We start from the raw sequence: 57,671 nt of genomic DNA on the forward strand, positions 1-57,671 counted from the left end.
AGTGATGATGAAACGTATGTAGTCGCTGTTACCGCTTGCCCTACCGGTATTGCCCACACTTACATGGCCGCTGACGCCTTAAAAGCCAAAGCCAATGAGCTTGGATTGAAACTGAAGGTGGAGACCAACGGCTCAAGTGGTGTAAAAAACCGGTTAACCTCGTCGGATATTGAAAAAGCGACTGCTGTCATTGTCGCTGCGGATAAGCAAGTTGAAATGGACCGCTTTCAGGGGAAAACACTCATTCAGGTTCCGGTGGCTCAGGCTATTCGAAATCCGCAAAAACTGCTGAATGATGCGGCAGAAAAAAAGGGAACCGTTTATACAGCAGGCAGCAGACCGCGTGCTGCTGAAGACGGAGAAAAACCAAAGCGTCAATCGGCATTTTACCGTCATTTGATGAATGGTGTTTCTAACATGCTTCCTTTTGTTGTCGGTGGCGGGATATTAATCGCCATTTCCTTTATGTTTGGGATTCATTCAGCCGATCCGAAAGATCCTTCTTATAATCAGTTTGCGGCCGCGCTTGATACGATTGGCGGTAAAACGGCTTTTGCATTAATGGTTGCCGTGCTTGCCGGCTTTATTGCTCGAAGTATCGCAGACAGCCCGGGCTTTGCCCCAGGGATGGTCGGAGGTTTCCTGGCATCCACTGGAAACAGCGGATTCCTCGGCGGCCTTATTGCCGGATTTCTTGCCGGTTACATTGTTCTTGGACTGAAAAAACTGTTTTCCAGGCTTCCACAATCCTTGGAAGGCATTAAACCCGTTTTGCTCTATCCGGTATTTGGCATACTGTTTACCGGTTTGATTATGCTCTTTGTGATTAATGATCCAGTACAGGCATTAAATGAAGCTCTATCTTCGTGGCTGCAGGGCTTGGGTAAAGGAAACGCCATCCTTGTCGGTCTTCTGCTTGGAGGAATGATGGCCATTGACATGGGTGGCCCGATCAACAAGGCAGCCTTTACATTTGGTATAGCAATGATCGATGCCGGCAACTTTGCACCGCATGCAGCGATTATGGCTGGCGGTATGGTGCCGCCGCTCGGCCTCGCCATTGCAACGTCCATTTTCAGAAATAAATTTACAAAGCAAGAGCGTGAAGCAGGAAAAACATGTTATGTAATGGGTCTTTCTTTTATTACAGAAGGGGCCATTCCGTTTGCGGCAGCAGATCCAGGGCGCGTTATTCCTTCCTTGGTGGCAGGCTCCGCAACGGCAGGAGCGCTTACAATGCTGTTCGGTATCGGTCTCCGGGCGCCTCACGGCGGAATCTTTGTTGTTCCGTTTGTTGAAGGGAATCCATTCTTATACGGGCTTGCAATCCTGATCGGTGCCCTCGTTACAGCGCTGCTTGTCGGCTTCTGGAAAAAACCTGTACAGCAATAGTTATATGAGACATCAGATCAGCCAGTGGAGTGTTTTTCACAAAAACCTTCACTGGCTTTTTTCTTTTTTTAAAAGGGATGCTAATATAGTGGAGAGGGATGAAGGAGTGAAACAAATGGATCCAAAAGATTTGGAACAGCAAATTATTCAAAATTATAAACAAGATGAAGGCATGATGATTCTTGTATTTGCCCAATGGTGTATCAATCACGATATCGATCCGAAAGCACTGTACTTCCGTGCCTATCCGTCTCAGCAGGAAAACGAAAGACTCAACCATATGCTCGAACAAACCGTTTCAAAACAAGAGTCCGAAGAAATAGCGGACGAATCCGTACTCGGAGTGCTTTCGTTATTTGGGAATGAAGATTTGGCCTTTGAAGTGATGAAAGAAATCGAAAGGAGATCAAAACCATGAATACAATTGAACCGGGAATGAAAGTTACCGCGTTATACAAAACAGGGAAATATATAGGTGAGGCAGAACAGGTGAAAAATGGAAAAGTGCTCGTGAGCATTCTGGCGGTTTTGAAACATCCAAAACAGGGGGACCTGCACAACCCAAACCAGGCAGATGTTCCGTTTTTCCATCAGCGAAAAGCACTGGCTTTTCAAGAAAAAACATGGTCTCCCGAGCATACGGTTAAACCTTACGAAGAGCAGGTTCCGGATTATTATGAATCATTGAAAATGTCTTTGGAAGAGATGCAAAAGGAATTGGAACAAAAAGGGGATGACTGGTCCACACGCTCTCTTTCCGAGCTTTCTGGACTGAAAAAGGAATACCACCTGTAACAAAAATCGATACAACAGGGTATCATGAATGCTATAATATCATGTGATAAAAACTAACATAGTTTTTCGCTTTCTATTAAAGGGTAATATAACTGTATTACTTCGATAAAGGTGGATGAAATCATGACTGAAATGCAGCAGAAGATTATTAATGACTTAGGAGTGAAACCTGAAATAAATCCACAGGAGGAAATCCGAAACAGAGTTGGATTTATGAAGGAATATGTCAAGAAGAATAAGTTGAAAGGCTTTGTCCTCGGAATCAGCGGTGGCCAGGATTCCTCACTTGCAGGCAAGCTGGCTCAGATGGCGGTCAATGAATTAAAGAAGGAAACAGGAGATGACAGCTACCAGTTTATCGCCGTCCGTCTTCCTTACGGCGTGCAGAAGGATGAAGAAGATGCACAGCGAGCATTGAACTTCATCCAACCGGATCGCACGGTTACCGTGAATATTAAAAATGCGGTGGATGCTTCGGCAGACGCCTTTCATGAAGCGACCGGCGGAAAGATTACGGATTTTCTAAAGGGCAATATTAAAGCCAGAGAAAGAATGAAAGTTCAATATGATATCGGAGCAGCCAATCAATGCCTTGTCATTGGGACAGACCATGCGGCTGAAGCGATCACAGGATTTTTCACCAAATATGGAGACGGAGCATGTGATCTTGTGCCTTTGACCGGCCTGAACAAAAGACAGGGGAAAGCATTGCTGAAAGAATTGGGAGCAGAAGAAAGAATCTACATGAAAGTTCCTACGGCTGACCTTGAAGATGACAAACCTGGGGTGCCCGATGAAACAGCCCTTGGCATCACGTATAACGAGCTCGATGATTACCTCGAAGGAAAAGAAGTATCGGCTGAAGCCATAGAAAAAATCGAACACCGGTATGCCATTACAGAACATAAACGGCGCCTGCCTGCCGCTCCGCAGGATGACTGGTGGAAATAAGGCGAAAAAAGCAGACCAAACGTCTGCTTTTTTTCATGGCAAAGATAAGATATACTTATCTTTGGAATCATTTGGAGGAAGGGAGCAGGCCGTGAGCAGAAGAGCAAAGATTATTTTTGTCATCAGTACCGTTGTTTTTGTAATCGTTTTATCGTCTTCCATTCAAAGAGAGAATAATCGCAAGGCAAACTTAAAAGCAATCAACGATCATTTTCAGAAGAAGTTTGAGTTGGATGAAGATTTGAAGAACCAGTACGATGATGAATTCAAAGTAAAAGTAGGGAAAGACAAATACATCGTAACACTGAAGAACCAAAAAGTAGTTTCCGCTGAAAAGGAATAGAATTCATCAAGAAAGATTGCCCAAATACAAGGGTAATCTTTTTTTAACTGTCGCAAAACGACATTGAAGGTAGCTAAACACGGTATTCCTGTCATATAATCGATTACGAGGTGATATGAAATGGAGAATCCATTTGTTTTATTTGGAAACCAGATTATTGAACGGGATCATGTCTCTATTGATATGGAAGACAGAGGCTATAATTTCGGGGATGGCATCTATGAAGTTGTCTATATTTATGGCGGTGAACCCTTTTCGCTGAATGAACATTTTCGTCGTTTTGAAGAAAGTGCCCAAAAGCTCGATATGAAACTGCCCTATTCTATAGAGCAAATAAAGGAGAAGACCGCCGAATTGATTAAGGCGAACAACATCCATAATGGTATTGTTTACATACAAATGACGAGAGGCGCTTCACCAAGAGCTCATTTGTTCGAAAGAGAATCAGCCTGCCTGATTACCGGGTTTGCCCGAAAAATGGATCCTCCGGCAGAGGCTCAAGAGAAGGGCATAAAAACGTACCTGACACCGGACATTCGCTGGCTCCGCTGTGATATTAAAAGCCTGAATCTTCTCGGAAATACCATGGCTAAACGAATCGCGGCCGATCATTCTTGCGGTGAAGCTCTTCAGCACCGGGAAGGTTTATGCACTGAGGGTTCTTCTTCCAACCTTTATATCGTTAAACATAATGAAGTGCGCACACATCCGGCAACAAACCTTATTTTAAATGGAATTACACGGCAGCATATTCTCGAAATTGCCGGGGAAGAGGGAATCGCGGTAAACGAGGAGCCGTTCACAACCGAAGAACTTCAAGCAGCAGATGAAGTATTTATCTCAAGTACAACCATGGAGATTGCACCTGTCATCTCCGTTGAGGGAGATGTGCAGGCAACCTATCCAATAGGCCCTGTAACACGCCGACTGCAGGAAAAGCTGAAAGACAGAATCAAGCAGCACCGTGTGCATCAATAGGAGAGAAGGATAGTGAAAACCGTTGCCAAATATTTTATGAACGGAATCCTTACGGCACTTCCGATCATTCTTGTGTTTTATGTTCTTGTCAAAGTGTTCGATTTTCTGGACGGGATCCTTGGAGATACACTTAGAAGCTATATGAAAGGCGGCTATATACCAGGCATCGGCATTCTGGCAACAATTATTCTTTTAACACTTCTCGGCTGGCTTTCGTCCCAGGTCATCAGCGGCCAGATTATTTTTCTTCTCGATTCCGCTCTGGAACGGATTCCGCTGGTTAAAACGCTTTATACCGTCATTAAAGATACCTTTCAGTCGTTGCTTGGTGAAAAGAAGTCGTTTTCAACGGTAGTCCTGGTGGAGATACCTGCTACCGGTTTAAAGAGCATTGGGTTTGTTACAGCTGAAGACCTGAAGGATCTGGGAGATGAGCTTTCGGAGCATGTTGCTGTGTATATTCCGCAAACCTTTCAAATCGCCGGATTTACCTTTCTGGTACCCAAAAAAGAGGTTACGGTTCTTGATATTAAGGCCGAAGACGCCATGAAATTCATTCTGTCAGGCGGCGTTGCATCCAAATCATGATTGATAAACCATCATCCAGCAATCTTGCATGGATGATGGTTTATTTTCGCTTCTCCTTTCATACCTTTTATCAGAACGGTGTTGAAGGAGATGCCTTATGAAAAACCACCGCCTGAACCGGACGCTTTCCAAAGCCTTTCTTATCCCTTCCGCTCTCACAGCCCGCTTTTTTAAACGTCTTAAACCGGCTGCAGAAGAATGTTTTTGGAAAATGTCCCCAGATGATAAAAACTGGCTGTCTTTCCGGCTTAAAGTGCTTGATTTCGATGGGAAAATTCCTGTATATATTGGCGATGAAAAGAGGATCATTGAGGACATTCTGCAACAAACGAGTGAAAAAAACCAAAATAATATTACCCGAACAGAGGCCTATTACCGATATTTCAAACGGCATCAGGAACTGCATTGGGCTTTTCTGGCACATATGGTCTCACGTAACGCAGGCTATCATATGACCGACCTTCAGGGAGAATTTTTGAAGAGGCTGCTTACTGATGAACAACGGGAAAAGATTTACTGGACGCTGGAAACAGCCAATAGTTTAATCTTTCAGGACGTTTATCCTCAATTGCTGCTGTATGAAGAAAGCAAAAGAATGGGAAGGAGTTTATTTCATCTGCTTAAAGGATTTGATATTTCTTCATTCATGAAGGGAGTATGGGAGCAATTTTTCTGGAAGAAAGACAGCCGGATTCTTACGATGGCTTTAATTATCAATGAACAAAACGTGATTGAAAAGGAAGTAATTCAAAATGATATCCATAAAGAAGTCTTTCAAAGTCTCCCTTTTCAGCTGCAAAATCTGTTTCAGCTGACCAAGATCTTTTTTCCGGTGGCAGGTGAGAAGCCTAAGTTGGCCGGAATCTCTGTAACAGCGTTTCGTGATCTTTCCAAACGGATAAAAGTTGGAAAGCGCCTGTACAGCCTGCTCTTTCATGAAAGAATATTCTCAGGGGCTTTGCAATTTGCGGACCGGCAAATGCATACAGGATCAAGAGCAGACTATTGGGGACATGTTTTCAGTTCGGATGCAGCCGTTTATTTGCCCCACTATAAAAAGGAACGAATCCGGTTTTTTTCGCTAAAAAGAAAAGCATCCCGATTTTACAGTCCCGAGCTCCTGTCATGCTGGAATATCTTTTACAGCAATGCTTCCAAAAAGGAAGACTGGTTTAGCGGGACAGCGCTGCCACCGTTGTTTGATGGCATTCCTCACGAAAAACCGCTGTTTATCGACCGTGCGTACTGGATTGATCTTCATCATCTGGAGGGAGCTGTTTTGGCAAAACAGCTGTTTACATAAAAAAAGACTCAAAAGCTTGAGTCTCTTTTTGTGTTATTTGAAGAGGGAAATAATCGAACCCAATTGCTGCATCATACCCATGGCCGAGTTAATGCCGTTAAATGTCTTTCCCCAGCTGAATTGGCCGCCGGGATTTTGGAAAGGCTGCTGCTGATTGAATGGAAACTGCTGGCCTCCGGGAAAACTTCCATTTCCAAAAGGAAATCCATTTGGCAGGGAAGGCAGGTTAGATTGCGAGGCTTTCGTGTTTGGCTGTTTGCCGTTTCCTCCCTGAGGCATAAAGTAGGGGTTGTATGGATAGGGTGGACGTGGCGGCAGCATTTGAGGGTTCATATAGGCACCCGGACCTGGAGGGGGCAGAAAGGCGCCCATTGCTGCTTCAGGGCCAAATCCCTGAGCAGGAGCTGGAAACGGGGGCCGCGGCGGGGAAGGTTCAATCAGTTCAGGATGGTGGGAAACAGATTCTTTGTGGAATGGGTCATATCCGCCATAAGGAAAAAAGCGCAGAGATTCGTTGTTTTTTCTGCATCTGGACAAATTTTTCACCTCAAATTGGTTTTCTTCCTATGTATATGCTTGTTTACAGGAAATCGTATAGACAAGGGTCTCGGGTATAATCAGAATGAACAAAGAAAAAGCCTCAAGGGATTCCCTGAGGCTTGGTTCATTTAAAGAAATAGATTCAATATTTGATAGACGATGGCAGCAATAACGGCGGAAATAGGGAGGGTAATAATCCATGTCATGACAATGCGTCTCGCAACGCCCCATTTTACACCTTTCACTCGTTTCGCTGAACCAACCCCCATAATTGCTGAGGAAATAACATGAGTTGTACTGACCGGCAGCTTTAAGGCTGTAAATGTAAAGATGATAATAGCAGATGATAAATCAGCTGCTGCACCGTTTACCGGCTGAAGCTTCATGATTTTTCCGCCAACGGTTTTAATGATCTTCCACCCGCCGACAGATGTACCGATACCCATGGAAAGCGCCGCAGCCACCCTTACCCACATAGGAATGCCTTCTGTTGTATGATATCCACCGGCAATCAAAGCAAGAGTAATGATCCCCATTGCTTTTTGCGCGTCATTCGTTCCATGTGAGAAGGATTGAAGCGCCGCTGTGAAGATCTGAAACGTACGGAACCCTTTGTTGGTTTTCGTCTTGTTGAAATTTTTGAAAATAGCTGCAAAGATGCTCATGATTATAAAGCCGACAGCCAAAGCCACAAACGGCGATATGACTAAAGCCTGAATGATTTTCACGAAGCCATCGTAGTTTAAAACACCGAATCCTGCAGCAGAAATTGCTGCACCGGCAATGGAACCGATAATGGCATGCGAGGAACTGGAAGGAATCCCGTAGTACCAGGTAATCAAGTTCCATGCAATTCCGGAAATCAGGGCAGACAGCACAATCATCAGCCCGATTTTTTCATCGCTGAACTGGAATGGATCAACGATGTCTTTACTTACACTTTTTGCAACTCCTGTAAAGGTAAGGGCACCGACAAAGTTCATTGTTGCCGCCATCACAATCGCTACCTTTGGAGGAAGAGCTTTTGTAGACACAGAGGTCGCAATTGCATTGGCGGTATCATGAAATCCGTTAATAAAATCAAACGCCAGAGCAAAAATCACGACTAAAATAATCAGAACAAATAATATATCCATAGCCAATCACTCCTTAGGCATTTCGCATGATGATAGTTTCGAGAGTATCGGCCACGTCTTCTGTGCTGTCAGAGATCGCTTCAAGAAGCTCATAAAGTTCTTTATACTGAATAATTTTGATAGGGTCCTTTTCCATGCTGAACAAGTTTTTGATACTTACACGAAGAAGGTCATCCACTACAGATTCAAGGTCATTCAATTTAATCGCATGAGGACGGATTTCCATTAGTTTTTTCTTGTGAAGCAACTTGGCAGATTCGGCAACTTCATAAGTTGCTTCAAGAATGTGTCCTGCGAACTTCACCATGTATTGGTCGGGTTTAACAATATTGTACATTTCGAAGCGGGAAGCACATTGTTCCATGCCGTCCAGGATATCATCCATTTTATTCGCAAGTTCCAAAATGTCTTCACGTTCTAAGGGAGTAATAAAGGTTTTATTTAAACCGATAATGAGCTCATGAATAAAGTCATCGCCCTTGTTTTCGTATTCTTTCATTTTTCTCGCAAATTCTTTCAAATCTGCTTCGGAACCGATTTTAAAATCCACAAAGTACTGAGCGGAGTCACGAACGTTATCTGCGATGCTTGATAGTAAGTCCAGAAACAAATCCTTTTTTGATCCAAAAATCATTGACTAAAACCTCCGTTTGTTAAGAAAAAGTAAATTTACCCTAAATAATTTGTTAACCCAAACCATTCGTAATTATAACTTTAATGATTGTAAAGATAAACAGCTTTTACAATTTGAAATAAAACATTTACAAATGCTTTACAATTTAAAAACATTCACCTATAAAGTATACCCCCTAAGACATAAAAACAGCAGCCCCCGCTGCTGTTTTTTGATTATGTACCCCGGTCGAAAAAAAGGATTCAAAATCTGCGCTCTTTTGCAGTCCATATATGAGATAGTGCAGATTCTATATGTGTTTAATACCATTTTCCCCTACCTGAATTCAGTTTAACCACAAGCAGAATATGTAGTCAAGAATTGAAGACAGGAGCTCTGAATGTAAGCGTTTCAATCAGGTGTTGGTTGAAAACCATAATAAAAAAGACCACCAAATGAATGTTTTCAGAAATGGTCTTTATGAGCAAAACGGGATCGGGAAGGAAGAAAATCATTGCTTCAAATCCCGTGATCTTATGTAAGTTTAGTGCACTGGTCGGGATGACAGGATTTGAACCTGCGGCCTCATGCACCCCATGCATGCGCGCTACCAAGCTGCGCCACATCCCGTAAAGTAATTAAAATATATCATCCCATCAAAATAATTGGCAAGAAATTTATTCGGAATTTTCGTACCTCTTTCCCTCTTTCTTCATATTTTATAAATAATTGAGTGCGAAAGGTGCGAGCATGATGGGCTTATCTTGGAAAGTGCATTCTCATTATACTGCCTTGGGGGACTCCATTTCCGTAGGAATCGGTTCTTCTGATGAATGGGGAAGCTTTGCTCAAAGGTATCATCTGTTGACCGAGCATGCGTTGCTTAAGACGTACGACCTTCATAACTACTCCAAAAACGGGTATACGACCCAGGATGTTTTGGCATCCATTGAGGAACCGAAGGTGAGAAAGGCTTTGCAACGGTCGGAAATTATTACGATAACCGCCGGAGGAAATGACTTGATCAAAGCCGGAAAAAAATACTTGTTAAACAAACAAGAGGCAGAACTCCACATGACGTTAAAAGAGTGCCAAAAAAATATGAGCCATATATTGAAACAGATTATTCAGCTTAAAGAAAAAGGAAGAAGCAGCTATATTATCCGGTTGACGAATATTTATAATCCTTACCACCGCTGGGACACCGCATACAAATGGGTCAGGCTTTTCAACCGCCATATCGAGAGCTTTCAAACCTTGCCGAATGTAAAAGTGGCGGATATTTATTCTTTATTCGTTGGACGTGAAAAAGAACTTTTGTCCTGGGACAGCATCCATCCGAACAACGTCGGGCACAGGGTGATCGCGCAGGCTGTATACGACACAGGGTACGGGCGGCTCAGCCCGCACCTTGACTGACGTATTTCGTATGCACATGGCTTAAAGCCAGAAGTGGATAGATATGGCTGTAGCTGTGGTAGATCACATAATTGTAGCCTGGGAGGCCGTTGCCTGTCGGATAAGGCTGAGTTCCAGGCAGATCGTGTGCATGAAGCAGATATCGGACCGCTTTTTCAATTTCGAGGGTAGGCGCGGAATGCAGACAGGTCAGACTGTCTAGTGCCCAGGAGGTTTGGACAAGGGTTCCATAGGGAAGTGGCGTATAGGTTTGATAAATATCACTTGCACACGATTCCCCCCAGCTTCCGTTATCATGCTGAACGTTACGGATCCACTTCTCAGCTTTTTTTAAATGATCATTATCCTGAAGGGAATGGCCTGCCGCAGCCAAACCGGTAACAGCGGCCCATGTTCCATACAGATAGCAAACTCCCCAGCGGCCGAGCCATGATCCATCAGCTTCCTGATTATGATGTAACCAGTTGACCGCTTTCTGGATGGATGTGTCATTTAGGGTGAGAGGACTGTATGTTCCAAGAAATTCGAGGATCCTGCCTGTCATGTCTGCAAACGAAGCATCAATTAAGGCGTCATATGCATGGTCTATGGGAAGCTCCCCAAGCCATGCTTTATTTGTATTTTTTTCGAAGGATGCCCAGCCCCCGTCATCATTTTGCATGGCTAAAAGCCAGTTGATTCCCTTTTGCCAGGAATGAAGAATCTGGCCAGAATAATGGGCAAGAACAGAAAGCGGCCGCAATGCTGCCTGGGTATCATCCGGATCAGGGTGAATTGTATTGCTTTCTGAAAATCCCCATCCTCCCGGAGCAGCTTCTGGACAGTGGTACTGCCAATCGCCTTTTTCGGTATGCTGATGTTTCAGTAAAAAATGGATCCCTTGTTGGATACACGGGTCTACAGGTGACATTCCTGATTCCAGCAAAGCGTATAAGCTTAGGGAAGTATCCCAAATAGCGGAGGGCGAGTTTTGGACGATGTAATGCTGCCCATTGTAGCATAGTAGAGAAATGATGCCGTAAATCCCATTCTGGATAACGGGAGAATCCATGGAGTATCCCAAAGAGAGAAGTCCATATACCATAAAAACAGTCGAAATAGCATAGCTGAGCAGGGTTCCGTCCTTCTCGATTCGGTTTAACATATACTTTTCCAGCTTTGCATCGATCGAGTCGGAAGGAATGGCATGATCGCTAAAAAAGCGGATAAAGGATTGATTTTCAAACTCCTCCCAGCAGCTTTTGTTGTCGCGGGAGGGAGCTAAATCGGCAAGGTATTCTTTAGAAGGGTGAGATATTGAAAATTGGTTTCTCATGCCAGCAATCATGGGTACAAAATGGATGCGGGCGAAACTGCTTAAGTCAAAAAACTGAAGCGGTGATATGGCCGGCAAATCGATTAACAGGCCGGGATCAAAAGGGAGACGGGGCCAGGGAAGTATTCCATTCATTGACAAAAAGGCTTTGGTCAGTAAAGTTGCTTTTTTTAAGCCTCCTTCTGACAAAATAAAGCTTCTCGCCCGCTGCATGTTTTCGTCATGAATGTCCTGCCCATAATAGCAAAGCGCACAATACGCCTCGATGGTGACAGAAAGATTGCCTTTCTTTTCATCAGGGTAAACTCTCCATGTGCCATCGGAAGATTGTTTGGAGAGAATCCGCCGGGCAAGTACGTCTTTCAGATGATGATCCTTCCAGTTAAAAAGAACAAGCAACACCAATAAATAAGCATCCGTGGTTACCGGGTTTTCAAAACAAAATCGAAAAGAACCATCCTCCTGCTGCATGGAAAGCAGCATATTTCTCCTGGCGTGGATGCCTTCTTTTAATCCAATGAACGTTTGCATCTATCTTCACCTTCTGCTCCATTCGTTTTAAATGCATGATCTTCAAACTATATGAAGCAGGTGGTGTTGTTTATGTTTCAAGACAAGTTGATTCAACGTATTTCTCCCTATTTAAAGCAAGCGCCAGGTGCAATTAGGGACGAAGCTTAAAACCATCCATGGCAGGAGGTATGAGAACCTCCTGAAACTGATGGATCATTTGACACAATGGATTCTTAGCAGCCGGAAGTCTCATTGCTTCATGGGGATTTGTGGGGAGGAAACTGGATGAGTGATTCAAAGGGAGAACCGGTGTTAATTGACCCGGCCATTCTTTACGGGCACAGTGAGATGGATCTGGCGTTTACCGAACGTTTTGGAGGATATTCTCCTTCCTTTTATGAGGCGTATACATACTATCGTCCGCTCGGACAAGATTATGAGGATCGGAAAGAATTGTATCAGCTCTTTTACCTTATCGTGCATTTAAATTTATTTGGACAAGGATACGGTTCATCAGTTGACCGCGTCCTGCTTCGGTTTCAATCCTGACTCAGACATTTTTCTGTCATGAAAACGGGTGAACAGGATTAAACACACAATGCCGCCCAGAAAGGCCAGGCTCATGTCCCATTGGGAGTCCCATAGATCCCCCTGTGTGCCCAAAAAATCCTTTGCCGGTGTACCGGCGATTTTTGCTGTCAGCCATTCAACAATTTCATACAGGGCAGCGATGGACATGACAAAACTCATGCTGATGGCGCTTGTCCAAAATTTGTTCTTTATACCCGTTGAACGGAAGAGCACTTCCCGAATGGGCAGAATCGCAAACCCTTTCAAAAAATGGCCAAATCGGTCGTAATCATTCCGCTGGAAGTGGCCGGCTTTTTGGATGCTTTCAAACAAAGGAACATCATCATAGGTATAATGCCCTCCAATAAACATCATGAGAATCAAAACAGTAAGGCCTGTATAAGAGAGAGTGGTCAGTGAAAAACGATGATACGTGAAGAGAAGAACAAGTAACAATGCCACAGCGGGTGTGACCTCTAGAGCCCATGTAAAGTAATCCCGGGGTTGAATCGCTGACCATATAAAAACAGTGGCTATGGTTGCCAAGAGAATCATATCAATGATCTTAAAACGAGGCATGTTGTGACAGCTCCTTCCGTTTCTCTCTAACAGTATGAAGAAGAGCAGGGAAGGCTATACCTTTAATTACTACAAACAAAAAACGATCACCCCAAAATGAATTGGGATAATCGTGTTGCAGTTTTAAACAGAAACTTTCTCAAATTCCTTCCGGATTTCAGCTGACCTTTTCTTGGCACTTAGAATGGCTTCTGAAAATGCCTGTCCTGCATGATTTTCACGAAGGGCATCAAGTCCGGCGGCGGTTGTTCCGTTAGGGGAAGTTACTCTTTTTCTTAAGGTTTCCGGATCAGCATTTGTATCAAGCACCATTTTGCTGGCGCCAAATATAGTTTGCGCAGCAATCTCTCTTGCCATGTCTTCATCCAGTCCCTCGGCCACCGCTGTTTTTTCAATATGCTCAAGAATGTAATAAATATAGGCTGGTCCGCTTCCCGCAATTCCTGTGAAAACGTCCATTTGCTCTTCATCAATTACTTTTACTCTTCCGATCGCAGAAAACAACGCTTTGGCCAGTTCAATATGCTCCATAGATACTGAATTTCCGCCTGTTATAGCTGTGATTGATTCTCCGATCGTACTTGACGTGTTCGGCATCACCCGGATCACCGGCTGTCCTTCTGGAAGCAATTCTTCCATATAAGAAGTCGATATACCTGCTAATACCGACATGATGATTTGGTTTGAATTCACATGAGGAGCAAGCTCCAACAATGCACTTTCTGCATCTTTTGGCTTCATGGCCAAAAGAATGACGTCGGCTTCATCAATTTTAGCTTCATGGTAGGGCAATGCCCCGACCTTGTATTTTTTCATGAGTTCAATTCTTCGTTCATCATTTTGTTTGTTTGTCATTGTAATGTTGCTGGCAGGCAGCTTATCCTGTGTGACCATTCCGGCAGCAATTGCTTCTGCCATTGAACCTGCTCCAATAAAAAGCACTTTCTTTGTTTCTAACATGCAACCTCTCCTTATAGCCGTGTAGTAAATTTCATCATATAAGTTCTTATCTTAACACGATGAGAGAGAGTTTCAACCCTTAAGGGTGGACGTGAGGAGGTAAGGGTAAAAAAGGAATAAAACGGTAGGGAAAAGTGGACTGCTTTGTGCAGAAGGTCTTAAATGACCTGAAATCATGATATATGAAATGATTTAAGGTTCATTTTCCCATGGCCCTTTTAGACGAACCGTTTTAAGCTGCTGCTTTTGTTCCTCTGGCCACCAGGCACCGCAATCCTCGGATACGATACAGACCGCGCATTTATTTAAATCATAGACCTTCATCCCGCTGATCGGTGGTGTATAAACGTGCAATGTAATCAAAGGCTCTTCTCCTCGGGATCCCATTTTATGAATCATTCCTTTGCCCACATTCAAATAGGAACCGCTTTTTTCTTTCCGATTTAATCTCTCCAATGGAAGGCTGGCAGGAGAAATCTCATAAATCCAATGATCTGAGCTGCCAGCAATAATCTGAACCCAACCATAGGACTGGCCATGATCATGAGGAGCACAGTCGAGATAAGTTGACCATTGCATAACAAGAATTTCAATGTGATCATTCTGATAAAACATCTGTCTTCCGTAAGGTTTATTGCCGGGTTCTTTTAAGAAAGGGGTCACATCCTCGAGGCGGGCATCCAATTGTTTAATGGCCGTTAAAAGCTGTCTGGAAGAGGGATTATGCATGGAACCAAAAAGCGTTTGAATACGTTCTAGAAGGGTCACGCTCTTCATCCTCTCTGATCGCTTTTTATTTTAGTTTATGAGGGGGACAATATGTTCATGTAAAAAGACAATCTGTGAGTCAATGGTCACAAAATAACATGATTACCCGAAACCTACCTCCTAGGGACTGCGTTAGGTAAAAACGTCCGCTTTTTGTCTAGAATCATCATTTTCACCGCAGACGAAATTTTATGACTCAAGGAGGTACGATTCATGTTTAAAAAGGTGAGTATCATCACAGGAATCACAGCCATTGTGCTATCTATAACTGGAGGTACAGGAGCCAGTGCACATACCGTTAAAGAAGGGGATACTCTTTGGAAGCTGGGGCAATCCTATAATGTGCCGTTTCAGGAGATCAAAAAAGAGAATGGACTTACCGGCAATTTGATTTATCCGGGACAAAATTTAAAGGTGCAGCCAGTAAAGGGAATAAGCGCTGAAAAAACAAACGCTGCGTCAGAACAAATAAAAGCAACGCCGGAAGATAAAAAATTGCTCGCTTCTCTTGTTGAAGCAGAAGCAATGGGAGAAAGCTTTGAAGGAAAGGTAGCGGTGGCCTCTGTTGTCTTGAACCGCGTTGAAGATGACGGCTTTCCTGATTCCATTCATGACGTCATCTACGACAAAGGACAATTTCAGCCGGTTATGGAGAACAATTTAAAGAAACCTTCTCCCGAGTCGGAAAAGGCTGTAGACAAGGCCTTATCTGGTTATGATAACACGAACGGTGCTCTGTTCTTTTACAATAAAAAGACAGCCGTTAGCAGATGGCTCGATACGAAACCTGCTTGTACGGTTATCGGAAACCATACATTCAGCAAATAATCCATGCCCCCGTCATTCGCGGACGGGGGTTTTTATCGTTGGCTCGTACTTTTGATGCTTAATCCTGAGGATGTAATTTTTTGGCTGTTTCTTGCGATCAGTACATCACAATTGGCATGGCGCGTAATATACTGTGAGACACTTCCGATAACAATGCGTTCCATCGCATTTAATCCTGTTGCACCACAAACAATCAAATCTGATTCATGCATGGAGGCAAATGAGAGAATTTCCATTTTGGGCGATCCTGAGTTTGATAAAGTGGTTACATGTGTTAGTCCATGGTTTCTGGCCAATTTTTCATAGTCGTCCAAAAGTGTTCTGGCTGCAATCCGTTCTCTGTCCATTTCAATATTAATGGCTCCGGCATCAAGTGGAGCAGCCGGAAGGCGGTCTTCAGTTATGTGTACGATATACAACTTGGCATGATATTCTTTTGCCACTTCAATCGCTCTGTAAAATGCCACTTCCGATGAACGGGAACCGTCAACACCAACCAGGATTCTATGGTAAGAAGGCATACCCTCACCTCTTCTGGAATATAGTATACATAAGTTTTACCCGCTGGAGGAGGAAGGCAAACACAAAGACAAACAATAAAAAACTTTCGGAATTTAATTGACAAATTCGTAAGACTGCTGTATTTTTGAACGTATTAAAGTTGTTCATAAAAACGAATAGTTAACTCTTATCAAGAGTGGTGGAGGGACTGGCCCGATGATACCCGGCAACCTGCAGAGATTATTCTGTACTGGTGCCAAATCCTGCAAAGGCAAAACACTTTGACAGATAAGAGACGGTACAACCCCAAAATGGATGATTGCACCTCTCTGAATCTAAAAAGAGAGGTGTTTTTTGTTTGATAAAATCGGAGGGATATCTGATGGCAAATGTACAGGCAGCAATTGAAAATGAAGTGGCAGAAATAGGGAATCTCGCTCTGGAATCCGGCAAAACATTAACTGATGTTCATATTGCCTATCAGCGCATAGGAGCGGCTGATGCTCCGGCTATTTTGGTGTGCCATGCACTTACAGGAAATCAATATACGATGACGACAGAAATTGGACCCGGGTGGTGGGAAGGACTCATTGGGCCAGGCCAATATATCGATTCAGAAAAATACCAGGTGATTACGACCAACGTTCTTGGCGGCTGTGAAGGGACGACAGGACCGCTTTCCATCAACCCTTTGACTGGGGAGAGATATGGCGGGGATTTTCCGCTCATTACCATCCGAGACATGGTTAATGCTCAAAAACGATTGCTTGAAGTTCTTCACATTCATTCCCTTGACACAGTCATCGGTGGATCGCTTGGCGGGATGCAGGTTATGGAATGGGGCTTGCTCTACCCTGATTTTATGGACCGTTTGATTCCCATTGCGGTCACACCTGCCTTAAGCGATTATGCCATTGGTTTCAATGCCATTGGGCGAACGGCGATTGTGAGTGATCCGGAATGGAATAATGGGAACTATTCATCAGAAGTGTCACCTGCCAAAGGGCTTGGCATTGCCAGAATGATTGGAATGCTGACCTACCGTTCGGGAACGTTATTTAATCAGCGGTTTCAACGGGAACAAACGGAAGAATGGTATTCCATATCAGATGAAGCTTCGTTTTCCGTTGAGACTTACCTGCATTATCAGGCCCAAAAGCTGTCCCAGCGGTTTGATGCCAACAGCTACCTGACCTTACTGAAAGCGATGGACAGCCATGACATCGGCAGAGGAAGAGGAGGCATCCATCAAGCAAGCAAAGGATACAGGGCAAAAATGCTCTGTCTCGGATTTACAGAGGATCTGTTATATCCGCCGGCGATGATGAAAACTTTTACAGAAAGCGTGAACGAAGAAAGCCAAAAGGCCCTCTTTCATGAAGTGAATACCATTTTTGGCCATGATGGATTTTTAACAGAATTCGAAAAATGGGGCCCGTTTCTGGAAGGATTTTTTTCCGAATAAAAAAGACATGAAGCGAAAATAGCTTCATGTCTTTTGGTTTTAGAGTTCTCCTGCAGCTTGATCCGCCAAAGGAACCGTTGTTTCCTGTTGGGTAGGTTCATTTTTAATACGGCCGCTGCCTACAGAAAGGGCTACAATAATACCTGCCCCGATGAATATAAGGCCGGTCATAAAGACGGTCGTAAACGAACTGCTCCAAGCCGTTTGAATGGAATGGATCACCGTACCTTTAATTGAACCGGGAAGTTTAAGCATATCTGGATGAATTAGAAGGCTGAACAAGGCATCTGTTTTATCTGCGAGTTTTTGGAAAATGCCTTGAAGCATCGGATTACTCTGTTGTTCTACTACATCTTTCATGTTGGTTTCCAGAGAGTGGTTCATAACGACATTCAAGACAGTAATGCCGATTGTACCGCCAATGGAACGGAAGAAGGTGGATGCCGATGTAACAGCACCGAGTTTCGTTTTCGGAAATTCATTCTGTATGGCAATCATAAGGGTAGGCATAACAAGACCCATGCCGAATCCCATGATAACCATATAAGCATAAGCTGTAATTTCTTTAGATTCCACGCTCATTGTGCTCATCAAGTAAAATCCGAATGCTGTAATCAGCATACCTGCTGTCAATACAGTCCGGTATGGGAGTTTCAACAAAAGTCTTCCCCCAACGATACTTGCAAGGATAAGGGAGATCATCATTGGCGTCATGGTGGATCCAGCCTGCGTAGGTGTCACACCCAAAATGCCCTGCATGAACATTGGAACGAACATAATCGCACCAAACATTCCAAGCCCCAGCAAAAAGCCTAATGCATTCGTTGCAGCAAACACACGGTTTTTGAACAAAGTCAGATCAAGTACAGGTTCTTTTGCTTTTCTCTCCGCGAACCCAAAAACGATCATCAGCAGGATCGATGAACCAAAGATTAAAGCACTTTCGAGCGATCCCCATTCAAATTTATCTCCACCAAAAGTGAGGCCGAGCAACAACAGAACGATAGCCGGGATCAGAGTGATAATGCCCCAGTAGTCGATATTGACTTCGTTTTTTGGCCGAACCATTTCGTGTTTCATTCCAATAAAGATTAAAATAGCGGATAACAAGCCAAATGGCACGTTAATCAGGAAAATCCAGTGCCAACTGATGGTATCCACCAAGAATCCACCAATAAATGGGCCAATGACAGAGCTTAAACCAAAAATGGCACCGAAGACACCCTGCCACTTTGCACGCTGCTCGGCAGTGAAAATATCACCAATGATAGTTTGGGAAAGCGGCATGATCATACCGCCGCCAAGACCTTGAAGACCACGGTAAATAATTAATTCTTCCATGGAGCTGGCGGTCGCACAAAGGGCGGATCCAATGACGAAAATGACCGTACCGATCAAATAAAGCAACCGGCGTCCATAAAGGTCGGAAAGCTTACCTACAATCGGAATAATAGTGGTGGACGTAATAAGGTAAGCGGTAGTGACCCAGGCGAATATGGAAAAACCGTTCAATTCACCAATGATGGTCGGCATAGCAGTACCGACCACAGTTTGTTCCATGGCACTAAAAAACATACCAATAACGAGGCCCAAGAGGACCATATTACGGTTGATAGAGGGGGTTAATTCATTGTTCATATAGCGTCTCCTATCTTTTATTAAATGAATGCATCACAAAAATGACCCACTGGTCAGTGGGCGAATGCATAACTTATATTATTAATACTTTCCTATTATATTCCTGAAATGACCGGTCAGTCAATCTTTTTTTAAAAAGAAAAACGCCCCTCGAAACAGGAGCGTTTTTGATACTTTTTTACGCTAAAAGGGACAGCCCGCCATCCACAATAATGGTCTGACCCCTGATCATGCTTGCAGCAGGGGTGCATAAAAAATACACGGTTTCCGCAAGATCTGCCGGCTCAACAATGCGTCCCGCTGGATTCTTTTGTTTCGCTTCGTCCAATAATTCCTCGCGGTTGGGGAAATGCTTCAATGCATCTGTATCAACCGCACCGCCGGAAACGGCATTAACCACAATGTTCATGGAAGCCAATTCTACCGCCAAATAACGGGTGATTGCTTCAACAGAGGCTTTGGACACCCCGACAGCAACGTAATTTCGAAGGGCTCTGATGGAACCAAGGCTGGAGAGGGCCACGATGGCTCCTGAACCCGTTTTCTCCATTAGTTTTGCTGCTTGCTGGGCAGCAAACAGGTATGCTTTTGCATTAATATCCTGTGTCCAGTCCCAATGGGATTCTTCGATTTCCATAAGAGGGCGCAAGACACCGGAAGCCGCATTGTTGATGAAGACGTCCAAACGGCCAAATGATTGGTCCACTTCCGCAAACAAAGCTTTAATTTGTTCCAGGTCACCTACATTTGCTTTTACAATATGAACGGTAATTCCGTATTTTTCTTCAAATTCTTGCTTTGTTTGTTCAGCATCTTTCTTTTTTCTCATAAAATTCAAGACAAGATTGTATCCTTCAGCCGCAAACTTTGATGCGATCGCCTTGCCGATGCCTCTTGTTCCGCCTGTGACTAGAGCTACTTTTTTACTCAAAAAAACACGTCCTTTACGTCATTTAGCACTTGGTACTAATTCTAAATTCTAAAGAGATTCAAGGGTAATGTCAATGCGAGGGAAAACCAAGTATTTGAAAGGACATGCGAAGAGAGATACTATATAATAGGTGTTTATGTTTATATAGATGAAAGGATTTTTCCCATGAGTATAGATGATTTGAATTTGCCAAATGGATTATTGGAAAAGCTGAAAAATTTCAGAAACAATCTTCTAAACCGAACAAGTGATTATCAGCATTTGATCGGGAACAAAGGGTATACCTCAGAAAATCAGGAGATCGTAAGTGACGCCGTCATCGCACTTCTGATGGGTAAAAATGTCTTGTTAAAAGGGCCAACCGGTTCAGGAAAAACGAAGCTCGCAGAGTATTTATCATTTCTCTTTCAGCAGCCACTCCACTCGATCAACTGTTCAGTGGATCTTGATGCGGAAGCATTGCTTGGCCACAAGACGATCACCTATGAAAATGGCCATTCTGAAATTGAATTTATACCAGGGCCGGTGACAAAGGCTGCGGTAAACGGCCACTTTTTATATATTGATGAAATTAACGTTTCCAAGCCGGAAACCCTGCCGATCCTGAATGGGATTCTGGATTACCGGAGAACGGTGACCAATCCGTTTACCGGCGAACTGCTCAAAGCGTCTGAAGGCTTCAACGTCATTGCTGCCATTAATGAAGGGTATATTGGCACCGTTCCATTAAATGAAGCGTTAAAAAACCGGTTTGTAGTGATTGAAGTGCCGTATATACAGGGAGATACACTGTATGAGATGCTTCTCAACCAGTCTGAGCAGAAGGATGAAGAATTATTAAAGTCATTTGTTCAGTTTTCTGCTGATTTGGTTCAGCAAACCAGCACCGGCCAGCTGTCGGAGGATGCAGCATCCATCCGGGCGTTGCTTGATGCGGCAGATCTTTCTGCATATATGCCTCCAAAACGTGCCATACAAAGAGCGGTTACCGATAAATTGGAGGATCAACGGGAAAGGACACTGATCCACAACATCGCCGACACTCTTTTTCTTTAGTTCATTGACCAGTTGGCTGGAGTGAAAGGTGCGAGACTCCAGAAAACTCCGACAGTGTAAAAAGGAGGTGTAACCACATGAAGTTTTTATCGTTTGCAGATACCAAGATTGACGCTTTTCTTCATATGCAGCTTATAGACTTGGCGAAAACCTTATCAAGAGATCCAAAGCTGGAGGTTGAGTTTTCGTATCATTCCTACTTAAATAAATCTGGCCACTTCATCCATGTCAGCCAGTTTTGGATGACATATCCTGGACCGGTCCAGCTTCAAGGGTTAAAAAGTGAAGTGTATTTGCGCAGCTTTGGAAACTTTTATTTCAGTGATCTCCGAGTGTTACAAGAAGTACTTCAGTCGTTTAAACAGGAAAAACATCATCAGTTTTTAAAGCATCTTCTGCTTTTTGCTGAAGATTACCGGCTCGAGAAGGAATGCATTGCAAGAAGGCCGGGAATGGCGGTTTCTTTTTCCGAACGAAAAAAGGTTCTTCTCACGTACTTTCAACGGCAGCTGCGCCAGCACCTCCAGCAAAGAAAGTGGCTTGACGCTTTTTTCTGCAGTATCTTTTTACTGGCCAATCATCGCCTTGTGCAGCTGAATTCTCCCCTGAGCGGGTTTTATGACAAAATTCGTGCGCCGCTCCTTCAGTTGAATAAAGCCCACAGCACCAAGGAAATCGCAGAGATCATGCAGGTGATACAAAAAATTCTTCGGGAATGGGATATTAAGGATATGATAACTTCCTATTTATCCTTTTATGAATCCACAACGGCTACGTTCAAGGACCTTACGAGAGAAAACGAAGTTAAAGCTCCACACACCATGGAAACGGAAGAAGAAACGGACGGGCAAGACACCGAGCATGAGGAAATGCCAAGCTGGCATGAGGAAACCTCGTCACCGACGGATTCATTTCTGCAATTTGACCTGGATCAGGGTACATCAACTGACTTACTCGGCGAAGGAGGAAGAAGGGCTGAAGAAGGAGACCAGGCATTTGGTGCGGTACAGGCCGGAGCAAAACAGTCGAAAGGCAACGATTTTTCCGCTGAAATGGACGCCGGATTGGATGAAAAGGGAAGCGCTCCCGGAAAGGAAGTATTTCCTTATGGAGAGATGAACCGGTGTGCAGTTGAGAAAAAGGTGGAGACCAGATTCCCGACTCCACTGGAATTGAAAAAATACCTGGAAATCAAATCAGCCGTTCAACCTTCGATCAGCTTATTGAAGCAAAGTTTCCTGAAAACGATTGAACACAAAAAGAATGTACCTAATCAGGATCTGCATTTTGGGCGCTTGAGCAAGAAGCTGACGCGGCTGTTGACGGATAAAAACCCGCGCTTGTTTTATAAAAAAATGGAATCGCCGCAAGAGCTCGATGCCGTGTTTACCTTGCTGGTCGATTGTTCCGCCTCCATGTTTGACAAAATGGATGAAACTCACCAAGCGATTGTTTTGTTCCATGAAACCTTGAAAGCTGTCAGGATCCCACATTCAATTGTTGGGTTTTGGGAGGATGCTGCAGATGCTAAAAAAGACAGTCAGCCCAATTATTTTCAAGAAGTTATTTCATTCAATCATTCGTTAAAAAATCAATATGGTCCGGAAATTCTGCAGCTGGAGCCTCAGGAAGACAACCGGGATGGCTACTCGATCCGGAAAAAAGCTGAGGATTTGCTAAGGCGCAAGGAAAAACAAAAATTTTTGCTTGTTTTTTCCGATGGAGAACCTGCAGCATTTGATTATGAAAACCTTGGCATACTTGACACCCATGAAGCGGTTACGCAAACTCGCAAGCTCGGAATCGAGATTCTTGGCATGTACATTTCCAATGGAAAAGTAACAGAGGAAGCTCAAAATCTGATGAAAAATATATATGGCAGCCACCAGGTTGTCGTACCGAGTGCAGCGGAATTGGTTAGCTATTTAGTGCCTGTGCTGAGGAAGTTGCTGTTTAAATTATCGTAATTCATACAAAAAGACAGATTCATTGTGCTGATGAAACTGTCTTTTTTGTTTGTTTTTTTTGAATATAGGCCATTCTCAAATAGAGCAGGATCGCGCCCATCGCCAGTCCGGAGATCAAACCGACCCAATAGCCAAACGCAGCTAGAGAGGTGGAGGTTGCAAGAATATAGCCCACAGGCAGCCCGATCACCCAATATGAAATCAAGGATAAAACGAGGGTGACATTCACATCTTTATATCCGCGCAGTGCGCCTTGGATGGGAGCGGCTATCGCGTCCGACAATTGAAAGAACACCGCGTACAGCAAGAAATGTTTCGTTAGGGAGATCACTGAAGGATCACTTGAATACAGTCCCGCAACCTGTTCACGGCAAAGCAAAAGGCCGCCCGCACAGAGAAGGGCCAATATCACTGCAGTGCCCATCCCGAGATAACTGTATTGCTTCGCATCGGAATAACGTTTTGCGCCAATCTCATAACCAACAGCGATCGTTAGGGCGAACGATATGCTGAGGGGCAGCATGTAAAGAAATGACGCAAAGTTAATGGCCGATTGATGAGCTGCAATTGTCGCTGTGCTGAAAGAACTCATAAGCAACGTCACCGCGGCGAAGATGCTGGTTTCAAAAAAGATGGCAAAACCGATGGGAATGCCAATTTTCAGCTGTTCCTTCCAGGCGTGGATTGATACGGCCGGAAAGCGGTGAAAAACATGGTAGAGGGAAAATGGTTCCACTCTATGAATGATTATAAATGTTATAACAGCGATGAACCAATAGGTAATGCTTGTGGCATAACCTGCTCCAATTCCCCCAAGCTCCGGAAATCCCCATTTCCCAAAGATAAGGAGATAATTGAAAAGCGCATTGACCGGGAGAGCGGCGACGGTCACAAACATGGACACCCGGGTTCTTCCGAGAGCATCAATGAATGATCTGAGAACATTGTATAAAAAGAGAGGAATGATGCCCGTTGACAACGCGATTAAATATCCTCTTGCCACATCACTGACTGTTGAATCAAGATGCATGGCGTGAAGAAGGGGATCGAGAACAAAGTATCCCGCCAGTATGACGGCAACCGCCAAAGCAAGCCCCAAATAAAGGCTTTGTATCACCGCTCCTGGAACGCTGTCCTTTTTTCCAGCACCATTAAACTGTGAAACAATGGGGGTCAGAGCCATTAAAATCCCGCTTAAACCTGTAAAAACAGGTACCCAAATACTCGATCCGATCGCGACCCCGGCGAGCTGTGCCGCTCCTGAATGGCCGGACATTACGGTATCCAAAAAATTCATGGCATAAATGCCAAGCTGGGTAATTAAAACTGGGAAAACCAATCGGCAAAAAAGTAACGCTTTTTGTTGAAGTGTTTGTGTTTTTTCCATAAGTTAGATCCTTTTCCTTTTCGTGCAATAAGGAAAGTATACCACAGGAAAAGGGGGGAAGGGGTGGTCTCTGGTCTCTGCACACAAAAAGACGGCCCTTGGAGGGACCGTCTTTTTAGGTTAAGATGTGTATACAGCTGCGTGTTTTTTAATTTCGTTCATGAAATCATGGAATTGAGGAATGTTCATCTGCTGCGCAGAGTCTGACAATGCGACGGCAGGATCAGGGTGAACCTCTGCCATTACTCCATCGGCTCCAATAGCAAGGGCCGCTTTTGCTGCAGGAAGCAGGAGATCCTTTCTTCCTGTAGAATGTGTTACATCAACCATTACCGGAAGATGAGTTTCTTGTTTTAGGATCGGTACAGCAGAAATATCAAGCGTATTTCGAGTCGCTTTTTCGTATGTTCGGATTCCACGCTCACAAAGGATGATCTGGTCATTACCTTGAGCCAGGATGTATTCAGCAGCGTACATGAATTCTTCAATAGTGGCTGAAAGTCCGCGCTTTAATAGTACAGGCTTGCGGATGGCGCCGGCAGCTTTCAATAGTTCGAAGTTCTGCATGTTGCGGGCACCGATTTGAACTACATCAACATAGTCGAGCGCTTCTTCCAAGTCGTTAGGGTTCAGAATTTCGCTGATGACAGCAAGATTTTCCTCATCTGCAACCCTGCGAAGAATCTTCAGGCCTTCCATTCCAAGACCCTGGAAATCATATGGAGAGGTACGCGGCTTAAAAGCTCCGCCACGCATGAGGGTTAAGCCCTGATCTTTAAGTGCTTTGGCCACTTGCTTCACTTGTTCGTAGCTTTCAACAGCACAAGGTCCCATCACGAAATGCTGTTCGCCTGTTCCGATTTGCTCTCCTTTAATATTGATAATCGTATCATCCGGTTTCTTTTTACGGGATACCAAGAGTGCTTTGCGGTTGTCATCTTCCTGGAGCTCAAGGCTCGCTTTAAAGATTTGCTTAAAGATATATTGAAGAGTAGAGGTCTCAAATGGTCCTTCATTTCTGGCTTCGATCAGATCCAGCAATTTGCGTTCCCGGACAGGATCAAAACGTTTTACACCTTGCATTTCTTTTAGTTTTCCAATGTCTTTTACAATGGCGGCACGATTGTTCAGCAGACTCAGGATCTGTTCATCGACCGCTTCAATTTCACTTCGTAATTCTTCTAGCTCTTTAGACATTTAAGCTCCTCCTCTTATTTGAAAATCAATCCATCGCTGTTAATAGGGATGGACCCAGCTAATGTTCCGATGCCGTTTAGGCCTTCCGAAAAAAAACAGCTCCGAATAAATTTTATTGAGTATTGTTTGCTACTTTAAAGCATGGCAGTATATCTTGTCAAGGTCTTATTTTCAGATTTTTTTAGAGAAACTGTAAAATTATAAAAATTCCTCTGATCCTCTTTACAATCCGCGTTAACCATGTTAAAACTTGATATAATACAATCTTAAAATGCAATGACAGGCAACAGTAGTATTCTTCTCCCTGTTATAAAGAGAGCTGATGGACGGTGAGAATCAGCACAAAGGAGAATGCGAATTACACCCTCGAGCTTCCTTTTTGAACGGTTGGTTGATCCGACCTATAAAAAAGGACGGTTAATTACCGTTATCCTGAATGAAGAGGTGGATGATGTTTGTCCGCAATGAGGGTGGTACCGCGAATAAATTCGTCCCTGCTATTTTTTTAGCAGGGGCTTTTTTTATATTCCATTAAGAGAAACTGGAGGAAATGTAACATGAGATATCTAACAGCCGGAGAATCACACGGACCACAGCTAACTACCATCCTGGAAGGTGTGCCATCGGGACTGCCTTTAACTGCGCAGGCCATCAATGAAGAACTGTCCCGCAGACAAAAAGGGCACGGCCGCGGCCGCAGGATGCAGATCGAAAAGGACCAGGCCATCATTAACAGCGGCGTGCGCCACGGCTATACGCTGGGATCGCCGATTACACTGGCAGTTGAAAACCGCGATTTCAAACACTGGACGAAAATCATGGGTGCTGAACCCCTTGAAGATGATAGTGAAGAAGTGAAACGCCAAATTACGCGTCCCCGTCCCGGGCATGCTGATTTAAATGGAGCGATTAAATATAATCACCGGGATATGAGAAACGTATTGGAGCGTTCATCCGCAAGGGAAACGACAGTACGAGTAGCAGCCGGAGCTGTCGCGAAACAATTACTAAAAGAGCTGGGTATCCAGGTTGGCGGCCATGTCATCGAGATTGGCGGGGTAGTTGCAGAAAAAATGGACTATGACACTCTTAATGATCTTCAGGAAAGAACGGAAGCATCACCTGTCCGCTGTTTGGATGAAGAAGCAGGCCTTAAGATGATGAAAGCCATTGACGAGGCAAAGGAAAACGGAGATTCGATTGGCGGTATTGTAGAAGTGATTGTTGAAGGGATGCCGATCGGTGTTGGCAGCTATGTTCACTATGACCGTAAATTGGATGCGAAACTTGCCGCTGCTGTGATGAGCATTAATGCTTTTAAAGGAGTGGAAATCGGAATTGGGTTTGAAGCGGCTCATAAGCCCGGAAGCCTTGTCCATGACGAAATCACATGGAACAAAGAAGAGGGCTACTCAAGAAAAACAAACAATGCCGGAGGGTTTGAAGGCGGCATGACAACAGGAATGCCTGTTGTTGTAAGAGGCGTTATGAAGCCCATTCCTACATTATATAAACCTTTGCAAAGTGTGGATATTGATTCCAAGGAGGCTTTTCAGGCAAGCATTGAACGTTCGGACAGCTGCGCTGTTCCTGCTGCCAGCGTTGTGGCAGAAGCCGTTGTCGCCTGGGAACTTGCCGCTGCCCTTGTGGAACAATTTGGCGCTGACAACATCGAGCGAATGAAGGAAAATATCGCACGCCATAACCAGCAGGCGAGTGAGTTTTAATGGAAACCTTGCACGTTGAAACCGAAACAAAGCAATATTCTGTTTTCATTGGGCATGAGTTTATTACGGATCTTTCTCCTTTTATAAATGAGTTAAGGCCGGCTGTAACAAGTGTTCTTATCCTTTCCGACAAAACGGTCAGCTCCCTTTATCTGGATAAAGTCGTTGAAGCTCTTCAAGGCCTGGAACTGCCCGTGCACAACTTTGTTGTACCGAGCGGAGATGGCGAAAAATCATTTTCCAACTATTATAATAGTCTCACGTTTGCGCTGGAAAAAGGGTTGGACAGAAATTCTCTTATATTAGCGCTTGGCGGAGGGATGATTGGCGATCTGGCAGGATTTGTGGCTGGGACGTACATGCGGGGTATCCGATTCATCCAGATCCCAACGACTCTACTTGCCCACGACAGTGCGGTAGGGGGGAAAACAGGGATTAATCATCCGCTCGGCAAAAACATGGTAGGTGTGTTCCACCAGCCGGAAGCGGTCTTTTATTCCATTGATTTTCTGGATTCTTTGCCTCTCACGGAATTGCGTTCCGGTTTTGCAGAAGTCATCAAACATGCATTGATTCAGGATGAAGAATTTTACCATTATTTAAAAGAAGAAATCTCTGACTTATCCGATATCCAGCCGGGAAACCTTTCTTATATTCTAAAAAAGGGAATCTCGATTAAAGCAGAAGTGGTTTCACAGGATGAAAAAGAAAAAGGACTCCGGGCCATTTTAAATTTCGGTCATACACTTGGCCATGCTATTGAGAGTGAATCCGGTTATGGCACAATCTCTCACGGTGATGCTGTGGCGATTGGCATGAGGTTTGCACTGAAACTGAGCGAGGAGCTTGGAAACACAAACCTTCATTATAAAGAGATCTCCAACTGGCTAAAACAGTTCAATTACCCTGGCGTTCCATCCCAACTCGATGCAGAACAGCTGCTCGGCGCCATGAAGAGAGATAAAAAATCAACATCCGGCCAGGTCAAAATGGTGCTGCTTGAAGCGATCGGGCAGCCGTATGTAAAAGAAGTAAATGATTCCATCCTGCTGGACGCATTGCAGAAATTTTTAATGACAGACAAGGAGCAATAACTGTGAAAAAACGGGTACTGCTGATCGGATTGGGCCTTATCGGCGGATCCATTGCCATGGCAGTTAAAAAAGAACACGAATGCATTATTGTTGGACATGACATTTCTCGGGATCATGAAAATTTGGCAAAAAGACTGCAGATTGTGGATGAAATTTGCAGCGATCTGGAGAAAGAAGCAACAACTGCTGATCTTATTGTTCTGGCAACTCCAGTGGAGGAAACCGAACGCTTGCTGGATTGGTTTGCTTCTTTTGAAACCCCGCCTAAAGCACTGATTACCGATGTAGGCAGCACAAAGAGCAAAATCATGCAGAAAGCTAACAAGCTGCAAGACAAGGGCATCGATTTTATTGGCGGCCATCCGATGGCCGGTTCACATAAGTCAGGCCCGGGAAGTGCAAAAGCGCATCTGTTTGAGAATGCGTTCTACATGATGACTCCAACCCCTTCAACACCGGATGACCAAATCAATGAACTGAAGGAATGGCTAAAAGGTACACATGCCAAATTTATTGTTATGGATGCCGAAAAGCATGATTTACTGACAGGGGTGGTCAGTCATTTTCCACATGTCGTGGCGGCCAGCCTGGTACGCCAGGTTGAGCAATATGCCAATTCTCATGCTCAAATCAATGATTTGGCTGCCGGAGGGTTTAAAGATATTACACGGATTGCTTCGAGCAGCCCGGCCATGTGGAAGGATATTATCAAGCATAATAAAGAAAATATATTGCAGCTGATCGATGAGTGGGCTTACGAAATGGAATACGTCAAAGATTTGGTTAAAAGTGAGAATGATCAGGGTCTTTACAACTATTTTTCAGGTGCAAAAACCTATCGCGATGCCTTGCCGATCAAAGCAAAAGGAGCGATTACTTCCTTTTATGACCTTTATGTTGACATCATTGATGATATTGGAGTGATCTCCCGTGTCACATCAATCCTTGCAGACAACAAGCTCAGCATTACAAACATTCGTGTCATCGAAGCCAGAGAAGATATTTACGGCGTGCTGAGGATAAGTTTTCAGTCTGAGGACGATCGTCAGTCGGCAAAAGAAAGCTTGGAAGAATTGCAATTTACAACGTACATTGCCATGTAGTAAATAAGGAGGTAAAAACATGTTGAAAACGTTGCGGCCTGTATCAGGTTTACAGGGGACCCTTAAAGTTCCCGGAGATAAATCGATTTCCCACCGTGCAGTTATGTTCGGATCCATAGCAGAAGGCACAACAACCGTGAACGGTTTCCTTCCCGGTGATGATTGTTTGAGCACCATCGATTGCTTCCGGAAGATGGGGGTATCCATTGAGCAGAAGGATGATACAGTTAAAATAGAAGGAAAAGGTTTGGACGGTCTGAATGAACCTTCGGATATTCTGGATGTTGGGAACTCAGGCACTACGATTCGCTTAATGCTTGGCATACTTGCCAACACATCTTTTCATTCCTGTCTTACTGGAGATGCTTCAATTGCCAAGCGGCCAATGAAAAGGGTAACCGGGCCATTGCGGGAAACGGGAGCCGTCATTGATGGAAGAGACAATGGGAATTTTGTACCGCTCTCCATCCGTGGTGGAAAAACGAAAGGTTTTCATTATAATTCGCCCGTTGCGAGTGCTCAGGTGAAGTCCGCCGTGCTGTTGTCTGGTTTAAAGGCAGAAGGAACTACTTCTGTAACCGAGCCGCATACCTCAAGGGACCATACCGAGCGCATGTTGAAAGCCTTCGGATGTGAAGTGGAGGTAAGTGGGAAGACCGCAAGCTTGAAGGGTGGCCAAACCCTAAAAGGAACACATATTGAGGTTCCGGGTGATATTTCATCTGCCGCGTTTTTTCTGGTGGCAGGGGCCATTATTCCTAACAGTGAAATAACCTTGAAAAAAGTAGGCATGAATCCCACCAGAACAGGTATTATTGATGTTCTCAAACAAATGGGAGCTGATCTGACCATCTCTGGGCTGTCCGGAATGGATTCAGAGCCCTATGCTGATATTACCGTTCGTACGTCCAAGCTTAATGGAATTGAAATCGGCGGAGAAATTATTCCACGCTTAATCGATGAAATTCCGATCATTGCACTCGCAGCAACCCAAGCTTCCGGCACAACAGTCATTAAGGATGCAGCTGAACTAAAAGTAAAAGAGACCAACCGTATTGACACGGTGGTTAATGAGCTGAAAAAGTTCGGTGCAGATATCACTGCTACAGCCGATGGGATGATTATCAAGAAAACGGAACATCTGCAAGGGGCCGAGACTGACAGTCACGGTGACCACAGAATTGGAATGATGCTGGCAATCGCTGCATGTCTGAGTGCAGGAGAAACGTCACTGCAAAACAGCCACGCCGTTACCGTTTCATACCCCAACTTCTTTGAACAGCTCCAACAGCTGCAAAAGGAAAACATCGAAGTATAATATAATAGTAGAAAAAATTTCAGATTAGCATAAACTGCGGAGGGGTGGATTTCTTCTCCGCTCTTTTTCATGGGAAGAAAAGCAGTTTAAATCCACTTGCACGGTGTATGGCAGAGTATGTTATGATACAATCATTGAGATTATGGAATCAGCGAAGGAGAAGTAAAATTTATGATTACAGTTACTAATGTAGGTCTGAGGTATGGAGACCGAAAATTGTTTGAAGACGTGAATATTAAATTCACACCCGGCAATTGCTATGGTTTAATTGGAGCAAACGGCGCCGGAAAATCCACCTTTATTAAAATTTTGTCCGGTGAAATTGAAGCACAAACCGGTGATGTTCATATAACACCTGGAGAACGCCTGGCCGTTTTGAAGCAAAATCACTTCGAATACGAGGAAAATGAAGTTCTGCAAACGGTCATCATGGGGCATGCCCGATTGTATGAAATCATGCAGGAAAAAGACGCGATCTACATGAAGCCGGATTTCTCCGATGAAGATGGCATTAAAGCGGCAGAGCTTGAGGGAGAATTTGCCGAATTGAACGGCTGGGAAGCGGAATCGGAAGCTGCCATACTCTTAAAAGGACTGGGCATTGGAGAAGATCTTCATTATAAAAAGATGGCTGAGCTTTCAGGGTCGGAAAAAGTGAAAGTCCTTCTTGCACAGGCATTGTTTGGAAAACCTGACATCCTGCTTCTGGATGAGCCGACCAACCACCTGGATCTTCGTGCGATTAAATGGCTCGAAGAGTTTTTAATCAATTTCGAGAACACCGTTATCGTCGTTTCGCATGACCGTCATTTCTTAAATAAAGTTTGTACACATATGGCGGACCTCGACTTTGGCAAAATCCAATTGTATGTGGGCAACTATGATTTCTGGTATGAATCAAGCCAGCTGGCACTGAAAATGGCCCAGGAACAGAACAAAAAGAAAGAAGAAAAAATCAAGGAACTGCAAAACTTTGTGGCACGCTTTAGCGCTAACGCTTCAAAGTCTAAACAGGCCACGTCCAGAAAGAAATTGCTTGAGAAAATTTCTCTTGATGACATTCGTCCATCCACCCGAAAATATCCTTATGTGAATTTTTCAATTGACCGTGAAATCGGAAATGATCTTCTTCGCGTTGAAGGTTTGAGCAAAACCATCGAAGGGGAACAAGTGCTGAACAACGTTAGCTTTACGATGAATAAAGGGGACAAAATTGCATTCACAGGTAAAAACGAAATTGCAGTAACTTCCCTTTTTAAAATTTTGATGGGTGAAATGGAAGCAGACAGTGGAAGCTTTAAATGGGGCGTAACCACTTCACAAGCTTTTTTCCCAAAAGACAACAGCTCTTACTTTGAAAATAACGAACTTAATCTTGTTGACTGGCTCCGCCAATATTCACCAGTTGATCAGTCGGAAAGTTTTTTGCGCGGCTTTTTAGGACGCATGCTGTTTTCCGGCGAAGAAGTGATGAAAAAGGCAAAAGTTCTTTCAGGTGGAGAAAAAGTACGCTGCATGCTGTCCAAAATGATGCTTAGCGGCAGTAATGTGTTGCTGCTCGATGATCCAACCAACCACCTGGATCTGGAATCCATTACGGCGCTGAACAACGGATTGATCAATTATAAAGGGTCGTTGTTGTTCACCTCCCATGACCATCAGTTTGTTCAGACGATCGCCAACCGTATTATTGAAATTACGCCGAACGGTCTTCTTGACAAGCAGATGACATATGATGAATTCCTTGAAAATGATGAACTTCAAAAACAAAGAGAAAAAATGTACCAATAAACAAAGCGGCCGTTCAGGCCGTTTTTGTTTTTTTTACTGGATTGTTTATAAAATAAATAGGGAAAAATAAGGGGAAACACCCTTTTGGAAATAATTTATTACCGGCCGGTGGGGAATAATCGCAGAAGAATTGAATTATTTCCCATTATCAGAATTCTATTGTTTTTTATCGGGTATCTAGGTATAGTGGGGATTAAATGGATTGGGAAAGGATGCTGTAATGTTTCAAAATATTAACTATTTAAGCTTTGGAGAAGCAGGGATTCTCCTGGAATTTGGCTCTGTCATGGACAAGAAGGTGAATCTTCAAATTCATAATACGGCAAAATGGCTGAACGATCATCCGTTTGACGGCTTTATTGAAACGGTTCCTGCCTATACCACGCTGACTGTTTTATATGATCCTATGAAATTTATCCATCCTAATAAGTCAGCGTTTGAACTGGCGGTTGAACAAATCAAAAGAAGGATCGAATCGATGCCGGAAGAAAACGTCACCGTCGGCCGGACTATTGAAATTCCTGTTTGTTATGGCGGTGACTTTGGCCCTGATCTAGAAAACGTAGCAGGGATCAACAGGCTAAGCCAACAGGAAGTCATATCAATACATACTGAGAGAACATATTACGTGTATATGCTTGGTTTTGCACCGGGTTTCCCGTTCCTGGGAGGAATGGCAAAGGAGATCGCAGCTCCTCGCCTATCATCACCGCGGCTGTCCATTCCAAAAGGAAGTGTCGGCATTGCAGGGGAGCAGACCGGCATTTATCCCATTGAAACACCGGGGGGCTGGCAGCTGATCGGCAGAACACCGGCAAGGCTTTTTACACCTGACCTGGAAACTCCTGTTTTGTTACAAGCCGGGGATCAAGTTAAATTTTATGAAATTACGCGAGATGAATACCATGCAAGGGAGGCTGAACATGAGCATCACGATTGATAAACCGGGAATGCTGACAAGCCTTCAGGATTTGGGAAGGTATTCCTATCAGCAATTTGGCGTAATTGCCAGCGGCGCCATGGACCCTTTCGCACATACCGCAGCCAACCTGCTTGTCGGAAATTCCGAAAATGAAGCGACCCTTGAAGCAACCCTTCTGGGACCGCGGATTACGTTTGAAACCGATACCTATATTGCCGTATGCGGAGGGGATCTTACTCCTTCTTTAAATGGCAAACGTATTCAAAACTGGCGGCCTTATAAGGTGAATAAGGATGATGTCCTTGAATTCGGTAAATGTAAATGGGGATGCAGGGCATATATTGCGGTTGCTGGTGGATTCGATACAGAGCTGGTAATGGGGAGCAGGAGCACATACCTTCGTGCAGGTATCGGGGGTTATCAGGGAAGAGCGTTGAAAGAGGGAGACCGGTTGAAAACGGGGTCTTTCAAACCAACATTTAAGCCTGTTTCAGTAAATTGGAAGATGAGCCGGGGCCTGCGAACGGTCTATGAAAATATGGGGCGTATTCGCACGGTAAAAGGCAGGCATTTCGATTACTTTACATTGGAAAGCCAAAAAGCATTTTTTGAAAAAGAATTTACGATCACCACCAAATCAGACAGAATGGGCTATCGTGCAGAAGGGACATCCCTTCAATTGGAGCGGAAAGAAGAAATCTTGTCAGAACCCGTATTGTTTGGCACTGTTCAGGTACCGTCTGAAGGAAACCCTATTATATTGATGGCTGACCGGCAAACAACCGGAGGCTATCCCAAGATTGCACAGACGGCTTTTGTCGATTTGCCCAAGCTGGCACAGGCCAAGCCGGGGGACAGGATCGTATTTCAGGAAATTTCCGAAGAGGAAGCACAGATCAATTACATCATTCAAAAAATACAGCTCAACTACTTGCAGACAGGAATTCGACTCAAAAACAGAGAAGGGTGAGAACATGCAATTTTTGGTGGATATAAACTGTGACATGGGAGAGAGTTTCGGCCGTTATAAAATTGGTCATGATAAAGAAATGATGGAGCATATTTCTTCCGCTAATATTGCCTGTGGTTTTCATGCGGGGGATCCTTCCATCATGAAGGAGACGGTCAGGCTGGCACTGAATAATAACGTGGCAGTTGGCGCCCATCCCGGGCTCCCTGATCTGATTGGTTTTGGCCGCAGGAATTTTTCCCTCACACCTCAGGAAGCTTATGATTATGTACTTTACCAGACAGGTGCATTGCATGCGTTTGTCCAGGCAGAAGGCGGAAGAATCCGCCATGTCAAGCCCCATGGAGCGCTTTATAACATGGCGGCTGTCAATAAAGACCTGGCCAAAGGGATTGCTGATGCTGTCTATAACCTGAATCCTGACATTATTCTTTTCGGACTTGCGGGAAGTGAGCTGATCAATGCGGGTAACGAAGCAGGCCTTCAGACTTGCAGTGAAGTGTTCGCTGACAGAACCTATCAGCCGGACGGCACACTCACTCCGAGAAGCCAGCCCGACAGTTTGCTGACAAACGATGAAGACGCCGTGAACCAGGTCATTAAAATGGTCAAGCAAGGCAAGGTGACCACTCATGCTGGCGATATTTCCATAAAGGCTGAGACCATATGCATTCATGGAGACGGTGAGCACGCACTTTCGTTTGCCGAGAAAATCAATTCAGCTTTTGAGAAAGAAGGCGTTCAACGCATAAATTACGGATGAAACGAGGAAAACAGATGAAACAAAAAAGCAACTGGCAGCTCCTGCTGGGAGCGGCATTCCTGATGGCAACGTCTGCCATCGGACCCGGATTTCTAGTACAAACAACAGTTTTTACTCAATCATTGCTTGCAAGTTTTGGGTTTGTTATTTTAATATCCATTCTTCTTGATATTGGTGCTCAGCTTAATGTTTGGAGAATCATAGCTGTATCCGAACGTAAGGCCCAGGATATTGCAAATACACTTTTACCGGGCCTGGGTTATTTTATCGCCCTGCTTGTCATGATTGGAGGTTTTGCCTTTAATATCGGTAACGTCGGAGGAGCTGGTCTAGGACTGAACGTTATCTTTGGCGGACTGTCCCCGCAAGCTGGAGCAGCGATCAGCGGAGCAATTGCCATCTCCATCTTTCTGGTGAAGGAAGCGGGCAAAGCGATGGACCGTTTTGCCCTGATTGCAGGCTTTGTCATGGTCGCTCTCACCGTGTATGTAGCCATTGTTTCAACACCGCCGGTCGGTGAAGCGGTGGTTAAAACGTTTGTTCCCGATAAGATTGATATTGCAGCCATTGTTACACTTGTAGGCGGAACAGTCGGAGGCTATATTACGTTTGCCGGCGGACACAGGCTGTTGGACGCTGGTGTCAAGGGAGAAAAGGCTATTGGGGAAGTGAATAAGAGTGCGGTCTCAGCCATCGGTATTGCTTCCATCATGCGTATTTTTCTTTTCCTGGCGGCACTCGGTGTGATTGCAAGTGGCGTAACCCTGGATCCCGGTAATCCTCCTGCATCGGTCTTTAAGCATGCAGCGGGGAATATTGGCTATAAAATATTCGGTATTGTCATGTGGTCGGCGGCTGTTACCTCCATTGTTGGTGCTGCGTACACGTCAGTATCTTTTATCCGGTCATTTCATCCAAAGCTTGAAAAGTACGGTAACCTGCTCATTGTAGTTTTTATTCTTTTATCCACGATTATCTTCATCCAAGTCGGGAATCCAGTAAAATTACTCGTGTTCGTCGGCGCCTTAAACGGTTTGATTCTTCCGATTACTCTTGGAGTGATGCTGGTTGCCGCTTATAATAAAAATATCGTCGGTTCTTACAAACATCCCCTGTGGATGACGCTTGTTGGCGCTGTTATATCCATTGGGATGGCAGTGATGGGCGTCATGGCATTTTTGAAACTGTAGAGGTGATACCGGATGAAAAGCTTAAACGAGTGGTTTCAGGAAGGTTTAACGAAAGAAGAATATGTGGATAGCATGACCGTCAACAAGGAGGAACTGCAGTCCATCTATAACCGTTTTACACTTTCCGAGGAAGACAAGGACTTTTACCAGACACTTCCGAAGCTAGAGCTCAAGGCTGTTGTTCTTACGGCGGACTGGTGTGGGGATGCGATGCTCTGTGTACCCATCATTGAACGGATTGCCGAGTATGCCGGAATTGAATTGAAATATTTAATTAGAGATGAAAACTTGGAGCTGATGGATCAGTATTTGACAAATAGGACGTCGCGCGCCATTCCAAAGTTTATCTTTATGGATCAGGATGGGAACGAAAAAGCAGTATGGGGACCAAGAGCGCCAGAGGTGCAAACCCTGATCGAGCAAGAGAGGGGCAACCTTCCTTCCAAAATTGATCCGGCATTTGAACAAAAACAGCAGGAGATGTACAGACGCTTTAAAGAAAAACTGACGAGTGATGAAGACCTTTGGCAATCGGTCAATCACAGCGTTAAAAATGAGTTGGAAAAACTTATAGTTTAATGTAAAAGACAAGGAGCTGCTTAGCAATTTGAGCGGCTTTTTTGTTTGGGCAAAGTATTTTGCCTTTCGATCCGACGGCACTATAATTGAGTAAGAAAAATCTGATAGAGAATAGGGGTTACTGCCATGAGAAGTCAAAATGAACAAACTGTCGGCATCTGGTACGCTGCACTTTCTTATTTGATGTGGGGATTTTTGCCGCTATACTGGAAACCGCTGCAATCCGCTGGTTCAGGTGATGTTTTGGCCCACCGCATCATTTGGTCTTTTATATTTATGCTGCTGATCATTCTGGTCATGAAAAGAACCTCGGCATTTGTGGGAAATTTGCGGAGCCTGTTTCTTGATAAAAAACATTTCTTTGCCGTGCTGGCTTCTTCGCTGCTGATCAGTGCCAACTGGCTGATTTACATTTGGGCTGTCAACTCCAACCACGTCGTTGAAGCGAGCCTTGGGTATTATATTAATCCGCTGATCAGCGTTCTTTTGGGTATCATCGTTTTAAAAGAAAAATTGAATGCATGGCAGGTGGCCTCTTTTGTTGTTGCCCTGGCCGGCGTTGGCCTTTTGACGTTTCAGTATGGGAGATTCCCATGGGTTGCATTATCGCTTGCATTAAGCTTTGGCTTATACGGGCTGGCCAAAAAGGTAGGAAGCTTCGATTCTATTATTGGACTGACGTATGAAACGATGTTTGTAACGCCTCTGGCGCTCGCCTATATCGTTTTCGCGCAGCAAAGGGGTACAGAAGCCTTCGCCGCCCAAAACAGCACTGTGACCCTGTTACTAATGGGAGCGGGGGTCGTCACGGCGATTCCATTGCTTTGCTTTGCCCAGGGAGCGAAACGCATCTCTCTTTCCATGATCGGGTTTCTGCAATATATAGCTCCTACGATCATGCTTATTTTGGGCGTTTTCTTGTATCATGAGGATTTTTCGAAGACGCGTCTGTTTTCTTTTTTCCTGATTTGGCTGGCACTAATTATCTTTTCATTTTCCAAAACAAGGTGGCTGGCCCGCTTACAGCCTAAAAATAAGCAGAAAACATACGGAATATGACAATTTTCGGCCGGAATTCGTAACTTCCGGTCATTTTTCTTGTAACTTTACTTTTGACCTATGCTCAGACTGTGCTAAAATAACCATGAAAACGTTTAATACAGAAGTTCGACATATACCTTCGCTTTAATGCAAAAGAGAGAAATTTACCGAGATTTGTAAAAAATCGTTTTGTTGTTGTACATTCAGGGGATGTAATTCAATGAAGTTAGGTTTGCTTTTGCGATTAAAAACAGGCATTTTGAGAACTTCTAGTCGTTCTCCTAGTAAAGATGTTAAAATTTGCAATTATAATGCAGCAGGGGGTATCAACCGATGAGTACAAACCGTCCAAGCCAGGATTCTCCTTGGCAGGGATTCTACGGACCGAACCTTGGTTATGTCATTGAACTGTTTGAGCAGTATTCAGCTGATCCCAGTTCAGTTGATGAGGAACTAAGAAAACAGTTTGAAGAGTGGGGTCCGCCACCATCTTCTGATGAAGCAAATCAAGAATCTGCCAACTTTCAACAAGCACAAAGCGGAACATCCATCAGAAAAATCGTGGCAGCTTCAAAACTCGCTGAGAATATCCGTGTTTACGGACATTTAGCAGCTGAAATTCATCCCCTTGAAGAAGTGTCTAAAGACATTAAACTGCTTGATCCATCCCATTATGGGCTAAGTGAGGCGGACTTGAAAACGATTCCAGCCTCTTTGATTTGGGCGGAAGCACCAAGAGACGTTCAAAATGGCCTGGAAGCCATCCAGCGTTTGAAGGATATCTATACAAAGTCCATGGCATACGAATTCAGCCATGTGCATGTAGAGGAAGAACAAACCTGGTTAAATAATATGGTGGAATCAGGATATATTTATCCTGATATGACAAATGAAGAAAAGATTGAATTATTACAGCGCCTGACTGAAGTGGAAGGCTTTGAAAAGTTTTTGCACAAAACATTTGTAGGGCAAAAACGTTTCTCCATTGAAGGATTGGATATTCTTGTGCCAATGCTTGATGATATGATTCATCAAAGCGTGAAAGGCGGCACCAGCAACATCATGATCGGTATGGCTCACCGCGGCCGGCTGAATGTGCTTGCCCATACTTTAGGCAAGCCGTACGAGAAGATTTTTGCAGAATTCCATCATTCGCCGAACAAGGAGCTTATTCCTTCTGAAGGTTCCAGAGGCATTAACTTTGGCTGGACAGGAGACGTTAAATACCACCTTGGTGCAGACCGCTCCATCGAGGAATCCAGCACAGCAAGAGCAACACTTACATTGGCAAATAACCCATCCCACCTTGAATTTGTTAATCCGGTGGTTTGCGGATATACACGAGCCGCTCAAGAGGTGCGTACAGAGCCAGGCTATCCAAAGCAGGACGTAAATAAATCATTTGCGATTTCCATTCATGGGGATGCGGCTTTTCCTGGTGAGGGAATCGTTGCTGAAACCCTGAACCTCAGCAGGCTCAGAGGGTATCAGACAGGCGGTTCGGTTCATATCATCGCCAACAACATGATTGGTTTTACAACCGAGAGTGCGGATTCGCGTTCTACGAAATATTCAAGTGACCTGGCAAAAGGATTCGAAATTCCGATTGTTCACGTGAACGCTGATGATCCGATTGCGTGTATCGCAGCCGTAACGCTCGCTTATCAATACCGTATGCGGTTCCAAAAAGACTTCCTGATTGATCTGATTGGATACAGACGTTTTGGTCACAACGAAATGGATGATCCAGCTGTTACCCAGCCGGAAAAATACGAAAAAGTAAACAACCATCCTACCGTCCGCGCCCTGTTCGCCAAGCAATTGGAAGCTGATGGCGTTATTCCTGAAGGAAAAGGCGACGAGATGGATAATGAAGTACAACAAAAACTTCAGGCGGAATATGAAAAAGTAAAAGGCGTTTCAAAAGACGGAGAAGTAAAAGATGTGGAGGTTCCTGAGTCCATTGTAAAAGGAATCCCGGCAGTGGATACTTCTGTTGCTTTAGATCAATTGAAAGAGATCAACCAGGCCCTTCTTGAACGTCCGGAAGGATTCACCGTTTATCCTAAACTGGAGAGAATTCTGGCGAGACGAGGAAATGCATTGGATGAAGGCAACAAAGTCGATTGGGCTTTGGCTGAAACCCTTGCGTTTGCATCCATCCTGAGTGACGGAACACCTATCCGCATTACCGGCCAGGATTCTGAACGTGGAACGTTTGCCCAGCGTCACCTTGTCTTGCATGACAGCAAAAACGGCAAGCTGTTTTCACCACTTCACTATATCCCGCAGGTGAAAGCGTCATTCGGCATTCATAACAGTCCGCTTTCTGAAGCATCTGTTGTTGGATTTGAGTACGGTTATAACGTGTTTGCTCCAGAAACGCTTGTTCTTTGGGAAGCACAATATGGTGACTTCGCAAATGCGGCGCAAGTTTTATTCGACCAATTTGTCTCTGCAGGACGAGCTAAATGGGGTCAAAAGTCAGGACTCGTTCTTCTTCTGCCACATGGTTACGAAGGACAAGGGCCAGAGCACTCCAGCGGCCGTATTGAACGTTTCCTTCAATTGGCTGCAGAAAACAACTGGACTGTAGCGAATCTTTCAAGCGCTGCACAGTATTTCCACATTCTTCGCCGCCAGGCTGCTATTCTTGGAAAGGATGAGGTTCGACCGCTGGTTATTATGACACCGAAGAGCCTGCTTAGAAATCCAAGAACATCTTCTCCTGGAGAGCTCCTTGGCACTGGACAATTTAATCCAGTTGTTGAACAAGAAGGACTTGGAAAGAACACGGATAAGGTAAAACGAATCGTGCTGTCTACGGGGAAAGTGGCAATCGACCTTGCTACAGAAGCAGATGGAAAAACGGAAAAGCTGGATCATCTACATGTTTTACGTGTTGAGCAGCTGTATCCGTTCCCTAAAAATGAAATCAAGGCCATTTTTGATCGCTACCCTCATCTTGAGGAAGTCGCTTGGGTACAGGAAGAGCCGAAAAACATGGGGTCTTGGGCTTACATTGAGTCCAAATTGCGTGCCCTTGCACCGGCTGGCGCTACTGTTAAGTACATTGGACGCCCTGACCGGTCCAGCCCTTCAGGCGGAGATCCTGATATCCATAAAAAAGAACAAGAACGTATCGTGACAGTTGCATTACGAGCGGAGCAAGTAAAACCGATAACTCAAGAGGGAGGCAATGAACGTGATTGAAATTAAAGTACCAGAATTAGCAGAATCCATCTCAGAAGGAACAATCGCACAATGGCTGAAAAATGTTGGTGACAACGTAAAGAAGGGCGATAACATCGTCGAGCTTGAAACGGATAAAGTCAATATTGAAATCAGCGCTGACTATGATGGTATTATCCAGGAAGTTCTTCGTGAAGAAGGCGATACCGTTGAAGTGGGAGACGTTATTGCTGTATTGAAAGAAAATGGAGAAGCTGGCGGTGAAGCAACACAAGCTCCCGAAGCTGCTGAAAGCAAAGAGGAAGCAAAACAGCCTGCAGTTGAACCTATTGGAACTGCACAGGAAAAGCAGCCGCAAGAAACCCAGCCAGCTGAAGAGCGAAAAGAAACAGATCGTCCATTGGCATCTCCGGCAGCACGCAAGCTTGCTCGTGAGCTTGGCATTGACCTTTCCAAGGTTGAAGCACGTGACCCGCTTGGACGCGTACGCCCTGAAGATGTAAAAGCAGCATCCGAAAAAGCTGCCCAGCCGGAACAAAAACCAGCAAAGGCACCTGAGAAGAAACCGGCAAGTGCTCCTAAAACTGCGGATGTACCAGGAAAACCGGTAGAACGCATGAAGCTTTCCCGCCGTCGTCAAACGATTGCTAAGCGACTGGTTGAAGTTCAGCAAACTGCTGCAATGCTAACCACGTTTAACGAAGTAGACATGACTGCGATCAACGACATCCGTAAACGCAGAAAAGACGCTTTCCTGCAGCAGAACGATGTAAAGCTGGGCTATATGTCTTTCTTTACAAAAGCGGTTGTCGGCGCATTGAAGCAGTTCCCGCTTCTTAACGCTGAAATCCAGGGAGATGAAGTGCTTCTTAAGAAGTTCTATGACATCGGAATCGCAGTTGGTGCTGAAGAAGGGCTTGTAGTACCAGTTGTACGTGATGCTGACAAGCTTTCTTTTGCCGGTATTGAAAAAGAAATTCTTTCTCTTGGTAAAAAAGCAAGAGACAACAAATTGACGCTTTCCGAGCTTCAAGGCGGTACGTTTACGATCACCAACGGCGGAATCTTTGGTTCCCTAATGTCCACTCCGATTTTGAATGCCCCACAAGTTGGTATTCTCGGAATGCACGGCATTAAATTACGTCCTGTAGCCATTGACGCAGAACGTATGGAAAACCGTCCAATGATGTATATTGCTCTTTCTTATGATCACCGTATCGTTGATGGACGTGAGGCAGTAAGCTTCCTTGCAAAAGTAAAAGAAATGCTCGAAGATCCTGAATCACTATTGCTTCAGGGCTGATTTGATGACGCTGGGGGAAAGGTTTCCCTGGCGTTTTTTATTTGCAAAAATGTAGGCAAAAGAATGCTCCCGCATTACAATAGGATAGAGAAAATAAAAAACAAAGGGGTTGTATCCTATGGGCATGCCGATGGAATTGAACACAATGATCGTGACAAAGAATAAAGAAATTCGGTTGAAATCATCAAACCTATACACACTGACAAAAGAAGGTTACCGACTTTACCCGCTGGATATTCCGCTGGAAATTCGCAAAACAAAAGAAACCAAGCCAGTAGCGATTGCAAAAATCAACGAAATGACTTGGAAGAACGGCAAAACAGAGCTTACTTATGAACTGCTTGACTTGAATACGGTAAATTAATAAATCAAAAATCGAAATATGTCGAATGGAAGTACGATAAAATCCCCCTTTTAGCGAAATGATATGTATAGAGCTCAATCTACAGTAAAAGGGGAGCACGCAAGCATGAAATTGGACGAACTGCTAAAAGTAATAACCATCACTGACCGTGTGAATCATCTTCCTTCCGTATCAATCAACGCTATTCAATTTAATTCAAAAAAAATCCGTCCTGGAGACCTGTTTGTAGCGATTAAGGGATTTGCAACAGACGGCCATCAGTACATCCAGCAAGCGATCGATAAAGGGGCTGTTGCCGTTGTCGGTGAACTGCCACCGCCCCGGTTGGATGTCCCGTACTACCAGACACCCGACTCAAGAAAAGCACTGGCACACCTTGCAAGTCAGTATTATGGGCATCCCTATCAAAATCATGTAATGATTGGAATCACTGGGACGAACGGTAAAACAACCACTGCTTATTTGTTAAAGCACATGATTGAAAAAGCAGGGAAAACTTGCTCTTTGATCGGAACGGTTCATAACATCATAAATAATGAAAGGATTCAATCAAAAAATACCACACCTGATCCTCTCGAATTGCAAGCCCTCCTTGCCGAGAGCCGTGACGAAGTTGTGATTATGGAAGTATCCTCACATGGCATTGCACAGCAGCGTGTGGAAGGGATACTGTTTGATTATGCGCTTTTTACCAATCTTGGGCATGACCATTTGGATTATCATGATAGTCTTGAGGAATATTTCAATGTGAAATCCAGACTATTTAAACAACTAAAGAAAAATGGTGCTGCGGTCATTGCTTCGCATAATGAATGGGGAAGAAAGCTCAAACATCAAATTGAAGCAACGGAACATGACGTCTATGCATTTGGCTCAGATGATCGTGATGATATGAAACTCATCCATGTATGTACAGAATACTTCCCATTAATTAAATTAAAACAAGAATCACTGGAATATATTTTTCAAATACCGCTTCCGGGACTTCATAATGTTTGGAATACAATCGGCGCGCTGCTGACCGTTTCAAAAATGAACCTTTCGCTTGAAAAGGTGATTGCTTCATTGGATATGTTCCCCGGTGTACCAGGCCGGTTTGAAACATACAGCCACACTTCAGGTGCTACATTTATCGTGGATTATGCCCATACAAAGGATGCTATAGAGTATTGTTATCAAACCGCCAAACGAGAAAATGCAGAGCGGATCGTCCATATATTAGGTTTCAGGGGGAACCGGGATGTGACCAAGCGGAGTGAAATAGTTTCCCTTTGTTCCTCTGTTTGCGACCAGCTTATACTTACCTTTGATGACTTGAATAGGGTTCCTGAGGAAAAAATGATCAGTGACCTGGAACGTTTGAAAGAAAACGATGCGAAAGACAATGCCATTGTTATCCCTGACCGTACCAAAGCCATAGAATATGCATGGAAAGAAGCCAGAGCAGGAGATTGGGTTTTTGTTACAGGAAAGGGCCAGGAAACCTACAAACAAAAATTCCAGCTTCCCGCTTCCAACGATAAAGAAACCATTCAGTTTTTGCAGCAGGAACAGCTTGCGCTTCCATATTAAAACGCCTCTGTGAGAGGCGTTTTTTTACTGGTATTTATACTGAAGATGCTCAATATCATGAATTAGTTTTTTTCCTGCAGCAGGTTCATACTGCTGATAAAGGGGCTTCAGTTTTTTTATCCACCTCTTCTTCTCTTCTGCATTCAGTGTATGAATCTCTATATCGGATTCTTCTTTAATTGATTTCAGCTGTTTTTTATTCATGGAAATGTAATGCTTCTGATTCCAGGCTACCGTTTCCTTAATCGCGTCCTGAATAATGGTTTGTACATTTCGTGGCAGCGAGTTCCAGTAATCGTTGTTGATCAGGATGGCATACCCGAGGAATCCATGATTACTGATGGTCATGTAATTTTGCACCTTATAATATTTTTTGGAATAGATATTGGAAATTGTATTTTCTTCTCCATCCACTTCTCCGGATTCCAAACTTCTGTATGTTTCATTAAAATCCATCGGAACGCTTTGGCTGCCAAGAAGATTGAACTGTTTCTTCAGGACCGAGCTCGACATGATCCTGAATTTCCGATCCTTAAAATCATCAGTCGAGATGATCGCATGGTCTTTGTTGGTGATCTGCTTTAACCCGTTCACCCAGAACCCCAGTCCTTTAATGTTATGGCTGTTGAGCGAAGATAGCAGCGTTCTTCCGATTGTTCCGTCCAATCCTTCATTGATCGCAGCTTCAGATGGGAATGCAAACGGAAGATCAAGAGCCTGCCATTTGGGCGATATGCTTCCGAGCTTTGAGGTGGCAGGAGCAATCATCTGTACGTCTCCTTCCTGAAGAGCATGAAGTTCCTCTTTGTCCGAATAAAGGCTGCCATTTGGAAAAACCTCTACCTTAACTTTATGGTTTGATTTTTGGTCTACAAGTTCGGCGAATTTTCGGGCTGCCAGTCCCTTTGGTGTATTTTCTGCCACCACATGACTGAATTTTATGACAATCTGCTCTTTAATTCCTTCCTGGTCATCATCGGATACCAGCTTTCGCTCTGAAAAATCAAAATGAAAACCTATATAAAATGAAAGCAGCAGGCCAGTGATAAGAAATAAGGCGATTCCTAAAAATGTTTTCATGCTATTCTTTTCTCCACGTCCTTTAATTTTCCATCAAGGCTTTTAATCCTCTTTACAGTCTAGCATATCTTTAAAACCATGATACAATGTTCTGTAGAATTTAAGGAAGGAAGACAGTCATGAATGTTCTAAAATTGCCCATCCGATGGAAAATTATTTTTCTCTCTTTTGGAATCGTTCTCTTTTCCCTCTTGATCGGTGGAATTATAATCACCGGCAAAATCGTTGATATGAGAGAAGAGGAGCTGGGAAAGCGGGGGATGATTACTGCCAGGACGGTTGCCCAGCTGCCAGAGGTACAAAAACAGATTCAGAAAAAGAACGGCGCGGCAGTGATCAATCCCATCGTGGAAAACATCCGGGTGATCAATAACACCGATTATATTGTTGTTTTAAACATGGAGGGCATCCGCTACTCCCATCCGGTTCAAAGCCTGATCGGCACATCGTCTACAGGTAAGGATGAAGGCCCAGCATTTGCAGATCATACCTATCTTTCCAAAGCGAAAGGAGATCTAGGAATTGCTGTCCGCGCTTTTATGCCAATAAAAAATAATAAGCTCGAACAGGTTGGTGTTGTGATCGTCGGCAACATTCTTCCCGGTTATCTTGAAATTTTACAGGGATTGAAAGCACAAATTGCATTGATTATGTTCCTGACCCTTTTATTTGGACTTTTGGGTTCCTGGATGCTTGCACGGCATATTAAACAGCAAATGTTTGAACTCGAGCCCCATCAGATCGTACGCATGTATGAAGAAAGCACCGCTGCATTTCATGCCATGCATGAAGGGGTAATCGCCATTGATATGAATGAGAAGATCACTATATTTAATGAAAGGGCAAAAGACATCTTTGATGTGACCGGCCATCCTCTGGGAAAGCCGATCCGGAGTGTTATTCCCGATACCCGTTTGCCTGAGATTATTGAATACGGGAAAGCGGTGTTTAATCAAGAAATCAATGTGAGCGGAAACATCATCATAAGCAACCGGATTCCCATTAAAGTGGACAAATCGGTGATAGGAGCGGTAGCAATTTTCCAGGACCGGACAGAAGTGGCGAAAATGGCGGAAGAGCTGACCGGGGTTAAAGCCTTTGTTGAAGCCCTTCGCATTCAAAATCATGAACACTTGAACAAATTGCATACGATTGCCGGGCTTATTCAGCTGGATAAAAAAAAACAGGCGCTGCAGTATGTGTTTGACATCACGAAACAACAGGAAAGCTTGACACGGCTGATTACAAAAAATATCCGGAACGACAGTATTGCCGGATTGCTGTTAAGCAAAGTGAGCAGAGGGAAAGAACTGAAAATCGAGGTCATCATTGACAGTCAAAGCCATCTGCAGCATCTTCCACCTCACCTGAATGAGCATGATTTTGTCATCATCCTCGGAAACCTGATTGAAAACTCATTTTACGCCCTGAATGAGTCCGATACTTCACTGAAAAAAATCGACGTTAGTATTGAACAGGATCATGAAGTATGCGCGTTGCTGGTTGAAGACAACGGACCTGGCATTCCAGAGGAACTCCTTCCCGATATCTTTGTAAAAGGAGTCACTACGAAAGGAGAAGAGGGACTCGGGATTGGGCTTTATCTGGTGAAGGATATCGTGAACAAGGGGAAAGGAGAGATTTCTCTTTCTACATTCCCAGGCGGCGGAACCAGCTTTTATATCACATTTCCAATGAAATAAAGGAGCATTGCGATGAAAGAAAATAGCATTGACGTATTGTTAATAGAGGATGACCCCATGGTTTTGGAAATTAACAGGGCATTTATTGAAAAGGTTTCTGGCTTCAAGGTGACGGGAATGGCCGCAAACGGAGCGGAAGGGTTAAAAAAGATCAAGAAACTGCAGCCCGATCTCGTCGTTCTTGACATCTATATGCCGAAGCAGGACGGCATTCATACCATCCACGAGATTCGAAAACAAAAATCTAAGGTAGATGTTATCGTAATTTCCGCGGCAAATGACCGGCAGACCATACAAACCATGCTGCAGCAGGGAGCGGTGGATTATATCATTAAGCCGTTTAAATTTGAGAGAATCCAGCAAGCGCTTGAACGGTATAAGGAATACAGGCTGCAGCTAAATACGCAAGGAGAAATGTCACAGAAAGAGGTCGATGCTTTGCTGTCGGTAGCGACCATTTCCGAACGGAAACAAGAGGAGATACCAAAAGGGCTGAGTCAAAATACACTCATGCAGATTATCGGTTTTTTGAAAGACCAATCGGGAGGGAAATCATCAGAAGAAGTAGCAGAAGGAGTCGGCATTGCCCGGGTAACCGCACGAAGGTATCTTGAATACCTGGAGAAAACCGGGGAAATTAAGCTGGACGTCCAATATGGAGGGGTGGGCAGGCCAATCAACCGGTATTTAATGAAAAACAGGTAGAAATAAACAGAGGAAGACCAAAAAGACCAAAAAGGACAATATCACCTAAATATTCACTAAATTTTCAGAAAGCGTTATCATCGTTTTATCGGTGATAACGCTTTCAGTTTTTCATAAGGAGGAAAACCATGAAACCATTATTCAAAAACCTGACCTTCCAAGTCATAATTGCCATTATTCTTGGTATTACAGTAGGGCTTCTCTGGCCGGATGCCGGTAAGCAAATGAAACCGCTCGGTGATACATTTATCAATGCGGTAAAAATGGTGATTGCCCCGATTATCTTTCTTACCATTGTATTAGGGATTGCGAAAATGGGGGACATGAAAAAAGTAGGAAAAGTCGGAGGAAAGGCTTTTATCTATTTTGAAGTAGTAACGACGTTTGCTCTGGTGATCGGCCTTATTGTTGTTAACATTATTAAGCCTGGGGCAGGACTGGACTTTGATAAGCTGCAAAAAGGTGATGTTTCTCAGTTCACATCCGAAGGCGGAGAAGGCGGTATCAACTGGATCGACTTTTTCACCCATATCGTTCCGAGCAACATGGTTGATGCGTTTGCCAAAGGTGATATCCTGCAGGTTCTCTTCTTTTCCATTTTGTTTGGAGTGGGGTTAACAGCCTTAAGGGACAGAGGGAAGCCTGTTATTGAGTTCTTTGATAAACTGCTTACGATTTTCTTTAATGTAGTGGGCTACATTATGAAAGCGGCACCTATTGGCGCTTTTGGCGCGATGGCATTTACGATCGGCAATTTCGGACTTGCTTCTCTTCTGCCGCTTGGAAAATTGATGATTTCGGTGTACACCACCATGTTCCTGTTCGTTGTTGTGGTATTGAATATTATTTGTAAAATGTACGGCTTTAGCTTGTGGAAATACCTGAGATACATTAAAGATGAAATCCTGATCGTTCTTGGAACAAGTTCATCTGAATCGGTGCTTCCGCGCATGATGAATAAAATGGAGAAATTCGGCTGCTCAAAATCCGTTGTGGGTCTTGTCATTCCAACCGGTTATTCGTTTAACCTGGATGGAACCTCCATCTACCTTTCCATGGCTGTTGTTTTTCTGGCTCAAGTATTCAATGTGGATTTAAGCTTGACCCAGCAATTAACTATTATTGCCGTTCTGATGCTTACATCCAAAGGAGCTGCTGCTGTAACAGGAGGAGGTTTTATTGTCCTTGCTTCCACACTTTCCGCCATGCAGGTTATTCCTGTTGAAGGGCTCGCATTGCTGCTTGGTGTTGACCGCTTTATGAGTGAAGCCCGTGCGATTGTGAATTTGATCGGAAATGGGATTGCTACGATTGTGGTTTCCAAAAGTGAGAAAGAGTTTGATGAGAAACAGAGCGAACGCGCAGTACTTGATCTCGAAGCTGCAAGTAAAACCGCATAATAAAAAAAGCGCCCTCCCGGCGCTTTTTTTGTTTTCTATCTTCGGTGATTTTCCTCAACTTTTTTAGCGGTTTTGTTCGTCCGCCAGACGATTTTTGTTTGCTGAATAGTCTGTAGGCTTCTGGTTGCTATGTACTTTCTTTTCATATTCAAGAAGACCTTCTTTGTTATTTTTTGAATCAGCCATGATGAATCAGCTTCTTCTTTTTTGATGTACAGTTTGTTTTCCCTGCTGCAGAAGATTAAAACCGTTTAAATCATGATAAAAAGGGTACAGTATTTCTATCGACAGGGAGGGATGGACATGACTGAAAACAAGAACCCATCAAATAATGAGTCTGTAGAACAAAAAGAGAAGGAAACGAGACATCAGGATATTGATCCTCAGCGCGATCCTGATAAATCTGAAAAAAGGAAAGAAGACAAAAATCCTGATGATTTCGAATAGAAAAGCCTGAAACGCATCAGGCTTTTCTTTTTGTTTGCTTTCTTCACTTTAAAAACAGAGGATATTCCATTAAAATAATAGGTGACCAGATAAGGAGGGACCAAAATGATTCATCAAGCATGGAATAACAAAGAAACCGTTAAAAAAGTAAAATGTGTACATACGAACGCTGGGAAGTATATGGTTAACCGTGTGCTCACAGAAGGAAAAACGTATGAAGTGAAAAACGAAACTGACGAATTTTATTTCGTATTGGACAATTCCGGCAAGATCGGCGGTTTTTATAAAGATTATTTTCAAGAGGTGCAATGAGCTAAGTGCTCATTGCTTTTTTGTTTGCTATTAAAAATTTCCGGTGAAGGATAAAATGATGGATTCGTGGATTTATGCCTTCTTTACGATAGGTTACGTGATTTTGCTGTTGATGGGGTTTTACCGGACCAACCAAACCGAGTGCAAAACGCTCATTTATCGCATTCACTGTACTGCTGATTGTGCTGGAAATCGTGACGGAAACAAAGGACGTAAAATTGAAAGTGGAAGAAAAATTTGGTGCACTACGCTACGTGAATGCCGAATCTGGCGGCCCGCCGCTCATGGTGTTCATTACTATTATCCCATTGCTGGCTGCGGGTTTCTATATTTTAAAGCAGCAGCATTGGATCTGGATGCTTGCAGGGGCGGCTATCATGACGGCAGGAAACGCCATTCCTCTGGAGTTGAACAGCACGGCTGTAACCAATGCGTCCGAGCTTATTCTGCTGATTAGTCTTTGGGCAACCAAATTTTATCTTGATCAAAAGCGAAGAGGTGTTGAAGTATAAAAAGGAAGCCATGATGGCTTCCTTTTTTAATGGATCGGCTGTGTACGATGTTTGGCGATCACTGCTTTGATGGTGAAATAGGAAATTTCATCACCAAGTTCATCTTTTAATGGCTTTAATTTTTCAGAACCCAGCGTTTCGATCGCATTCAGAATTTTTTCTTCCTCCCCTTCGGGAATGATCCTGTTCCAGTCGAAATTCACGTTCTCTTCCGCACATCGGAGCAGATGGTTTTCAACCGTTTGTTTAGAAAGGCCTCTGATTTTTGCGATGTGTTCAATGGTGTGATTTTCATTGAACATAGCATAGGACTCGAGATGACTGTTTTTTTGATGGGTGTCTGCTTTTCTCTCAGTTACGGCTGTCTCTGTTGTCTGGGCTTTTATCGCATCAAGAAAGAGGGAACCATATCGGTCAAATTTTACCTGGCCAACCCCTTTGATCTTAAGCATATCTTCTTCCGTTTGCGGGATTTTCTCACTCATTTCCGTTAGTGCACTGTCAGCAAACACAACATAAGGAGGAACATTTTCTTGATCAGCCAGTTCCTTTCGCAAGGCTCTGAGGTGCTCAAACAGTTCGTTGTTTTGGGCAACCCTGACGACCATGTGCCGTTTTTCCTTCCGATAAACCTTTTCTTCCCCCTTGAGTACATGGACAGCACGCTGGGTAAGCATTAACACCGGATATTGACTGTCGGATAATTGAAGCAGGCCTTCCGCGGTTAAATAGTCAATCAGCTGCATGATCTCTTTTTGAGAAAGATCCTTCATGAGTCCATAGGTTGACAGGGAAGTCAGCCCAAGCTCCTGAAGCCGTTTAGTACGTGATCCGTTAAGCACTTGGGCGACCACTGTTTTTCCAAAACGTTCATTCATGCGCTTGACGCAGGAAAAAACCATTTGTGCCTGTGTGGTGATCTCTTTCTGGTCACGCTCATCTGTACAATTTCCGCATTTGCCGCAATCAGAGGCGGGTTCATCTCCGAAGTATTCCACTATAAACCGCTGGAGGCATTGTTCGGTGTGACAGTAGTCTGTCATCAACTGAAGTTTTTTGTATTCGTTGCCTTTTCTTGTTTCATCCTGTGTTCCTTGTTCAATCAGAAACTTTTGAAGCTGTACATCCCGTGGAGAGAAGAAAAGAAGGCATTCGCTTGGTTCCCCATCCCTTCCGGCACGTCCTGCTTCCTGATAATAAGCTTCAAGATTACGTGGCAGGTTGTAATGAATCACATATCGGACATTCGTTTTGTTGATTCCCATTCCAAATGCATTGGTCGCGACCATGATGGAAGTATCATCGTAGATAAACTGGTTTTGAGATTCGGAACGTTCCTCTTCCGACAGCCCCGCATGATATTTTGACGTGCGATAGCCTTGTTTAACGAGCAACCCGTGAAGCTGGTCCACCTCATTTCTTGTGGAGGCGTAAATGATTCCCGGGCTGGATTGGTTTTTTTCAATATATTTTAATAGAAATTCCCGTTTCACTTCATCCTTTATGATAGAAAAGGTAAGGTTGTCCCGTTCAAAGCCGGTCACTACCATTTCCTCGATATTCAATTGGGAGCATATATCCTCTGTTACTTCCTTTGTTGCCGTTGCTGTCAGGGCAACGATGACAGGACGGGGATATAAGTTATTGAGCATATCCTTGATTCTGAGATAGCTTGGACGGAAGTCATGCCCCCATTGCGAAATACAGTGGGCTTCATCAATGGCAATCATTGAAACATTGATCTGTCCAACCAGTCTTCTGAAGCTTAGAGATTCAAGCCGCTCAGGGGCAATATAAATCAGCTGATACGTGCCTTTCTCAGCTTGCTGTAACCGTTCCTGGATTTCCTGGTCGGATAATGAACTATTAATATATGTAGAGGGTATTCCAGCATTTTCAAGAGAATCCACCTGGTCCTTCATAAGGGAAATCAGAGGTGAAATGACAAGTGTCACACCTTCGAGAAGCATCGCCGGAACTTGGTAGCAGAGGGATTTTCCGCCGCCTGTAGGCATGATGCCAAGCGTGTTTTTTCGTTGAAAAATGCTTTTGATCACTGCTTCCTGTCCAGGACGGAAGGAAGGGTAGCCGAAATGACGTTCTAATATTTGCTGTGCCAGATTAAGCATAAAATCTCCTTTCCAAAAAAGAGAGAGTAAAACTGCGGTTTAAAAAACTAAGGACAAAGATTAATTATACAACAATCAGCAAAAACCTGCAGAACTTATAAAAGGAGGTTCTTCAGTTTCCGCTGAAATTCGATGTAAAATGCTGGGAAAAGGGGAAACTTGTAGAAATTTGTAACATAACTGTAACCTTACTAAAATAGTTTTGTTAAGAAATTTTTATAAGATAGATTTATTGGTAATGCAAGAAAATTTTAGGGGGAACGTACGACTTGAAAAAATTACTTATGGGGTTAGGGATTGCCGGCGTATTGGCCGCAAATCCAATTGTTGGACAAGCTGCACTTGGAGACCATACATTGAGATATGGAATGACACATACTGAAGTAAAGGATTTACAACAAACGTTAAAAACAAAAGGCTATTTTACCTATAGCGTAACACCTACTACCTATTTTGGAACTTATACGCAAAGCGCTGTTAAGAGCTTTCAAAAAGCTAAAGGACTTACAGCTGATGGAATTGCCGGGCCGGCAACATTCAAGGCATTGGGCGTCACGAAATCGTATAGTGCCACAGCGATTGTTTCAACAGCTAAACAATACATAGGTGTGCCGTATGTATGGGGCGGTACATCACCATCCGGCTTTGATTGCAGTGGTTATGTTTATTATGTTTTTAACAAATCGGCAGGAATTACGCTGCCAAGAACAACGGCAGATATGTACAAGCAGGGTACAAAAGTAACGACCCTGAAAACAGGAGATCTTGTTTTCTTTACAACTTATACAACAGGTGCCTCCCATGTGGGCATTTATATTGGAAACAACCAATTTATTTCTGCAACTTCTTCAAGTGGCGTATCGATTGTTTCCATGGACAACAGTTATTGGAAGGCGCGTTACTTGGGAGCAAAACGAATCTAATTGGAAAACCGGGGAACTTAAGCGAATTAAGTTCTCCGGTTTTTTTATTTTCCTGATAATTGGGTATAAGAGTAAAAATAAAGTGAATGATGACATGAAAACAGAAAAACAGGGAAATATAGGAAATGACAGGAGGGAATGAACAAAATGACAAACAGCAAACTGCCGCAATTTTCCGAATCCTACTGGAGAGATTCCTTCACAGTGAAAGGATATGAACCTTTGAATGCTGACGATGAAGCGGATGTCGTTGTCATTGGAGGCGGGATTACAGGAATTACAACCGCCTATCTTTTAAGCAAAGAAGGTCAAAATGTTATCTTGCTAGAAGGAGGAAAGCTGTTAAATGGTACGACTGGACATACAACAGCAAAAGTCACGTGCCAGCATGGTATCATCTATGATGAATTGATTCAGCACTTTGGAGAGGAAGTTACAAGGCAATATTATGAAGCAAATAATGAAGCGCTGAATTTTATGAAGGCAACCATTAAGGAACATAGCATTGAGTGCGATTTTTCCGAGCAGGATGCGATTATATATGCAGAATCCGAGCAGTACCTGGAGCAGGTAAAAAAAGAGTACGATGCCTACCAGAAGCTTGGCATCGATAGTGAATATCTGGAAGCCATTCCTTTGGATATTCCCGTTCTAGGTGCCGTCTCCATGAAAAAGCAGGGCCAGTTTCACCCTGTTAAATATTTGGCGGCCCTGGCCGATGAATTTGTAAAAAGGGGGGGGAGAATATTCGAAGGGACAACTGCTTCTGACATCCAAACCGGACCAAATCCGGTTGTCGTCACAAGGGAAGGGCATAAAGTGCGTTGCCGTCATGCAGTTGTCGCTTCCCACTTCCCATTTTATGACGGAGCAGGATTCTACTTTGCGAGGATGCATCCTGAACGCTCCTATGCCATAGGAGTGAAAACAACGATGGACTATCCCGGCGGCATGTATTTAAGCGCAGACAGTCCGACCCGGTCAATCCGATACACCGAAAATAACGGGGAAAAGTTGCTCATTGTTGGTGGTGAAAGCCATAAAACCGGGCAGGATGAAAATACAGAAAAACACTATGAAGCGCTCCGCAAATTTAGCGAAGACGTGTTGGCAGCTACAGACATACCGTATCGCTGGTCTGCACAGGACCTTGTAACCTTGGATAAAATCCCGTACATCGGACCCATCACCTCTGTGCACAGCAACATATTAGTTGCCACTGGGTATAGAAAATGGGGGATGACCAACGGAATTTTCGCGGGCATGCTGGTGAGAGATTTGATTCTGGAACGGGAAAATCCGTACCGTGATGTCTTTACGCCTTCAAGGTTTAAAGCTGACCCAAGCTTAAAAACATTAGTTGTGGAAAATGCCGATGTCGCCAAACACTTAATAGAAGGAAAATTGGAGATGCCTGACCGGACGCCTGCCGATCTTGGACCGGATGAGGGTGCTCCTGTTACCTATAATGGGAAAAGAGCAGGTGCGTATAAGGATGAACGCGGCCAGCTCTACGTATTGGATACGACCTGTACCCATCTTGGATGTGAAGTGGCCTGGAATAACGCGGAACGGACGTGGGATTGTCCATGCCATGGTTCAAGGTTTTCCTATGAAGGAGAAGTCGTTGAGGGACCGGCTACCGATCCGCTGACAAAATTGAATGACGAATAATGAATAATAAAAGGCTTCCAGTAGTTGTTTACTGAAGCCTTTTTTTGTTGGCACGGCAGGCTCTTATGAACCCCTCAAGCAAGGTTGCCTGTGACGGGGTATCATTCAATTCCTCGGGATGCCATTGAACGCCAAGGATAAATTGTTTTGGATCCACGGATTCTATCGATTCAATCGCGCCATCGGGAGCAAAGGCAACAGGGCGGAGAGCTGAAGGTATCAATTTAACTGCCTGATGGTGAAAACTGTTGACCCGTAAATTCGTCTTCCTCCCTGTCATGTCGTGCAGCAGGGAATTTTCCACAACAGCAATCGAATGAGTGGGCACACTGCGTGCGGCCTCCTGATGATGTTTGATGGGATTTTTCAGTTCGGAGCCCACATGCTGAATTATGGTGCCGCCGAGAGCGACATTTAAAATACTCATTCCCCTGCATATGCCTAAAACAGGCTTGTTCTGCTCTAGGGCTTTGTTTAGCACTCCGATTTCATAATCATCTTGCTGCGGGTTTACTTTTCCAAGGTTGGTTACTGGTTCTTCGCCAAAAAAGGATGGATCAATATCATCGCCGCCTGGAAGCAGGAGACCGTCACAAAGAGCCAGACTTTCGCAGGCCGCTTCACGATTAACAGACGGTATAAGAAAAGGTAACCCTCCAGCTTTAACAATGGCTTTGCTGTAGGCCAGGTTCAAAATAGAACTGTTGTTTCCCTTGTACATGGACGAAGAAACTGTAATCCCGATCACGGGGAGAATTCTGTTCATGAATAACCATCCTTTCCTATCTTTCGGTGTCTACCAGTATGCCCAAATATAATTGAACGTTTGCAAACTAAATCAGAGGGTAAACATAAACCTGAATTATCTAAAAATTCAAAATATGAGGAGGTTACGCATGAAGCAAAAATTCTCCGTTTTTTTGATCATGGTTCTCAGTTTTTTTATTGTATTCCAGCCTGGTGAAGGACTGGCAAAGGCGTCACTGAAGCCCAAGAAAACCCATTCGTATTCACAAGTTGCCTACGGGCAGGACGGAATGGTAGCCAGCGCCACCCCTCTCGCTTCCAAAATTGGAGCGGATGTGCTCAAAAGTGGTGGCAATGCGGTTGACGCAGCAGTCGCCATACAATTTGCGCTCAATGTCACAGAGCCCATGATGTCGGGGATCGGCGGAGGGGGTTTTATGATGGTATATGATGCCAGCACCAAAAAAACTTCTATTGTTGACAGCCGGGAACGTGCCCCTGCGGGAGCTGAACCCGATATGTTTCTTGGCGAGGATGGAAAACCAATTCCCTTTGAAGAAAGGGTTACTCAAGGAACAGCAGTCGGAGTTCCAGGAACGTTGGCCGGCCTTCAAAAAGCGCTGGATAAATGGGGAACCAAGCCAATGAGCCTGCTTATCAATCCGGCCATTGGCCTGGCTCAGCATGGTTTCAGGATTGATTCAGTTCTTGCAAGATCAATTGAGGAAAGCAAAGAAAAGCTTTCCATCTCAGCGGCTAAAGATGTTTTTCTGCCGCATGGAAAACCCTTGAAAGAAGGGGATAAGCTCGTTCAAAAGAATTTGGCCAGGACCTTCCGCCTGATTCGCAAGGGCGGACCTGATGTGTTATACAAGGGTGAAGCCGGACGTGCACTTGCGCGGACAGTGCAAAAAAGAGGAGGTACGATCAAACCATCCGATCTTAGAAACTATCATGTGAATGTTGATCAGCCGGTATGGGGAGATTATAAAGGATACAGGGTCGCCAGCATGCCGCCGCCGAGTTCAGGAGGGGTTTTCCTCTTGCAGATGCTGAAGATGCTTGATAGCTACCATTTATCACAGTACGACGTGAAATCGTGGCAAAAGTATCACCTCCTTGCCGAAGCCATGCATCTTTCTTATGCAGACCGGGCAGCTTATGCTGGTGACCCGGAATTTGTGAAGGTGCCAGTCAAAGGGCTTTTGCATCCGGATTATATTAAAGAGCGCCAGTCCCTCATTGGACTCGACCATATGAATAAGACGGTAAGGGCCGGAGATCCTTGGAAATATGAAAATGGCACGCCAAATTATAAGGTTGTACCCCAAAATGACAACAAAAAAACCGGCCAGACCACCCATTTTACAGTAGCCG

Annotated in this window: 54 protein-coding genes, 1 tRNA gene, 1 riboswitch and 1 other annotated feature (2 of these 57 running past the window's edge); of the genes, 38 read left to right on the forward strand and 17 right to left on the reverse strand. The window is 44.1% G+C overall.

All coding sequences use genetic code 11. The annotated features are described in order from the left end of the window. From AS030_RS07170 to AS030_RS07205, 8 genes are all read left to right on the forward strand, one after another. Positions 1-1,392: the 3' portion of a PTS fructose transporter subunit IIABC gene (locus tag AS030_RS07170; RefSeq protein WP_061969921.1), read on the forward strand. 498 nt of this gene lie to the left of the window's left edge; 1,392 of the gene's 1,890 nt are visible here — the last part of the coding sequence; the start codon falls outside the window, past its left edge; it ends in the stop codon at positions 1,390-1,392. Positions 1,393-1,507: 115 nt separating this feature from the next. Next, positions 1,508-1,810, forward strand: a complete 303-nt coding sequence (locus AS030_RS07175) for a hypothetical protein (RefSeq protein ID WP_061969924.1) — start codon at positions 1,508-1,510, stop codon at positions 1,808-1,810. Continuing rightward, a complete protein-coding gene (gene kapB / locus AS030_RS07180) occupies positions 1,807-2,187 on the forward strand; it encodes a kinase-associated lipoprotein KapB (protein WP_061969926.1) in 381 nt (126 codons plus the stop codon). Before AS030_RS07175 ends, kapB begins: the two co-directional genes overlap by 4 nt. Before the next feature lie 132 nt (positions 2,188-2,319). Continuing rightward, positions 2,320-3,138 (forward strand): ammonia-dependent NAD(+) synthetase, encoded by an 819-nt coding sequence (nadE, locus tag AS030_RS07185; protein WP_061971621.1) that lies wholly within the window; start codon positions 2,320-2,322, stop codon positions 3,136-3,138. Positions 3,139-3,229: 91 nt separating this feature from the next. Continuing rightward, positions 3,230-3,481, forward strand: coding sequence for a hypothetical protein (locus AS030_RS07190; protein ID WP_129475724.1), 252 nt, complete (start codon positions 3,230-3,232; stop codon positions 3,479-3,481). A 120-nt stretch (positions 3,482-3,601) separates the two neighbouring features. Further along, positions 3,602-4,459, forward strand: a complete 858-nt coding sequence (dat, locus tag AS030_RS07195; RefSeq protein WP_061969932.1) for a D-amino-acid transaminase — start codon at positions 3,602-3,604, stop codon at positions 4,457-4,459. A gap of 12 nt (positions 4,460-4,471) precedes the next feature. After that, the gene (locus tag AS030_RS07200) at positions 4,472-5,047 is read left to right on the forward strand and encodes a DUF502 domain-containing protein (protein WP_061969934.1); all 576 of its coding nucleotides are present in this window, start codon (positions 4,472-4,474) and stop codon (positions 5,045-5,047) included. Between the two features lie 97 nt (positions 5,048-5,144). Continuing rightward, a complete protein-coding gene (locus AS030_RS07205) occupies positions 5,145-6,350 on the forward strand; it encodes a DUF2515 family protein (protein WP_061969937.1) in 1,206 nt (401 codons plus the stop codon). 33 nt (positions 6,351-6,383) lie between these two features. Here AS030_RS07205 and AS030_RS07210 read toward each other — a convergent pair whose 3' ends face one another. The 4 genes from AS030_RS07210 to AS030_RS07225 all read right to left on the reverse strand — a co-directional run bounded on the left by AS030_RS07210 (position 6,384) and on the right by AS030_RS07225 (position 9,269). Further along, positions 6,384-6,887, reverse strand: a complete 504-nt coding sequence (locus tag AS030_RS07210; protein ID WP_061969939.1) for a hypothetical protein — start codon at positions 6,885-6,887, stop codon at positions 6,384-6,386. Positions 6,888-7,018: 131 nt separating this feature from the next. Beyond that, the gene (locus AS030_RS07215) at positions 7,019-8,026 is read right to left on the reverse strand and encodes an inorganic phosphate transporter (RefSeq protein ID WP_061969941.1); all 1,008 of its coding nucleotides are present in this window, start codon (positions 8,024-8,026) and stop codon (positions 7,019-7,021) included. A gap of 13 nt (positions 8,027-8,039) precedes the next feature. Next, positions 8,040-8,660: a DUF47 domain-containing protein gene (locus AS030_RS07220; RefSeq protein ID WP_061969944.1), complete on the reverse strand. Its 621-nt coding sequence runs from the start codon at positions 8,658-8,660 to the stop codon at positions 8,040-8,042. Between the two features lie 532 nt (positions 8,661-9,192). Continuing rightward, positions 9,193-9,269 (reverse strand) — tRNA-Pro (locus AS030_RS07225). A 120-nt stretch (positions 9,270-9,389) separates the two neighbouring features. Here AS030_RS07225 and AS030_RS07230 point away from each other — a divergent pair. Next, positions 9,390-10,058, forward strand: coding sequence for a GDSL-type esterase/lipase family protein (locus AS030_RS07230; protein WP_082635722.1), 669 nt, complete (start codon positions 9,390-9,392; stop codon positions 10,056-10,058). On the opposite strand, the gene AS030_RS07235 is transcribed toward AS030_RS07230, so the two are convergent. Further along, complete coding sequence (locus tag AS030_RS07235) at positions 10,039-11,904, reverse strand: prenyltransferase/squalene oxidase repeat-containing protein (protein ID WP_061969948.1); 1,866 nt, start codon at positions 11,902-11,904, stop codon at positions 10,039-10,041. The genes AS030_RS07230 and AS030_RS07235 overlap by 20 nt on opposite strands. A gap of 267 nt (positions 11,905-12,171) precedes the next feature. Between AS030_RS07235 and AS030_RS07240 the strand changes: the two genes are divergently transcribed. Continuing rightward, positions 12,172-12,435: a fructosamine kinase family protein gene (locus AS030_RS07240; RefSeq protein WP_061969950.1), complete on the forward strand. Its 264-nt coding sequence runs from the start codon at positions 12,172-12,174 to the stop codon at positions 12,433-12,435. Here the strand turns inward: AS030_RS07240 and AS030_RS07245 are convergent. The 3 genes from AS030_RS07245 to AS030_RS07255 form a co-directional block, all read right to left on the reverse strand. Next, on the reverse strand, positions 12,400-13,035 hold the full coding sequence (locus tag AS030_RS07245) for a DUF2238 domain-containing protein (protein ID WP_061969952.1): 636 nt from the start codon (positions 13,033-13,035) through the stop codon (positions 12,400-12,402). The genes AS030_RS07240 and AS030_RS07245 overlap by 36 nt on opposite strands. Before the next feature lie 123 nt (positions 13,036-13,158). After that, positions 13,159-13,995, reverse strand: coding sequence for a pyrroline-5-carboxylate reductase (proC, locus tag AS030_RS07250; protein WP_061969954.1), 837 nt, complete (start codon positions 13,993-13,995; stop codon positions 13,159-13,161). A 192-nt stretch (positions 13,996-14,187) separates the two neighbouring features. Beyond that, the gene (locus AS030_RS07255; protein WP_074440482.1) at positions 14,188-14,763 is read right to left on the reverse strand and encodes a cysteine dioxygenase; all 576 of its coding nucleotides are present in this window, start codon (positions 14,761-14,763) and stop codon (positions 14,188-14,190) included. 213 nt (positions 14,764-14,976) lie between these two features. On the opposite strand from AS030_RS07255, the gene AS030_RS07260 reads away from it, so the two are divergent. Next, positions 14,977-15,591 carry a cell wall hydrolase gene (locus AS030_RS07260; RefSeq protein ID WP_061969958.1) on the forward strand — a complete coding sequence of 205 codons (615 nt, stop codon included), beginning with the start codon at positions 14,977-14,979 and terminating at the stop codon, positions 15,589-15,591. A 32-nt stretch (positions 15,592-15,623) separates the two neighbouring features. Here AS030_RS07260 and AS030_RS07265 read toward each other — a convergent pair whose 3' ends face one another. Then, positions 15,624-16,112 carry a universal stress protein gene (locus tag AS030_RS07265; protein ID WP_061969961.1) on the reverse strand — a complete coding sequence of 163 codons (489 nt, stop codon included), beginning with the start codon at positions 16,110-16,112 and terminating at the stop codon, positions 15,624-15,626. A gap of 164 nt (positions 16,113-16,276) precedes the next feature. Continuing rightward, a riboswitch (SAM riboswitch) is annotated at positions 16,277-16,387 on the forward strand. Between the two features lie 87 nt (positions 16,388-16,474). On the opposite strand from AS030_RS07265, the gene metX reads away from it, so the two are divergent. Continuing rightward, complete coding sequence (gene metX / locus AS030_RS07270; RefSeq protein WP_061969964.1) at positions 16,475-17,557, forward strand: homoserine O-acetyltransferase MetX; 1,083 nt, start codon at positions 16,475-16,477, stop codon at positions 17,555-17,557. Between the two features lie 39 nt (positions 17,558-17,596). Here metX and AS030_RS07275 read toward each other — a convergent pair whose 3' ends face one another. Continuing rightward, the gene (locus AS030_RS07275; RefSeq protein WP_061969966.1) at positions 17,597-19,195 is read right to left on the reverse strand and encodes an MDR family MFS transporter; all 1,599 of its coding nucleotides are present in this window, start codon (positions 19,193-19,195) and stop codon (positions 17,597-17,599) included. A gap of 178 nt (positions 19,196-19,373) precedes the next feature. Continuing rightward, positions 19,374-20,126 carry an enoyl-[acyl-carrier-protein] reductase FabL gene (gene fabL / locus AS030_RS07280; RefSeq protein ID WP_061969968.1) on the reverse strand — a complete coding sequence of 251 codons (753 nt, stop codon included), beginning with the start codon at positions 20,124-20,126 and terminating at the stop codon, positions 19,374-19,376. 165 nt (positions 20,127-20,291) lie between these two features. On the opposite strand from fabL, the gene AS030_RS07285 reads away from it, so the two are divergent. Continuing rightward, positions 20,292-21,182, forward strand: a complete 891-nt coding sequence (locus tag AS030_RS07285; RefSeq protein ID WP_061969971.1) for an ATP-binding protein — start codon at positions 20,292-20,294, stop codon at positions 21,180-21,182. A 77-nt stretch (positions 21,183-21,259) separates the two neighbouring features. After that, positions 21,260-23,149 carry a vWA domain-containing protein gene (locus AS030_RS07290; protein ID WP_061969973.1) on the forward strand — a complete coding sequence of 630 codons (1,890 nt, stop codon included), beginning with the start codon at positions 21,260-21,262 and terminating at the stop codon, positions 23,147-23,149. Positions 23,150-23,168: 19 nt separating this feature from the next. Here the strand turns inward: AS030_RS07290 and AS030_RS07295 are convergent, their stop codons facing one another. Both AS030_RS07295 and AS030_RS07300 read right to left on the reverse strand, forming a co-directional pair. After that, on the reverse strand, positions 23,169-24,536 hold the full coding sequence (locus tag AS030_RS07295; RefSeq protein WP_061969975.1) for an MATE family efflux transporter: 1,368 nt from the start codon (positions 24,534-24,536) through the stop codon (positions 23,169-23,171). Between the two features lie 120 nt (positions 24,537-24,656). After that, positions 24,657-25,733: a bifunctional 3-deoxy-7-phosphoheptulonate synthase/chorismate mutase gene (locus tag AS030_RS07300; RefSeq protein ID WP_061969978.1), complete on the reverse strand. Its 1,077-nt coding sequence runs from the start codon at positions 25,731-25,733 to the stop codon at positions 24,657-24,659. A 267-nt stretch (positions 25,734-26,000) separates the two neighbouring features. Next, positions 26,001-26,232: a binding site (T-box leader), on the forward strand. A 58-nt stretch (positions 26,233-26,290) separates the two neighbouring features. On the opposite strand from AS030_RS07300, the gene aroC reads away from it, so the two are divergent. The 15 genes from aroC (at position 26,291) to AS030_RS07375 (ending at position 44,662) form a co-directional block, all read left to right on the forward strand. Continuing rightward, complete coding sequence (gene aroC, locus AS030_RS07305) at positions 26,291-27,460, forward strand: chorismate synthase (RefSeq protein WP_061969981.1); 1,170 nt, start codon at positions 26,291-26,293, stop codon at positions 27,458-27,460. After that, on the forward strand, positions 27,460-28,554 hold the full coding sequence (aroB, locus tag AS030_RS07310) for a 3-dehydroquinate synthase (RefSeq protein ID WP_061969984.1): 1,095 nt from the start codon (positions 27,460-27,462) through the stop codon (positions 28,552-28,554). The genes aroC and aroB overlap by 1 nt, the downstream gene beginning before the upstream one ends. Positions 28,555-28,556: 2 nt before the next feature. Beyond that, entirely contained in the window at positions 28,557-29,657 is a 1,101-nt protein-coding gene (locus AS030_RS07315) for a prephenate dehydrogenase (protein WP_061969986.1), read from the forward strand. 19 nt (positions 29,658-29,676) lie between these two features. Beyond that, entirely contained in the window at positions 29,677-30,975 is a 1,299-nt protein-coding gene (gene aroA, locus AS030_RS07320; protein WP_061969989.1) for a 3-phosphoshikimate 1-carboxyvinyltransferase, read from the forward strand. A 171-nt stretch (positions 30,976-31,146) separates the two neighbouring features. Then, positions 31,147-32,766 (forward strand): ABC-F family ATP-binding cassette domain-containing protein, encoded by a 1,620-nt coding sequence (locus AS030_RS07325; RefSeq protein ID WP_061969992.1) that lies wholly within the window; start codon positions 31,147-31,149, stop codon positions 32,764-32,766. Between the two features lie 220 nt (positions 32,767-32,986). Beyond that, positions 32,987-33,706, forward strand: a complete 720-nt coding sequence (gene pxpB, locus AS030_RS07330; RefSeq protein ID WP_061971624.1) for a 5-oxoprolinase subunit PxpB — start codon at positions 32,987-32,989, stop codon at positions 33,704-33,706. After that, positions 33,690-34,658 carry a 5-oxoprolinase subunit C family protein gene (locus AS030_RS07335; RefSeq protein ID WP_061969994.1) on the forward strand — a complete coding sequence of 323 codons (969 nt, stop codon included), beginning with the start codon at positions 33,690-33,692 and terminating at the stop codon, positions 34,656-34,658. Before pxpB ends, AS030_RS07335 begins: the two co-directional genes overlap by 17 nt. Positions 34,659-34,662: 4 nt before the next feature. Beyond that, positions 34,663-35,421 (forward strand): LamB/YcsF family protein, encoded by a 759-nt coding sequence (locus AS030_RS07340; protein WP_061969997.1) that lies wholly within the window; start codon positions 34,663-34,665, stop codon positions 35,419-35,421. Between the two features lie 14 nt (positions 35,422-35,435). Further along, a complete protein-coding gene (locus AS030_RS07345) occupies positions 35,436-36,611 on the forward strand; it encodes an NRAMP family divalent metal transporter (RefSeq protein ID WP_082635776.1) in 1,176 nt (391 codons plus the stop codon). Between the two features lie 12 nt (positions 36,612-36,623). Beyond that, complete coding sequence (locus AS030_RS07350) at positions 36,624-37,190, forward strand: thioredoxin family protein (RefSeq protein WP_061970002.1); 567 nt, start codon at positions 36,624-36,626, stop codon at positions 37,188-37,190. Between the two features lie 126 nt (positions 37,191-37,316). Further along, positions 37,317-38,249: an EamA family transporter RarD gene (rarD, locus tag AS030_RS07355; protein WP_061970004.1), complete on the forward strand. Its 933-nt coding sequence runs from the start codon at positions 37,317-37,319 to the stop codon at positions 38,247-38,249. Positions 38,250-38,564: 315 nt separating this feature from the next. Then, on the forward strand, positions 38,565-41,444 hold the full coding sequence (locus AS030_RS07360; protein ID WP_061970007.1) for a 2-oxoglutarate dehydrogenase E1 component: 2,880 nt from the start codon (positions 38,565-38,567) through the stop codon (positions 41,442-41,444). Then, positions 41,437-42,726 (forward strand): 2-oxoglutarate dehydrogenase complex dihydrolipoyllysine-residue succinyltransferase, encoded by a 1,290-nt coding sequence (gene odhB, locus AS030_RS07365; protein WP_061971627.1) that lies wholly within the window; start codon positions 41,437-41,439, stop codon positions 42,724-42,726. The genes AS030_RS07360 and odhB overlap by 8 nt, the downstream gene beginning before the upstream one ends. Before the next feature lie 118 nt (positions 42,727-42,844). Next, a complete protein-coding gene (locus AS030_RS07370; RefSeq protein WP_061970009.1) occupies positions 42,845-43,090 on the forward strand; it encodes a DUF2584 domain-containing protein in 246 nt (81 codons plus the stop codon). A gap of 105 nt (positions 43,091-43,195) precedes the next feature. After that, positions 43,196-44,662: a UDP-N-acetylmuramoyl-L-alanyl-D-glutamate--2,6-diaminopimelate ligase gene (locus tag AS030_RS07375; protein ID WP_061970011.1), complete on the forward strand. Its 1,467-nt coding sequence runs from the start codon at positions 43,196-43,198 to the stop codon at positions 44,660-44,662. 24 nt (positions 44,663-44,686) lie between these two features. Here AS030_RS07375 and AS030_RS07380 read toward each other — a convergent pair whose 3' ends face one another. Continuing rightward, complete coding sequence (locus tag AS030_RS07380; protein WP_061970013.1) at positions 44,687-45,742, reverse strand: DctP family TRAP transporter solute-binding subunit; 1,056 nt, start codon at positions 45,740-45,742, stop codon at positions 44,687-44,689. Between the two features lie 119 nt (positions 45,743-45,861). Between AS030_RS07380 and AS030_RS07385 the strand changes: the two genes are divergently transcribed. From AS030_RS07385 to dctP, 3 genes are all read left to right on the forward strand, one after another. Beyond that, complete coding sequence (locus AS030_RS07385; RefSeq protein ID WP_061970016.1) at positions 45,862-47,445, forward strand: ATP-binding protein; 1,584 nt, start codon at positions 45,862-45,864, stop codon at positions 47,443-47,445. Between the two features lie 12 nt (positions 47,446-47,457). Further along, entirely contained in the window at positions 47,458-48,150 is a 693-nt protein-coding gene (locus tag AS030_RS07390; protein ID WP_061970018.1) for a response regulator, read from the forward strand. Positions 48,151-48,278: 128 nt separating this feature from the next. Beyond that, positions 48,279-49,550, forward strand: a complete 1,272-nt coding sequence (gene dctP, locus AS030_RS07395; protein WP_061970021.1) for a C4-dicarboxylate transporter DctP — start codon at positions 48,279-48,281, stop codon at positions 49,548-49,550. A gap of 63 nt (positions 49,551-49,613) precedes the next feature. Here dctP and AS030_RS24535 read toward each other — a convergent pair whose 3' ends face one another. Continuing rightward, entirely contained in the window at positions 49,614-49,736 is a 123-nt protein-coding gene (locus tag AS030_RS24535) for a hypothetical protein (protein WP_276203845.1), read from the reverse strand. 117 nt (positions 49,737-49,853) lie between these two features. Between AS030_RS24535 and AS030_RS23520 the strand changes: the two genes are divergently transcribed. The 3 genes from AS030_RS23520 to AS030_RS07405 all read left to right on the forward strand — a co-directional run bounded on the left by AS030_RS23520 (position 49,854) and on the right by AS030_RS07405 (position 50,821). Continuing rightward, the gene (locus AS030_RS23520; protein ID WP_129475659.1) at positions 49,854-49,997 is read left to right on the forward strand and encodes a 3-methyladenine DNA glycosylase; all 144 of its coding nucleotides are present in this window, start codon (positions 49,854-49,856) and stop codon (positions 49,995-49,997) included. 105 nt (positions 49,998-50,102) lie between these two features. Further along, positions 50,103-50,309, forward strand: a complete 207-nt coding sequence (locus AS030_RS07400) for a DUF6501 family protein (protein WP_061970023.1) — start codon at positions 50,103-50,105, stop codon at positions 50,307-50,309. A 194-nt stretch (positions 50,310-50,503) separates the two neighbouring features. Further along, positions 50,504-50,821 (forward strand): hypothetical protein, encoded by a 318-nt coding sequence (locus AS030_RS07405; protein WP_141687036.1) that lies wholly within the window; start codon positions 50,504-50,506, stop codon positions 50,819-50,821. A gap of 26 nt (positions 50,822-50,847) precedes the next feature. Here AS030_RS07405 and recQ read toward each other — a convergent pair whose 3' ends face one another. Beyond that, positions 50,848-52,950: a DNA helicase RecQ gene (gene recQ / locus AS030_RS07410; RefSeq protein ID WP_061970029.1), complete on the reverse strand. Its 2,103-nt coding sequence runs from the start codon at positions 52,948-52,950 to the stop codon at positions 50,848-50,850. A 269-nt stretch (positions 52,951-53,219) separates the two neighbouring features. Here recQ and AS030_RS07415 point away from each other — a divergent pair, with 269 nt between their 5' ends. Together AS030_RS07415 and AS030_RS07420 are read left to right on the forward strand one after the other, a co-directional pair. Next, on the forward strand, positions 53,220-53,873 hold the full coding sequence (locus tag AS030_RS07415; protein ID WP_061970032.1) for a C40 family peptidase: 654 nt from the start codon (positions 53,220-53,222) through the stop codon (positions 53,871-53,873). Between the two features lie 147 nt (positions 53,874-54,020). Next, entirely contained in the window at positions 54,021-55,547 is a 1,527-nt protein-coding gene (locus tag AS030_RS07420) for an FAD-dependent oxidoreductase (RefSeq protein WP_061970034.1), read from the forward strand. 28 nt (positions 55,548-55,575) lie between these two features. Here the strand turns inward: AS030_RS07420 and AS030_RS07425 are convergent, their stop codons facing one another. After that, positions 55,576-56,313, reverse strand: coding sequence for a gamma-glutamyl-gamma-aminobutyrate hydrolase family protein (locus AS030_RS07425; protein ID WP_061970037.1), 738 nt, complete (start codon positions 56,311-56,313; stop codon positions 55,576-55,578). Between the two features lie 130 nt (positions 56,314-56,443). Between AS030_RS07425 and ggt the strand changes: the two genes are divergently transcribed. Continuing rightward, a protein-coding gene (gene ggt / locus AS030_RS07430) for a gamma-glutamyltransferase (RefSeq protein ID WP_061970040.1) crosses the window boundary here: on the forward strand, positions 56,444-57,671 show its 5' portion. It continues 539 nt past the right edge of the window; the window shows 1,228 of its 1,767 coding nt (coding positions 1-1,228); its start codon is at positions 56,444-56,446; the stop codon falls past the right edge of the window.

It is taken from the genome of Fictibacillus enclensis, assembly GCF_001457035.1.
In the GTDB taxonomy this organism is placed as follows: Bacteria; Bacillota; Bacilli; order Bacillales; family Fictibacillaceae; genus Fictibacillus_C; species Fictibacillus_C enclensis.

Excerpts from the sequence above, each read along its gene's own strand:
- AS030_RS07175 (WP_061969924.1), top strand. The coding sequence starts at position 1,508 with ATGGATCCAAAAGATTTGGAACAGCAAATTATTCAAAATTATAAACAA.
- kapB (WP_061969926.1), top strand. The coding sequence starts at position 1,807 with ATGAATACAATTGAACCGGGAATGAAAGTTACCGCGTTATACAAAACA.
- nadE (WP_061971621.1), top strand. The coding sequence starts at position 2,320 with ATGCAGCAGAAGATTATTAATGACTTAGGAGTGAAACCTGAAATAAAT.
- dat (WP_061969932.1), top strand. The coding sequence starts at position 3,602 with ATGGAGAATCCATTTGTTTTATTTGGAAACCAGATTATTGAACGGGAT.
- AS030_RS07205 (WP_061969937.1), top strand. The coding sequence starts at position 5,145 with ATGAAAAACCACCGCCTGAACCGGACGCTTTCCAAAGCCTTTCTTATC.
- AS030_RS07215 (WP_061969941.1), bottom strand. The coding sequence starts at position 8,026 with ATGGATATATTATTTGTTCTGATTATTTTAGTCGTGATTTTTGCTCTG.
- AS030_RS07220 (WP_061969944.1), bottom strand. The coding sequence starts at position 8,660 with ATGATTTTTGGATCAAAAAAGGATTTGTTTCTGGACTTACTATCAAGC.
- AS030_RS07230 (WP_082635722.1), top strand. The coding sequence starts at position 9,390 with ATGATGGGCTTATCTTGGAAAGTGCATTCTCATTATACTGCCTTGGGG.
- AS030_RS07235 (WP_061969948.1), bottom strand. The coding sequence starts at position 11,904 with ATGCAAACGTTCATTGGATTAAAAGAAGGCATCCACGCCAGGAGAAAT.
- AS030_RS07240 (WP_061969950.1), top strand. The coding sequence starts at position 12,172 with ATGAGTGATTCAAAGGGAGAACCGGTGTTAATTGACCCGGCCATTCTT.
- AS030_RS07245 (WP_061969952.1), bottom strand. The coding sequence starts at position 13,035 with ATGCCTCGTTTTAAGATCATTGATATGATTCTCTTGGCAACCATAGCC.
- proC (WP_061969954.1), bottom strand. The coding sequence starts at position 13,995 with ATGTTAGAAACAAAGAAAGTGCTTTTTATTGGAGCAGGTTCAATGGCA.
- AS030_RS07260 (WP_061969958.1), top strand. The coding sequence starts at position 14,977 with ATGTTTAAAAAGGTGAGTATCATCACAGGAATCACAGCCATTGTGCTA.
- AS030_RS07265 (WP_061969961.1), bottom strand. The coding sequence starts at position 16,112 with ATGCCTTCTTACCATAGAATCCTGGTTGGTGTTGACGGTTCCCGTTCA.
- metX (WP_061969964.1), top strand. The coding sequence starts at position 16,475 with ATGGCAAATGTACAGGCAGCAATTGAAAATGAAGTGGCAGAAATAGGG.
- AS030_RS07275 (WP_061969966.1), bottom strand. The coding sequence starts at position 19,195 with ATGAACAATGAATTAACCCCCTCTATCAACCGTAATATGGTCCTCTTG.
- AS030_RS07285 (WP_061969971.1), top strand. The coding sequence starts at position 20,292 with ATGAGTATAGATGATTTGAATTTGCCAAATGGATTATTGGAAAAGCTG.
- AS030_RS07290 (WP_061969973.1), top strand. The coding sequence starts at position 21,260 with ATGAAGTTTTTATCGTTTGCAGATACCAAGATTGACGCTTTTCTTCAT.
- AS030_RS07295 (WP_061969975.1), bottom strand. The coding sequence starts at position 24,536 with ATGGAAAAAACACAAACACTTCAACAAAAAGCGTTACTTTTTTGCCGA.
- AS030_RS07300 (WP_061969978.1), bottom strand. The coding sequence starts at position 25,733 with ATGTCTAAAGAGCTAGAAGAATTACGAAGTGAAATTGAAGCGGTCGAT.
- aroC (WP_061969981.1), top strand. The coding sequence starts at position 26,291 with ATGAGATATCTAACAGCCGGAGAATCACACGGACCACAGCTAACTACC.
- aroB (WP_061969984.1), top strand. The coding sequence starts at position 27,460 with ATGGAAACCTTGCACGTTGAAACCGAAACAAAGCAATATTCTGTTTTC.
- aroA (WP_061969989.1), top strand. The coding sequence starts at position 29,677 with ATGTTGAAAACGTTGCGGCCTGTATCAGGTTTACAGGGGACCCTTAAA.
- AS030_RS07325 (WP_061969992.1), top strand. The coding sequence starts at position 31,147 with ATGATTACAGTTACTAATGTAGGTCTGAGGTATGGAGACCGAAAATTG.
- pxpB (WP_061971624.1), top strand. The coding sequence starts at position 32,987 with ATGTTTCAAAATATTAACTATTTAAGCTTTGGAGAAGCAGGGATTCTC.
- AS030_RS07335 (WP_061969994.1), top strand. The coding sequence starts at position 33,690 with ATGAGCATCACGATTGATAAACCGGGAATGCTGACAAGCCTTCAGGAT.
- AS030_RS07340 (WP_061969997.1), top strand. The coding sequence starts at position 34,663 with ATGCAATTTTTGGTGGATATAAACTGTGACATGGGAGAGAGTTTCGGC.
- AS030_RS07345 (WP_082635776.1), top strand. The coding sequence starts at position 35,436 with ATGAAACAAAAAAGCAACTGGCAGCTCCTGCTGGGAGCGGCATTCCTG.
- AS030_RS07350 (WP_061970002.1), top strand. The coding sequence starts at position 36,624 with ATGAAAAGCTTAAACGAGTGGTTTCAGGAAGGTTTAACGAAAGAAGAA.
- rarD (WP_061970004.1), top strand. The coding sequence starts at position 37,317 with ATGAGAAGTCAAAATGAACAAACTGTCGGCATCTGGTACGCTGCACTT.
- AS030_RS07360 (WP_061970007.1), top strand. The coding sequence starts at position 38,565 with ATGAGTACAAACCGTCCAAGCCAGGATTCTCCTTGGCAGGGATTCTAC.
- AS030_RS07370 (WP_061970009.1), top strand. The coding sequence starts at position 42,845 with ATGGGCATGCCGATGGAATTGAACACAATGATCGTGACAAAGAATAAA.
- AS030_RS07375 (WP_061970011.1), top strand. The coding sequence starts at position 43,196 with ATGAAATTGGACGAACTGCTAAAAGTAATAACCATCACTGACCGTGTG.
- AS030_RS07380 (WP_061970013.1), bottom strand. The coding sequence starts at position 45,742 with ATGAAAACATTTTTAGGAATCGCCTTATTTCTTATCACTGGCCTGCTG.
- AS030_RS07385 (WP_061970016.1), top strand. The coding sequence starts at position 45,862 with ATGAATGTTCTAAAATTGCCCATCCGATGGAAAATTATTTTTCTCTCT.
- AS030_RS07390 (WP_061970018.1), top strand. The coding sequence starts at position 47,458 with ATGAAAGAAAATAGCATTGACGTATTGTTAATAGAGGATGACCCCATG.
- dctP (WP_061970021.1), top strand. The coding sequence starts at position 48,279 with ATGAAACCATTATTCAAAAACCTGACCTTCCAAGTCATAATTGCCATT.
- AS030_RS24535 (WP_276203845.1), bottom strand. The coding sequence starts at position 49,736 with ATGGCTGATTCAAAAAATAACAAAGAAGGTCTTCTTGAATATGAAAAG.
- AS030_RS23520 (WP_129475659.1), top strand. The coding sequence starts at position 49,854 with ATGACTGAAAACAAGAACCCATCAAATAATGAGTCTGTAGAACAAAAA.
- AS030_RS07400 (WP_061970023.1), top strand. The coding sequence starts at position 50,103 with ATGATTCATCAAGCATGGAATAACAAAGAAACCGTTAAAAAAGTAAAA.
- recQ (WP_061970029.1), bottom strand. The coding sequence starts at position 52,950 with ATGCTTAATCTGGCACAGCAAATATTAGAACGTCATTTCGGCTACCCT.
- AS030_RS07420 (WP_061970034.1), top strand. The coding sequence starts at position 54,021 with ATGACAAACAGCAAACTGCCGCAATTTTCCGAATCCTACTGGAGAGAT.
- AS030_RS07425 (WP_061970037.1), bottom strand. The coding sequence starts at position 56,313 with ATGAACAGAATTCTCCCCGTGATCGGGATTACAGTTTCTTCGTCCATG.